General features: G+C 67.0%; 50 protein-coding genes and 3 pseudogenes (1 of these 53 running past the window's edge). 36 read left to right on the top strand and 17 right to left on the bottom strand.

Annotated elements, in window-relative coordinates:
• On the bottom strand, positions 1-340 hold the beginning of the coding sequence (locus tag H5399_RS16630) for an APH(3'') family aminoglycoside O-phosphotransferase (protein ID WP_182784695.1). 452 nt of this gene lie to the left of the window's left edge; 340 of the gene's 792 nt are visible here — the first part of the coding sequence; the start codon lies at positions 338-340; its stop codon lies beyond the left edge, outside the window.
• Positions 341-438: 98 nt separating this feature from the next.
• On the opposite strand from H5399_RS16630, the gene H5399_RS16625 reads away from it, so the two are divergent.
• Positions 439-585 carry a hypothetical protein gene (locus H5399_RS16625; RefSeq protein ID WP_182784693.1) on the top strand — a complete coding sequence of 49 codons (147 nt, stop codon included), beginning with the start codon at positions 439-441 and terminating at the stop codon, positions 583-585.
• 81 nt (positions 586-666) lie between these two features.
• On the opposite strand, the pseudogene H5399_RS16620 reads toward H5399_RS16625, so the two are convergent.
• Positions 667-1,008, bottom strand: a pseudogene (locus H5399_RS16620) (phosphotransferase); the annotation flags it as partial.
• A gap of 190 nt (positions 1,009-1,198) precedes the next feature.
• Between H5399_RS16620 and H5399_RS18685 the strand changes: the two are divergent.
• The 3 genes from H5399_RS18685 to H5399_RS16605 are packed head-to-tail and all read left to right on the top strand — an operon-like array spanning position 1,199 to position 3,450.
• A complete protein-coding gene (locus H5399_RS18685) occupies positions 1,199-1,264 on the top strand; it encodes a chloramphenicol resistance leader peptide (protein ID WP_114118930.1) in 66 nt (21 codons plus the stop codon).
• 21 nt (positions 1,265-1,285) lie between these two features.
• Positions 1,286-2,461: a chloramphenicol efflux MFS transporter Cmx gene (gene cmx / locus H5399_RS16610; protein ID WP_071643369.1), complete on the top strand. Its 1,176-nt coding sequence runs from the start codon at positions 1,286-1,288 to the stop codon at positions 2,459-2,461.
• Positions 2,461-3,450, top strand: a complete 990-nt coding sequence (locus H5399_RS16605; protein WP_182784691.1) for an IS481-like element IS5564 family transposase — start codon at positions 2,461-2,463, stop codon at positions 3,448-3,450. The genes cmx and H5399_RS16605 overlap by 1 nt, the downstream gene beginning before the upstream one ends.
• A gap of 15 nt (positions 3,451-3,465) precedes the next feature.
• Here H5399_RS16605 and H5399_RS16600 read toward each other — a convergent pair.
• A pseudogene (locus tag H5399_RS16600) lies at positions 3,466-3,894 on the bottom strand (phosphotransferase); the annotation flags it as partial.
• A gap of 145 nt (positions 3,895-4,039) precedes the next feature.
• On the opposite strand from H5399_RS16600, the gene H5399_RS16595 reads away from it, so the two are divergent.
• The gene (locus tag H5399_RS16595) at positions 4,040-4,240 is read left to right on the top strand and encodes a hypothetical protein (protein WP_182784688.1); all 201 of its coding nucleotides are present in this window, start codon (positions 4,040-4,042) and stop codon (positions 4,238-4,240) included.
• A gap of 46 nt (positions 4,241-4,286) precedes the next feature.
• Here the strand turns inward: H5399_RS16595 and H5399_RS16590 are convergent, their stop codons facing one another.
• From H5399_RS16590 to H5399_RS16575, 4 genes are read right to left on the bottom strand one after another with little or no spacing between them, the layout of a single operon-like run.
• Positions 4,287-4,616 carry a MerR family transcriptional regulator gene (locus tag H5399_RS16590; protein WP_370585817.1) on the bottom strand — a complete coding sequence of 110 codons (330 nt, stop codon included), beginning with the start codon at positions 4,614-4,616 and terminating at the stop codon, positions 4,287-4,289.
• Between the two features lie 11 nt (positions 4,617-4,627).
• A complete protein-coding gene (locus tag H5399_RS16585) occupies positions 4,628-5,101 on the bottom strand; it encodes an NAD(P)H-binding protein (RefSeq protein WP_182784684.1) in 474 nt (157 codons plus the stop codon).
• The gene (locus tag H5399_RS16580; protein WP_182784682.1) at positions 5,098-5,535 is read right to left on the bottom strand and encodes a MarR family winged helix-turn-helix transcriptional regulator; all 438 of its coding nucleotides are present in this window, start codon (positions 5,533-5,535) and stop codon (positions 5,098-5,100) included. Before H5399_RS16580 ends, H5399_RS16585 begins: the two co-directional genes overlap by 4 nt.
• On the bottom strand, positions 5,535-6,170 hold the full coding sequence (locus H5399_RS16575) for an NAD(P)H-binding protein (RefSeq protein WP_182784680.1): 636 nt from the start codon (positions 6,168-6,170) through the stop codon (positions 5,535-5,537). The genes H5399_RS16580 and H5399_RS16575 overlap by 1 nt, the downstream gene beginning before the upstream one ends.
• Before the next feature lie 130 nt (positions 6,171-6,300).
• On the opposite strand from H5399_RS16575, the gene H5399_RS16570 reads away from it, so the two are divergent.
• Positions 6,301-7,299, top strand: coding sequence for a hypothetical protein (locus tag H5399_RS16570; RefSeq protein WP_220491090.1), 999 nt, complete (start codon positions 6,301-6,303; stop codon positions 7,297-7,299).
• A 55-nt stretch (positions 7,300-7,354) separates the two neighbouring features.
• On the opposite strand, the gene H5399_RS18680 is transcribed toward H5399_RS16570, so the two are convergent.
• The 3 genes from H5399_RS18680 to mobF all read right to left on the bottom strand — a co-directional run bounded on the left by H5399_RS18680 (position 7,355) and on the right by mobF (position 18,793).
• Positions 7,355-12,481, bottom strand: a complete 5,127-nt coding sequence (locus H5399_RS18680) for a helicase-related protein (RefSeq protein WP_182784678.1) — start codon at positions 12,479-12,481, stop codon at positions 7,355-7,357.
• Positions 12,482-12,618: 137 nt separating this feature from the next.
• A complete protein-coding gene (locus tag H5399_RS16560) occupies positions 12,619-12,999 on the bottom strand; it encodes a TnpV protein (protein ID WP_182784676.1) in 381 nt (126 codons plus the stop codon).
• A 103-nt stretch (positions 13,000-13,102) separates the two neighbouring features.
• Positions 13,103-18,793: a MobF family relaxase gene (gene mobF, locus H5399_RS16555; protein ID WP_182784674.1), complete on the bottom strand. Its 5,691-nt coding sequence runs from the start codon at positions 18,791-18,793 to the stop codon at positions 13,103-13,105.
• A 690-nt stretch (positions 18,794-19,483) separates the two neighbouring features.
• Between mobF and H5399_RS16550 the strand changes: the two genes are divergently transcribed.
• From H5399_RS16550 to H5399_RS16520, 7 genes are all read left to right on the top strand, one after another.
• Positions 19,484-20,572, top strand: a complete 1,089-nt coding sequence (locus tag H5399_RS16550) for a competence protein CoiA family protein (RefSeq protein WP_182784665.1) — start codon at positions 19,484-19,486, stop codon at positions 20,570-20,572.
• A 388-nt stretch (positions 20,573-20,960) separates the two neighbouring features.
• A complete protein-coding gene (locus H5399_RS16545; protein WP_182784663.1) occupies positions 20,961-24,254 on the top strand; it encodes a helicase-related protein in 3,294 nt (1,097 codons plus the stop codon).
• Complete coding sequence (locus tag H5399_RS16540) at positions 24,251-27,031, top strand: DNA methyltransferase (protein WP_182784661.1); 2,781 nt, start codon at positions 24,251-24,253, stop codon at positions 27,029-27,031. Before H5399_RS16545 ends, H5399_RS16540 begins: the two co-directional genes overlap by 4 nt.
• A gap of 493 nt (positions 27,032-27,524) precedes the next feature.
• A complete protein-coding gene (locus H5399_RS16535; protein WP_182784659.1) occupies positions 27,525-28,964 on the top strand; it encodes an SIR2 family protein in 1,440 nt (479 codons plus the stop codon).
• Positions 28,965-29,027: 63 nt separating this feature from the next.
• Complete coding sequence (locus tag H5399_RS16530) at positions 29,028-31,550, top strand: CHAT domain-containing protein (protein WP_182784657.1); 2,523 nt, start codon at positions 29,028-29,030, stop codon at positions 31,548-31,550.
• 17 nt (positions 31,551-31,567) lie between these two features.
• On the top strand, positions 31,568-31,981 hold the full coding sequence (locus tag H5399_RS16525; RefSeq protein WP_182784655.1) for a hypothetical protein: 414 nt from the start codon (positions 31,568-31,570) through the stop codon (positions 31,979-31,981).
• Positions 31,978-32,652, top strand: a complete 675-nt coding sequence (locus H5399_RS16520; RefSeq protein WP_182784653.1) for a hypothetical protein — start codon at positions 31,978-31,980, stop codon at positions 32,650-32,652. Before H5399_RS16525 ends, H5399_RS16520 begins: the two co-directional genes overlap by 4 nt.
• 135 nt (positions 32,653-32,787) lie before the next feature.
• On the opposite strand, the gene H5399_RS16515 is transcribed toward H5399_RS16520, so the two are convergent.
• Entirely contained in the window at positions 32,788-33,120 is a 333-nt protein-coding gene (locus tag H5399_RS16515; RefSeq protein WP_182784651.1) for a hypothetical protein, read from the bottom strand.
• 83 nt (positions 33,121-33,203) lie between these two features.
• Between H5399_RS16515 and H5399_RS16510 the strand changes: the two genes are divergently transcribed.
• Entirely contained in the window at positions 33,204-34,355 is a 1,152-nt protein-coding gene (locus H5399_RS16510; RefSeq protein WP_220491089.1) for an IS630 family transposase, read from the top strand.
• Between the two features lie 158 nt (positions 34,356-34,513).
• Here H5399_RS16510 and H5399_RS16505 read toward each other — a convergent pair whose 3' ends face one another.
• Both H5399_RS16505 and H5399_RS16500 read right to left on the bottom strand, forming a co-directional pair.
• Positions 34,514-35,221 (bottom strand): hypothetical protein, encoded by a 708-nt coding sequence (locus H5399_RS16505; RefSeq protein ID WP_220491088.1) that lies wholly within the window; start codon positions 35,219-35,221, stop codon positions 34,514-34,516.
• Positions 35,218-36,018, bottom strand: a complete 801-nt coding sequence (locus H5399_RS16500) for a DUF6884 domain-containing protein (protein WP_182784649.1) — start codon at positions 36,016-36,018, stop codon at positions 35,218-35,220. The genes H5399_RS16505 and H5399_RS16500 overlap by 4 nt, the downstream gene beginning before the upstream one ends.
• A gap of 145 nt (positions 36,019-36,163) precedes the next feature.
• Between H5399_RS16500 and H5399_RS16495 the strand changes: the two genes are divergently transcribed.
• From H5399_RS16495 to H5399_RS16395, 21 genes are all read left to right on the top strand, one after another.
• The gene (locus tag H5399_RS16495) at positions 36,164-36,496 is read left to right on the top strand and encodes a hypothetical protein (RefSeq protein WP_182784647.1); all 333 of its coding nucleotides are present in this window, start codon (positions 36,164-36,166) and stop codon (positions 36,494-36,496) included.
• Positions 36,497-36,511: 15 nt separating this feature from the next.
• Positions 36,512-36,985, top strand: coding sequence for a hypothetical protein (locus tag H5399_RS16490; RefSeq protein WP_182784645.1), 474 nt, complete (start codon positions 36,512-36,514; stop codon positions 36,983-36,985).
• Positions 36,986-37,084: 99 nt separating this feature from the next.
• The gene (locus H5399_RS16485) at positions 37,085-37,294 is read left to right on the top strand and encodes a hypothetical protein (protein WP_182784644.1); all 210 of its coding nucleotides are present in this window, start codon (positions 37,085-37,087) and stop codon (positions 37,292-37,294) included.
• A 187-nt stretch (positions 37,295-37,481) separates the two neighbouring features.
• Positions 37,482-39,275, top strand: coding sequence for a hypothetical protein (locus H5399_RS16480; RefSeq protein ID WP_182784642.1), 1,794 nt, complete (start codon positions 37,482-37,484; stop codon positions 39,273-39,275).
• Between the two features lie 469 nt (positions 39,276-39,744).
• Entirely contained in the window at positions 39,745-40,653 is a 909-nt protein-coding gene (locus H5399_RS16475) for a ParA family protein (protein WP_220491087.1), read from the top strand.
• Between the two features lie 185 nt (positions 40,654-40,838).
• On the top strand, positions 40,839-41,093 hold the full coding sequence (locus H5399_RS16470) for a hypothetical protein (protein WP_182784638.1): 255 nt from the start codon (positions 40,839-40,841) through the stop codon (positions 41,091-41,093).
• Positions 41,094-41,285: 192 nt separating this feature from the next.
• On the top strand, positions 41,286-41,582 hold the full coding sequence (locus H5399_RS16465) for a hypothetical protein (RefSeq protein WP_182784636.1): 297 nt from the start codon (positions 41,286-41,288) through the stop codon (positions 41,580-41,582).
• A gap of 1 nt (position 41,583) precedes the next feature.
• A complete protein-coding gene (locus tag H5399_RS16460) occupies positions 41,584-43,416 on the top strand; it encodes a sigma-70 family RNA polymerase sigma factor (protein ID WP_182784634.1) in 1,833 nt (610 codons plus the stop codon).
• Between the two features lie 22 nt (positions 43,417-43,438).
• Entirely contained in the window at positions 43,439-43,801 is a 363-nt protein-coding gene (locus H5399_RS16455; RefSeq protein ID WP_182784625.1) for a helix-turn-helix transcriptional regulator, read from the top strand.
• Between the two features lie 89 nt (positions 43,802-43,890).
• Complete coding sequence (locus tag H5399_RS16450) at positions 43,891-44,601, top strand: SAF domain-containing protein (RefSeq protein WP_182784623.1); 711 nt, start codon at positions 43,891-43,893, stop codon at positions 44,599-44,601.
• Positions 44,601-45,332: a hypothetical protein gene (locus tag H5399_RS16445; RefSeq protein ID WP_182784621.1), complete on the top strand. Its 732-nt coding sequence runs from the start codon at positions 44,601-44,603 to the stop codon at positions 45,330-45,332. The genes H5399_RS16450 and H5399_RS16445 overlap by 1 nt, the downstream gene beginning before the upstream one ends.
• A complete protein-coding gene (locus tag H5399_RS16440; protein WP_220491086.1) occupies positions 45,329-46,852 on the top strand; it encodes a CpaF family protein in 1,524 nt (507 codons plus the stop codon). The genes H5399_RS16445 and H5399_RS16440 overlap by 4 nt, the downstream gene beginning before the upstream one ends.
• Positions 46,849-47,724, top strand: a complete 876-nt coding sequence (locus H5399_RS16435) for a type II secretion system F family protein (RefSeq protein ID WP_182784619.1) — start codon at positions 46,849-46,851, stop codon at positions 47,722-47,724. The genes H5399_RS16440 and H5399_RS16435 overlap by 4 nt, the downstream gene beginning before the upstream one ends.
• On the top strand, positions 47,721-48,608 hold the full coding sequence (locus H5399_RS16430; protein ID WP_182784617.1) for a type II secretion system F family protein: 888 nt from the start codon (positions 47,721-47,723) through the stop codon (positions 48,606-48,608). The genes H5399_RS16435 and H5399_RS16430 overlap by 4 nt, the downstream gene beginning before the upstream one ends.
• A 20-nt stretch (positions 48,609-48,628) precedes the next feature.
• Positions 48,629-48,808 carry a hypothetical protein gene (locus H5399_RS16425; protein WP_182784615.1) on the top strand — a complete coding sequence of 60 codons (180 nt, stop codon included), beginning with the start codon at positions 48,629-48,631 and terminating at the stop codon, positions 48,806-48,808.
• On the top strand, positions 48,783-49,172 hold the full coding sequence (locus H5399_RS16420) for a TadE/TadG family type IV pilus assembly protein (protein ID WP_182784613.1): 390 nt from the start codon (positions 48,783-48,785) through the stop codon (positions 49,170-49,172). Before H5399_RS16425 ends, H5399_RS16420 begins: the two co-directional genes overlap by 26 nt.
• 13 nt (positions 49,173-49,185) lie before the next feature.
• Positions 49,186-49,776, top strand: a complete 591-nt coding sequence (locus H5399_RS16415) for a hypothetical protein (RefSeq protein WP_182784611.1) — start codon at positions 49,186-49,188, stop codon at positions 49,774-49,776.
• A 299-nt stretch (positions 49,777-50,075) separates the two neighbouring features.
• Positions 50,076-50,693: a hypothetical protein gene (locus tag H5399_RS16410; protein ID WP_182784609.1), complete on the top strand. Its 618-nt coding sequence runs from the start codon at positions 50,076-50,078 to the stop codon at positions 50,691-50,693.
• A 5-nt stretch (positions 50,694-50,698) separates the two neighbouring features.
• Positions 50,699-51,124 (top strand): TadE/TadG family type IV pilus assembly protein, encoded by a 426-nt coding sequence (locus H5399_RS16405; protein ID WP_182784607.1) that lies wholly within the window; start codon positions 50,699-50,701, stop codon positions 51,122-51,124.
• Between the two features lie 71 nt (positions 51,125-51,195).
• Entirely contained in the window at positions 51,196-51,579 is a 384-nt protein-coding gene (locus tag H5399_RS16400) for a pilus assembly protein TadG-related protein (protein ID WP_182784605.1), read from the top strand.
• Complete coding sequence (locus tag H5399_RS16395; RefSeq protein ID WP_182784603.1) at positions 51,576-54,506, top strand: tetratricopeptide repeat protein; 2,931 nt, start codon at positions 51,576-51,578, stop codon at positions 54,504-54,506. Before H5399_RS16400 ends, H5399_RS16395 begins: the two co-directional genes overlap by 4 nt.
• Positions 54,507-54,535: 29 nt before the next feature.
• On the opposite strand, the gene H5399_RS16390 is transcribed toward H5399_RS16395, so the two are convergent.
• Positions 54,536-54,988, bottom strand: a complete 453-nt coding sequence (locus tag H5399_RS16390; protein WP_255422415.1) for a PDDEXK nuclease domain-containing protein — start codon at positions 54,986-54,988, stop codon at positions 54,536-54,538.
• A 191-nt stretch (positions 54,989-55,179) separates the two neighbouring features.
• Between H5399_RS16390 and H5399_RS16385 the strand changes: the two are divergent.
• Positions 55,180-55,344: pseudogene (locus tag H5399_RS16385) on the top strand (ISL3 family transposase); the annotation flags it as partial.
• 206 nt (positions 55,345-55,550) lie between these two features.
• On the opposite strand, the gene H5399_RS16380 reads toward H5399_RS16385, so the two are convergent.
• Genes H5399_RS16380 through H5399_RS16370 form a run of 3 tightly spaced genes read right to left on the bottom strand, consistent with a single transcriptional unit; the run spans position 55,551 to position 56,637 of the window.
• Positions 55,551-55,871: a multidrug efflux SMR transporter gene (locus H5399_RS16380; RefSeq protein WP_006947550.1), complete on the bottom strand. Its 321-nt coding sequence runs from the start codon at positions 55,869-55,871 to the stop codon at positions 55,551-55,553.
• The gene (locus H5399_RS16375; RefSeq protein WP_006947560.1) at positions 55,871-56,218 is read right to left on the bottom strand and encodes a multidrug efflux SMR transporter; all 348 of its coding nucleotides are present in this window, start codon (positions 56,216-56,218) and stop codon (positions 55,871-55,873) included. Before H5399_RS16375 ends, H5399_RS16380 begins: the two co-directional genes overlap by 1 nt.
• On the bottom strand, positions 56,215-56,637 hold the full coding sequence (locus tag H5399_RS16370; protein ID WP_160126279.1) for a TetR/AcrR family transcriptional regulator: 423 nt from the start codon (positions 56,635-56,637) through the stop codon (positions 56,215-56,217). Before H5399_RS16370 ends, H5399_RS16375 begins: the two co-directional genes overlap by 4 nt.
• Positions 56,638-57,671: the final 1,034 nt, after the last annotated feature.

Here is a 57,671-nt window from a genome sequence, read left to right as displayed (position 1 = left end):
GGATGCTATGCAGCCGGACCAGGGTGTCGGTGATCGACGGCCATGCCTGAGCGAGATGGGCCGGGTCGAGCCGGTCAGCCGGGACGCCCGCGACGGCGCTGGTGATGAGGCAGGCGCCGTGCTCGGTGATGCGCCAGTCGAGCACGCTGGGGCCGGGAATCCCGGTGGTCGACAGCCACTCGATCCGATCGCGCTCGCCTTCTAACGTGTGCGCATCAGCAACGGAGACGACCTTGGCGAACCGTTCCCCGGACACGTGACGCAGCACAATCGCGCCTGACTCGCCGTCGGTGACGCGCGCCCACACCGAGCAATCGGAAAGCAATCCGGTCAGTGGCATCGAGGGAGACGACATGCCTCTATCATCTCGTGTCGACCGTCCTTCACGTGCCCTACGCGACCTCACGACCAATACTGACCAAACACAGCATGTCCGCAATGACGGCAAAGCAGCGCGCGATGTTCGCTCACCTACTGCGCATGACGGTCTCGATGCGGATGATGAGCGCCGGCGACGGCTACAAGTACCTTGTGTACTCGTTCGCGGCCGCAGACGCCGACCGCGCCGGCTCTCGACGCCGCTGATCCACTACTACGCGAAGGAAGGTGCCCCGTGCGCGAGCAGAAGTAGCCGCGTCTGGATCGGCTTGTTTTTGCAGCGAACCCTCAGAAGAACTCGTCCATGAGCCGGTAGAACCGTGTCCGTGCCGGGTCGAGGTCCTCGATCCCATACTGGTCGAGGAACAAGGGCACCCATGATTGGCCGAGTTGCTCGGCTATGTCCCGCGTTGCTAGCGCGAGGTCCTGGTGACGGTCGGCAACTCCCAACCGCCCGCAGTCGATGAAGCCAGAGAAGCGGTCCTCGTCCACAATCAAGTTGGACAGGCATGCATCCCCATGCGTAACAACGAGATCTTCATGAACGGGACGAAGCCTCTGAAGCATCACGAGCAGTTCGCTTGGGTCGCGGTCACGGTGTTCATCGTCGAAATCATCAGTGTCGACTAGGTGTGATGTCCAGGGACGTTGTTCTGCCCCCGCGCGCAATGACACCGTGCTGATTCAAGAAGCATCTGTCCAGACCGCTCACCATTGAAGGCATGTAGAGTTTGGGGCATGTCGAGTCCCGAATCAGACAGGTCAGGGGTTGTCGGTCACACCGCCAGCCCCTTGAACCACTAGTTACGACGCCCACGATCTGTGTGGGCGTATTTCTGGCGTACCCGGGGCACTGGCCGTGGTGACAAGAAGAACCATTTCTTGATCTCACACCTCGGAGTACTCGATGCCTTTTGCTCTCTACATGCTTGCCCTGGCGGTCTTCGTCATGGGCACTTCAGAATTCATGCTCGCGGGATTGCTCCCCGCGATCGCGACCGAACTTGACGTCTCGGTCGGCACTGCAGGCCTGCTGACCTCCGCATTCGCGGTCGGTATGGTCGTCGGCGCGCCAGTGATGGCGGCATTCGCTCGCAGTTGGCCACCGCGGCTCACATTGATCGTTTGCCTTCTCGTGTTCGCGGGAAGCCACGTCATCGGAGCGATGACACCAGTGTTCTCTCTCCTGCTCATCACCCGGGTGCTCAGCGCTCTCGCAAACGCAGGATTCCTCGCCGTAGCACTGAGCACGGCCACTACCCTCGTGCCAGCGAACCAGAAGGGGCGTGCACTGTCGATCCTGCTCTCCGGCACGACGATCGCAACCGTCGTGGGCGTCCCCGCCGGGGCACTGCTCGGCACAGCGCTGGGCTGGCGAACGACGTTCTGGGCGATCGCCATCCTCTGTATTCCCGCGGCCGTTGGAGTCATTCGGGGCGTCACGAACAATGTTGGTCGGAGCGCGACTAGCGCGACCTCACCAAGGCTCCGTGCCGAGCTCAGCCAGTTGGCGATGCCGCGGCTCATCCTGGCCATGGCACTCGGAGCGCTGATCAACGGAGGGACCTTTGCGGCATTCACCTTCCTGGCACCCGTCGTGACCGAGACCGCGGGCTTGGCCGAAGCGTGGGTGTCCGTCGCGCTGGTGATGTTCGGCATCGGATCGTTCCTTGGCGTCACGATCGCAGGACGACTATCAGATCAACGACCTGGCCTCGTGCTCGCAGTCGGCGGACCGCTGTTGCTGACGGGCTGGATCGTGTTGGCAGTGGTCGCATCTCATCCCGTTGCGCTTATCGTCCTCGTCCTCGTTCAGGGCTTCCTGTCGTTCGGCGTCGGCAGTACTCTGATCACGCGTGTGCTGTATGCAGCATCGGGTGCGCCAACGATGGGCGGTTCGTACGCAACCGCAGCATTGAATATCGGAGCTGCCGCGGGGCCTGTGCTTGGTGCGTTCGGGCTCGCGACCGGGCTGGGGCTGCTCGCGCCGGTTTGGGTCGCCTCGGTGCTGACAGCGATCGCTCTCGCCATCATGCTTCTCACCGGACGCGCGCTCACGAAGACCGCGGCGGAGGCCAATTGATGACCCATCCGAACGCTCTTCTCACTCCTCGTGCCCGTCTCCGGTTAGCCCGACTGATTGTCGAAGACGGCTATCCGGCCACGATCGCCGCAAAGATGTTCATGGTTTCCCCGATCACTGCCCGGAAATGGGCCGGCCGCTACCGGGAAGAGGGCGAGTTTGGGATGCAGGATCGCTCCAGCAAGCCGCACCGGATCCCAGACAGGACGCCCGAGCATGTCAAGAAGAAGATCATCAACCTGCGCTGGCGGCTTCGACTGGGGCCAGCCCAGATCGCTGCACGACTTGGTCTCTCGACGTCGACTGTTCACGCGGTCCTCGTCCGTTGCCGCGTGAACCGCCTCTCGCATATCGATCGTGTCACTGGCGAGCCATTGCGGCGATATGAGCATCCTCATCCGGGATCGTTGATTCATGTCGATGTTACGAAGTTCGGCAACATCCCCGACGGCGGTGGACATCGTTACGTAGGTCGGAAGCAAGGCGCACGGAACAAGCTCGCGACTCCGGGATTACCACGAGGAAAAGACCACAAGCCGCGCACCGGAACGGCGTTCGTTCACACAGTCATCGACGACCACTCCCGCGTCGCATACGCAGAAATCTGGTCGGATGAGCAGGCGAGAACAGCGGTGGGAGTTCTCGAACGCGCCGTGGACTGGTTCGCCGAACGAGGCGTGACCGTCGAGCGAGTCCTATCCGACAACGGGTCGGCCTACAGATCCCACGCATGGAGGGACTTCTGCGCTCGGCTCGGCATCCGACACAAGCGGACACGCCCCTACCGGCCGCAGACGAACGGGAAGATCGAGCGATTCCACCGCACGCTCGGGGACGGATGGGCCTATGCCAGGTTTTACGGTTCAGAGGCCGAACGACGCCTGGCGCTGCCCGGCTGGCTCCACTTCTACAACCACCACCGACACCACTCTGCGATTGGCGGCGCACCCTTCGACCGACTCAACAACGTCCCTGGACATCACAACTAGGCCCGCCTCCCAACGGGCACGGGCCTGCTCGATGCGGTGAGAGACACGGTGGTCGAAAGGGCAGCTGTCCGTCATCAGAGTGTGCAGCCGGCGCAACGCCTTAGCCGCGATCCGGGCCTTTGCCGCAGGTTCAATCGGAGCGGAGGACAGATCTTTGCCTGGAACGTCGTCGAGCAACAACCAATGCCGCCCTGTAGCAGTGATTTCGTCGAGCACGCGGGCACATGGCACTCCCGTTGTCGTCAGCCATCTCAGGCGCGCCGCCTCACCCGGGAGTTCGCCCAAACATCTGACTGGTTCCGTCTTAACAAAGAGGACGTCTCCGTCTGGAGACGTCAACCGAAAAACGGCTGCGTCCGATCCACCGGTTGTCTGCAACTCCCATGAGTAGCCGGTCAGTTCCTGTTTCCACGTGATTGGGAACGCAGGGCGGACTGGGGACATCCGGCTCCTAACAAGACTGCGGGTTCTGGCCAAGTATAAGTCGTTCTGAATCGATCCGACGTGCTCGACCACGAGCGGCAGAAGAATTATCAGCCTAATAAGGTCAGAAACCTTCAACGGCACATCCAACGATAGAATCAAGGCCATGGGGAACGAAACGACGAACGCCAAGACCTTCCACCTCGAAGTCGACCTAGAAGCCGTTACAGGTGATCCGGCGGAGGAGCTTGGGCGCATACTGCGCTACTGGGCCGGCAACCTCAAGCACTACTCATTCGACCAGCCGCATCGTGAGGCTGTGATGGACTCCCAGTACCACGAGGTCGGGCACTGGTCTCTCTCCTGACCGCACACCCAGCCACAGAGGCTTAGTGCCGCGTCGGCGAACGAGATCAGCCTGACGCCACGGCACCCGAACAAAGCCGGCCGCCATCAGGGGCGACTTCGAGGTAATCGCTCAGCCTCCCTGATGCCCTGAGCATCGCGAGACCTTGGGTCGTGAGCTTGGCTTGCCAGTCTCCGACCATCTTCGCGAGTTCGTCCGTGCCGCCGGCCGAACGTATCTGTCCGATCACCGCGGCGATCTGGTCGAGGAGGTAGCCTCCGCGCCGTAGCAGGTGCGCAAGATGGGCATCGCGGATGTCGTCATCCTCGTAGACCCGATATCCGGTGGCAGGGTCACGCCGGGGCGCGAGGATGCCGACCCTCTCCCACGCGCGCACGGTTGCTGGACTCAGGACGAGTGCATGGGCCAGCTCTCCGATAGAACGGAAACCAGCCGAGGTCGAAGCGCCCAAGGAAAGTTGGGTCGCAGCATCGTGTACGGCGCCCGGGTCGCCCGCAGGTAGGCCTCGACCTGGTGGTGGGGGGTGTTGCGGTTGAACTGGACCCCTTGCAGGGACAGGAACACCACCTGCCGCATCCCGAGATCCTGCGCAGCATCGATGACGGGGATCAGGAACCGTGCCACGTCGGCGATCTGCGGGGGCCGCATCAGGAACAGCCGGTCGGCGCCGCGCATGACGCGGCGTAGTTGCTCGGGTGGGGAGGCGAAGTCGAAGAGTCGCGCGTCCACGCCGTCGGGGAGACGGGCCGCGGCGTGGCCGGAGCGGACCCCGGCGATCACCCGCTCGCCTCTGGCTGCCAGCTGCGCGGCGACGGCGGCTCCGACGGTGCCGGTGGCGCCGGTGACGAACACCGTGCTCATCGGGTGGCCTCGCTGGTTGTGCGGGCCAGCAGCCCGGTCAGGGTCGCGAGCTCGGCATCGCTGAGGGCGTCGAACCGAGGAGACAAGTCGTCGATGATCGCCTGCTCGAACCCTTCGACGTGTGTCCGGGCGGTGGGTTCCAGGATCAGGAGCCGGCGGCGGCCGTCGGTGGTGTCGCGGTCCTGCCGGACCAGGCCCAGGTCGCTCAGTCCGGTGACGAGCTGGGTGACGGCCCCTGCGGTGACCCCGAGCCGGGCGGCGATGGCTCCGGGGGTGGCCGGGGAGGGGCTGTGGGCGATGTGGAACAGCACCTCCAGCTGGGCCCGGCTCAGGTTCAGTTCCCCGAAGGGGATCATCCGATGCGAGTCCATGACCCTGGTCCACATCACGATCGCCTCGATCGCGGCACCGATCAGCGTGTCCCGGCCGCTCATCAGTGGCTCACGAACGGCATCCGCCGGATGAACCGCTGATCGTCGAGTTGGGTGACGATGAAGTCGGCCAGGTCGTCACGCGCGATTTTTGTGCTGGCATCCACGCCGACCCATCCGACCCGGTACCGGCCCAGGCCGGGGTCGTCGGTCAGGCGCGGTCCCCGCACCACCGTCCAGTCCAACCCGGATCCCTGCAGCACCCTCAGGTGGCCCTCGGCATCGGCCAGCACATGCCCCGCCAGCAACCGCAACAGCCCACGGATGATCCGATCGGGAAGTTTGGGCCGGTCCTGCTCAGCGCGGAGCCCGCCACCGGACAAGGTGATCAGCCGCGCCACGCCGTGGCGGTGCATCGCCTCGACGATCAGCCTGGTCCCGTCGGTCTGCAACGTGGGCAGGGAACCCTTCACCTGCCCGACCACACTGATCACGGCCTGCGACCCGGCGACCATCTCCCCCACCGCGGCCGGGTCAAGAACGTCACCGACCACCACCACAACCCTTGCCCCGTCGACCGGGGGCAGTTTAGCGGGGTCCCGCACCAACACCCGCACCTGGTGACCGGCCGCCACCAGCCTGGTCAACACCCTGCGACCCGTGCCACCGGTGGCGCCGAACAACGCAACAACACTCACACCATGCACTTTAGACGCTAAAGCAAAGTGCGCCGAGGGTCGCTGCGGCACCAACGTCGAGCAAGGTTCGTTTCGTTTTAGTCATAATTCCGTTACGTTGCGTTACGTAGCGTGATGGTATGGTGACGTTATGACGATTGAGACTGTGCAGCGGATGTGTCGGTTCCCGGGGTGCGAGCGGCCGGCGGTGTCGTCTTCGGAGGGTGTGGGGCGTCCGTCGGAGTACTGCGATGATCCGCAGCACACTCGGGCGGCTGCGTGGCGGGCTCGGCAGAAGCAGGCCGAGCCTCGCCCGGCGGAGGCGTTCCCGGTGGACGCGGCGCGGCAGCGGGCGAGCATGATCACTGGTCAGGTCACCGGGATGATCGAGCACCTCGGCCAGCAGCTCACTGTTCTGGTCGAAGAGCTGCGTACCGTCGGTGACCCGGAAGCGGTAGAGGCGCAACTCGAGGCGGTGTCGAGTGAGGCGGCCGAGCAGGTCGCCACAGCCAACGCGCGCGCGACCCGGGCCGAGCAGGGTCAGCGCCGAGCGGAGGCCGAGAAGGCTGAGGCAGACGCCGCGGCCACGGAGGCCACGGCGGCCGTCGAGGAGCTGACAGCGGCCCTGGCCCAGGCCCGCCAAGACCTGCATGACTCGACTCTGGCCCGGGAATCGATCGTCGCGGAGCTCGCCGCCGTGCAGCAGGTCATGGCCGAGGCGCTGGCGCACGCCGATGAGGTGCAGACGCAGCTGCGCGACGACTTGGCCGTCGCCAGGTCCGAGATGGCCGACATGGTCACGCAGCGCGATGAGGCCCTGGCCCGCGGTGAGGAGACGCAGCATGCTCTTGCCGCGGCGCAGTCCCGCGCTGAGAAGGCCGTTGCCGAGACCGAAGCCTTGCGCGTGAAGGTCGGGGAGCTCCAGGGGGCTGCCGCGGTCCTGACGGCCGAGCGTGACGCGGCCCGCGTGGAGACGCAACGCGAACGTGTCCATGCTGACCAGCGGGTGGCGGACCTGCAGGCGGCCTTCGACGCCCAGCTCCACCAACGCCAGGCCGAGATCACCCAGGCGCGCGAGGAGCTGCACGTCTACCAGGAGCGGGCCATCCGCGCCGAGGCGCTGGGCCCGGCGCCCAAACGCCGCTCCTGACCCCTCCTGGGTTGAGTGACCCGGGATCTCCCCCGAAGGCCGAGGGACCGCTCGTCTATCGGGGTGGCGTGTGCCGTGGCGCCGTCGACCGGGTGTGACCCATCGGATGATGCTGGGTCGTGTGCAGGGTGGTGCTGCTGGTCGGCGCGGCTGTGGTTCGTTGTCGGAGGTTGGTTTCGAGGGCGCGGTGGATGGCCTCGGGAGGAAGGCCTTTGAGGCGTGTGGAGAGGTGATCGAGGTCGGCCCCGAGGTGAGCCAGCCGGGTCAGGTGGCTGCGGGTGGTGTCGCGGTCGGGGTCGGTGAGGAGGGCGGGGTTGGTGGCGTGTGCCCAGGTGTCGAACCGTTCCTGATCACGGTCGACGGCGTCGACGGCGTCGTCGGGGCTGGTGAGGGGGGTTTGGTGGGTGAGTTGTTCGTTGATGGCGGTGTAGCGCTGTCGGGCGGTGTCGAGGTCGTCCTGGTGGGGGAAGGGTTGCCCGTGGAGGGCGGTGGCGTGCGCGTGACGGGTGTGGTGTTCGGCCAGTGATTCTTCGTGGCCGGCGATCAGGGCGGGCAGGGCTCGGCTGATCAGATTCTCCAGTTTGGTGAGGGTGCCTTTCTGCGGGTTGCCGAGGTCCGTATACGGGATCGACACGGCGGGGGTGTCGCCAGCGGCGGTGAGGGTGAAGGCGACGTTGCCGTTACCGAGAGCGGTCATCTGGATCAGGTGACCGCCGAGCTCGGCGACCGGGCCGAGGTCGAGGTGCTGGTCGGGTCGGAAGCTCAGCTGGGTGAACATGGCGTGCAGCTCGTCGGCGGCGTCGCCGCGTTTGGTGTAGCGCTGACCGTTGAGGGTGATCTGGAACGCGTCACCGGCGGTCGGGATCGTGAGTGCGGCGGCGGCGTGGAGTTCGGGGAGCCGGCCGGTGAGGTGCTCGATGGTGTGGTGGCTGCTGCTGATGGTGTGCCGGAGCGCGATCTGGGTGTGCGTGTGGGCTTCGGCGAGGCGGGTGAGGCGGGCCAGGTCGTGTTGGGCTTCGGCGTGTTGGAGAAGGAGGGGGTTACCGGAGGCGATGGCTTTGAATTCGGCGAAGCTGAGGGTGGCTTCGGAGACGTCTTCGATGTCGCGGGCGCCGCCCAGGGTGCCGCGCATGATTTGGTCGATGAACCGGCCTTTGCGTTCGAGGGTTTGCCACATGTAGGTGTCGAAGGAGCCTTCGGTGATGACCTGGCTGATCTGGACGGTGGTGTTCTGGTTGCCTTGGCGGATGGCGCGGCCTTCGCGTTGGGTGACGTCGGCGGGTCGCCAGGGGGCGTCGAGGTGCATGACGTGGAGGGCGCGGTCTTGGACGTTGGTGCCGGTGCCCATTTTCGCGGTGGAGCCGATCAGCACGGCGATCTTCCCGGCACGGGCGTCGGCGAACAGGCGGGCTTTGGCCTGGTCGGTGGTCGCGTCGTGGATGAACCGCACCGATCCGGGTGGGAGTCCGTTGGCGTGGAGCTGGTCGCGGAGCTCGTGGTAGATGTTCCACTGGTCGCTGGGGGTCGACAGGTCACAAAACACGATCTGCAGGCCGCCCAGGATCGGGGATGGCTGGCCGGTGGCCGGATCCAGATACACCTGGGTTTTGGTGGTGTGCCAGATGCGGGTGATTTCGGCGGCGGCGATGTCGACTTTGCCGGGTTCGTGGAGGAGGGGGTGCTGGTCGGGGTCGGTGACCAGGCGCATGTCGAGGGCGGCGAGGCGGCCGTCGTTGCCGATTTTGAGCATGTTGTCGTCGCGGGGGTCGACCTGTCGGCCGGCGATCAGGTCGACGCGGTCGGCCAGCTCGTCGATGTAGCCGGCCAACGCCGCGGATTTCGCGACGGTGAGCAGTTGCGGGAGGGGGGTGCCGTCGTGGCGGGGGGCGATGATGGGGACGGGCAGGTTGAGGTCGGCGGCGGTTTTCACGTCGCCGAAGGAGTGGAACATGGTGAGCAGTTCGGGAACGTTGGTGAAGCGGGCGAATCTGGCGCGGAGTTGGAACTTGTCGCCGGTGATGTTGGTTTCGAAGCCGGTGACCACTTCCCCGAAGGTCGCGGCCCAGGAGTCGAAGTCGTTGATCCCGGCCTGGGTGAGGAGGTGGGGGGCGAGGTAGTGCTGCATGACGTACATCTCGGTGACGGAGTTCGCGATCGGGGTGGCGGTGGCGCCGGTCATCACGCGATGCCCGTAGCGGTCCCGCAGGAACCACAGTTTCGCGTCGAGGTCCTGGGACCGTTGTGAGCCGTCGATGGAGGCGCCGGGGATGTTCGAGGCGACGCGCAGGTTCTTGTAGTCGTGGAGTTCGTCGATGACCAGGTAGTCGATGCCGGTTTCTTCGAAGCTGATCCCGGGGTCGCGGGGCTGGTCGAGTTTGGCTTTGAGTTTCTCCTCGGCGCGCAGGATCTGCTTCTCGATGGCCTTGACGCGGGATTCGGCGCGGCCCCCGGCCTCAGCCGCCCGGACCAGCGCGGCACGCATGTCGCGGGTCTGGTCGGTGAGGTAGTCCAGTTCCCGGCGCGGGTCCAGGGAGAGGGCTTGGAAGGCGGTGCGGGTGAGGATGACCGCGTCCCAGTCGTTGGCGGCGACGCGGGCGACGAACGCGCGGCGTTTGTCGGCGGTGACGTCATCGGCGCCGGCGGCCAGGACTGTGGCGTGGGGGTAGAGCTGCATCCAGTCGCGGGTGAACTGCGCCAGCAGGTTGTTGGGCACCACGATCGCGGGTTTACGGATCATCTGGAGGCGTTTCAGTTCGGTGGCGCCGATGATCATCTCCGCGGTCTTCCCGGCCCCGACGACGTGGAACAGGCCCACGGATGGCTCGTTGAGCATCCGCGCGACCGCCGCCCGCTGATGCGGCCGCGGGGTGAACGAGCTCACCAAACCGGGAAACGTCAACTGCTGGCCTTCGGCGCTGTAATCGCGCAGCACGATCGAGTTGAACCGGCGGTTGTACTCGGCCTGCAGCCGCGCACCACGCTCGGGGTCCTCCCACACCCACCCGGCGAACCGCTGCGCCAGTAGCCGGGCTTTCTCCTGCGCGGCCTCGGTTTCGGTGGCGTTCAACGTGTCGATCTTGCGTCCGTCACGATCGGTGTGGGAGTCCTTGACCAGGATCTGCGTCTGGGTCAGGAGACGTTGGATCAGTTCGGGGGCGGTGAGCCGGCGGGTCCCCCAATCGTGGGTCGCCGACATCGACCACTTGTTGCCCTCGACCACCCACTCGGAGCCATGAATATGAGTCACCTTCGCCTGCCGATCCTGCAGGATTTCGCGCATGAACAAGGTGTGATCCTCGGCCGGGATCCACACCGCCCCCAGCGCGGCGGTGATGTCTCCTGGGCCCAGGTCGGGGGGCAGCACGGCCCGTAGCGCGGTCACGTTGTGCTGCCAGCGGGGATCGACGGCGGCCGCCTGCCGGGCGAGGTCGAGTTTGTCGCGGACGTTGCCGGAGAGGTACTCGGCCCGCAGCACCACACCGCTGCTGTCGCCTTCGGGGGTGGGGGTGTCGAACACCAGATCATCAATCCGTTGTCGTGCCTGGGTCTGGTCGCAGCCCAGCAGGGCGGCGATGGTGGGCAGGTCGACGCGGCCGAGGGTGTCCAGGCTGACACTGACCGCATCCGAAGGTGTCTCGGCCGAGGTGACGGGTTCCCTAGGCACGATCTGCCGGGCGGTCAGCAACCCCGCGGGCAGAGCCAGGCCGGTGTCGTCGTCGAATCGTTCCAGCGCGGCGACCAGCGGACCGTAGGGGTCGAGGCGGGTCACCATCCGCACCGCCGCCGGTATCAACCGCGCCGGTCTGCGGGTCGGGTCTTTCGGCTGCGTCAACGTGAACCGGTTGATCGGCCCGAACGCTTCGACGTAGCGTTCCCATGAGCGCAGCAGCCTTCGCCGGTCCTCCTCCAGCCCGGGATCACCATCGGCGGCGGTGGTCTCGGCCGCGATCACGGTCCGGGCCTGGTCCCGCAGCTCGAGCAGGGCCCGCACCTCGACCCGCTGCCTGGCCGGGACCTCCACCGCCACATTCACGCCCTCGGAGACCACGGTGAACCGGCCATCGGGGTGCGCGGTCAGATGCCCATCCCGCTCAGCCACCACCCCCTCCCCCGCCACCGCAGGCGAGTCGCCGGTGGAGGGGGTGAACGTCCACCCCTTCTCCCGCGCCCGCCGGGTGATCCCGGCCAGGGCCGCGCGGAGGGCTTCGCTGGTGTCGATGTCGGGGGTGGGGGTGATGTGGAGGCCGGCGACGCCGTGCATCCCGACCCGGCATTCGGGCTGGCCGAGCACCAGCGACGGGTTGGCGGTCAGTCGACGGTTGATGTGGAGAATCTCCTCGGTGCCGTGGGGTCCGGGGAGGGTGACCGGGTCGGTGAAGATCCAGTCATCCTCTCCCGGAGTCTCCCCTTCGACGCGGCGGCGGAGGATCAGGAGGTCGGTGACGGCTTCGGTGCCGGCGGCCGCGGTGTGGGCGCCGGTGGGGAGCCGGATGACGCCGACCAGGTCGGCGAGGTGGTGCAGGTCGCGGCGATGCGCCGGGTCACGCGAGTCGAGGGTGTAGTGGCTGGTCAGCACCGCCACCAGCCCGCCGGGGCGGGTCAGCTGCACCGACTTGGACAGGAAATGGTTGTGCATCACGTAGTGGTGCGGGTTGTGCAGCGGGTCATGGAGCCGGACATCAGCGAACGGCACGTTCCCGACCACGGCGTCGAAGTACCCGCCCGGCAGGCGGGTCTCAGCAAACGACTCGGCACGGATCCGCGCCGCTGGATACAGCAGGGCGGCGATGGCGGCGGTGGTCGGGTCGAGCTCGACGCCCATCATGGACACCGCCTCGGGGGCGGTCCCGATGAACACCCCCGCCCCGCAGCCCGGCTCCAACACCCGCCCCCCAGTGGTGGGGGCGCCGAGTTCGATCAGCGTGTCCCAGATCGCGCGGGCATACTCCACATGCGTGTAGTGCGCGTTGATCGTGGTGCGGCGCGCCGCATCGTAGGCGGCCGGGTCCAGCAACTCCCGCAACATCTGGCGCCGCTGCGCATGATCTAGGCGGGACTCGTCGAAGATCTGCGACAAGCCCTGCGCCCCCCACGACCCCCACCGGGCCAACACCTCCTGCTCCCCTGGCGTCGCAGGGCGGCCCTCGGCCTGCACCCGGCGCAGGACGCGGATCGCGGCCACGTTGGCATCGAACCGGGCCACCGCCCCCGACGGCGCCAAACCGTCCTGCCCCCCAACCCGAAACCCCACCACCGCGCCGGCCACCGGCCCGGCTGCGGACGTGGCAGCGGTCGAGGGAGGGGCTGGTGGGGTGGGGGTTACTGGTCCTCGATCAGGCCCGTCTTGTCGTGGATCGCGTGGTGAGTCTCCATCAGCAGCTGCAGGATCGAAGAGGTCTGCGGGTCGAAGCCCGCGTTCTCGTCGTCCTCCTCCTCTGTGGTCTCCGGTTCCGGGGTCAGCATCTCGGCCCGGACGATCTCCTCGGACTGCATCCGGATCGCGTTGAGCCGACCCACCTTCTCCCAATAGGTTTCGCCGGTCGGGTCGGGGCCCTGCATCTGCTCGGCCAGCCACACCACCCGCGTCTGGGCCTCCTGCCCCAACGTCGAGAAGAAGTGGTTGGGATCCTCCAACGCCGCGTACCTGGCCGGGGCCAACGTCTGCCACGACTGCTCGGCGAACCGGCCGTACTGATTCATCAACGGACTCCTCATCTGCGCTGAGCCACAACTCCTCAAGCGAGGGCTGGTCATAGCGGGATCGACTTCTAGACGCCATGCCTTCGAAGAACCCCAACTCAGGTCACACACCGCGTGAACCATCATCGCGACCCACCCCTCTCCACAGTCCTTGTAGCGTCATCATCTCGGGCCCCTCCGACATCTTCGAACCGGTGGGCCTCTGGCTGGCGAGGTTGCGCAGCACGTTGCGCAGCCCTGCTACCACCTTCTCCGGGTCGCGACCCGCCAGCCTCCGAGCCAGGGCGGTGAGGTCGGTGCCGGCGGCCTGCAACCTGGTCAGGTCCGCCTGCACGCTCCCCCACCCTTCACCCAGCAGGGTCGGGTTCACCGCTTGAGCCCAGGGACGCCAGTCGACCTCCACCGCAGCCCCCGGCTCGTGGCGTGCCAGGGTCGCGGCCGCCACTGCGGCCGGTACCTTCGCCAGCCGCCGGGCCAAGAGGGTGGTGTCGGCTCCGGCGTGGTGGAGTTCGTCGAGCCGGGCGGCGAGCTGCGGCCACTCCCCCACCCCAGCCAGGCCGGTCAGGTCGGCCCAGCGTTGCCAGCGGTCGGCTGGGGTCTGGTCGAGGCGGCGGCGTGTCTGCCGTGTCTGTTCGCGTGCGTGGTCGGCGGCCGCGACCGGGGTGGTGGTCCAGGCATGGATCCGCGTCACCAGGTGTCGAGTCTGCTCCTCCGTCACCTGGGCCTGGTGATGCTTCCAGGTGGCTGGTGGGCGGGCGGCGAGGATCTCGGCGACCTGCAGGCCAGCCTCGGCGGGGTGGAGGAACGTGACCCGGTCACGGATCATCAGCTCCCCCTGCGCCGTGGTGGCCTCGGCCAGCGCGTGGTGGAGGGCGTCGGGGCCGTGCTGTTGGAGTAGCTGTGCTGGGTCTCCGCCGGCTGGGAGGAGCAGGCGGCGTGGGTCGAGGCGGTGCTGGGCGAGGAGCCAGAAGGTGTTCTCGGCTGCGACGTGGCCGGCGTTGTCGGCGTCGGTGGCGATCAGCGGGGTGGGTCCGTCGCGCAGCAGCAGCGTCTGCTCCGGGGTCAGCGCGGTCCCCAAGGGTGCGACGCCGACGAAGGCCCCGTGGCCGGCGAGGGTGACCGCGATCGCGTCCATCGGGCCCTCCACGATCACCGGCGTGGCGGTCCCATGGAGGAGGTGGTGGCCGTAGAGGACGTCGCGCTTCGCGAACAGCGCGCCGGCGGGGCTGTTCAAGTATTTCGGGCCGTGGTCGTCGCCGGCGTCGGGGTGCCGGCGGCCCACGAACCCGACGATGACGCCTTCATGGGTGATGGGGAGGATGGCGCGATCGCGGAATCGGTCGACCACCGTGCCCTGCCGGGTGGTGGCGACCACCCCCGCCGCGAGCAACTCGGCGGTGTCGAATCCTTGCTTCCGCAGCGCACTGACCAGCGAGGTCCAGCCCGCGGGGGCATGCCCGACCCGGAATCGCGGGTCGCCGGCGAGATCCTCCCCGAACCGCTGCGAGAAGTAGCTGTGGCTCCACGAGCCGGGCAGCTGGGCCTCGAAGAACCCGGCCGCCGCCTCGGTGACCTGGGCGAGGCGCTGCGGGGTGTGGGGGGTCTCGGCCCAGCGGTCGGCGGCCGCGAACCCCTGCCGCAGCTCGACCTCGGTGAAGTCCGGATCGGTACGCTCCCGCAAACCGGCGGCGGCTGCGAGGTCGGCGGTGCGGGTGGACCAGTCGATGTCCTCGATCCCCTCAGGCGGCAGCTCATCGGGATGCGGCGGCTCCACCTGCTCGTCCGGGGGCGGGGCGGTGATCTGGTGTGTGCGCCACAGCATCGACTGACACGCGTCATCGAATCCGGACACATCCACCGTCGGGGTGAGCAAATTGTCGAGGTGGTGTCCGTGGTCGGTGGCGTGGGTGAGTGCGGCGGCCAGGTGGGGCCACCAGGGGCTGGCCTCCAGCTCGGCCGCCGCCTCATAGCCGAGCCGATCCACCAGTGATCCCTCCCAGATGGGGAGGGTGGGGCCGTCGACGGCGGCGAGGTGGCGGGCCAGTCGCCACCACAGTGCGGCCGCTGGCTGTTCCGCGGGCAGCGGGCCGTCGGCGACGGCTGCGGCGAGGTGCTCGGTGACGGGCACCCCGGCCTGATGGAGGGCGGCGAGGCGGTACGCCAGGACGGGGGCGTATGGGTCGCGGGGCAGATCGGCGCGGATGTCGCGCAGCAGATCGGTCCACATCCTCACCGGATGCGCAGGCCGCAACCGGTCCAGGAGACGCTGCTGCCAGCGGTGCGCCGCGGCACCGAGCTGCGCGGGTCCGGTGGGGCGCCGGTCCGCGCGGTCGACCTGCCACGCCGCCCGCCACACCTCCACCTCCCCCACACTCGACGCCGTCAATGTCTGTCCGGGCAGCGCCCACACCGGCCGCGACACCCCCGCCGCAGCGTCACGCACCTCGACAGCGAAGTCCTCCACCAAGCCCTGGCGCGCCGCCAGGTACGGTCCCCACTGCGGATGCGCGGCGAGGGTGGCGGGGATGGCGGGGAGCCACGGCAACGGCCCCACACCTGCGGGGTCGGGGAGTCGCCAGGTCAGCACCGCCGCCGGATCCGCAGCCGTGCCCAGCTCACGGGCATCGACCGCCGCCCGCAACACCTCCAGCGGCGTAGCGGCGCTGTCGGCGGCCGCGTGCAGGAGATGGGACCGCAGCGTGGGCCACGCGGGGCAGGACGTCAGATGCTCCACCACCTGGTCGGCCTGCTCATCCAACTCGACGACCAAGTCGGCATAGAGCTGTTCGATGGCCACCGTGACGACGTCGGTGTAGCGGGCGGCCGCGAACCCCAGGCGCGTGTACGGATCGGTGGCGTGGCGGGCTTCGGTGGTCACCGATCGGGAAGATCCGTCCCTGGCCAGAATCTGCTCGAGGACGTCGCCGGCGGTGACCGGCCGCAGCGTCGCGGGATGGATCGGGGCATTCTCCTCGCCGCCGTCGACGACCTGCACATACGCCTCGTTGGAGCGGCGGCCGCGGCTCATCGCCACATACAACTGCTGCCTGCTCTCCGTCCCGGTCAGCACCGTGTGGGTGGTGTCGACCGTGACCCCCTGAGCGCAGTGCACCGTCACCGCGTACCCCAACTCCACATGCTCGGCCACATAGCCCGGCGGCAGCAGAACCCGCAGCCCGGTGCTGCGGTGGACGGCTCGGAGTGCGCCGGCCGGGTCGACGCCGGTGACGGTCCACCGGTCACCATTCTTCACCCAATCCGTCGCACTCACACTGAGCCGCCGGTCGTTCATCCGGGTGACGATGACATCCCCGACCGAGGCCACGTTCCCATCCGATAACCCCACCACCGCTGGCGTGTCGTCGGGGGTGCCGGTGAGGCGGTGGTCGCGGGCCCACCGGTTGAGTTGGGCGACCTGGTCTCGGGTGCCGGCCAGCATCACGCTGTCGAGCCCTGCCGCTCGATCGTGGAGCCAGCCTGTGAGGGCGTCACGCAGCACGGTTTCCTCTGAGCCGGCATGGATCCGTCCCTGGTCGAGGTAGAAGCCCAGCGCCTCGAGCCGGCCCTCCCGCAGCGCCAGCGACGCGGCTGCTTCGGCGGGGTCCACGAAGCGCATCACCTCGGTCAGCTGTACCGCGCCGTGGGTCTCGGTGATGTCGCGCAGCACGCCGCCGGCGCCGACCGCGGCGAGCTGTTGATCATCACCGATCAGCCGCACCGACGCTCCCCGCCGCATCGCGAACTCGACCACTACTGCCAGGGTGGGGGTATCGGCCATGCCGGCCTCGTCGACGATCAGCAACGTCTCCGCACCGATCAACTCCTCCACGGCCGTCTGGTTGTGGTGGAGGTCGTGGGCGATCTTCGCCAGCGTCGCCGAGGCTCCGACTTGCTCCCCCAGTACCCCGGCCGCGACTGCGGAGGGGGCCAGGCCTAGCACGGTGCCGCCGCTTTCCCGCCACGCGCCGGCCAACACGGCTAGGGCTGTGGTCTTGCCTGACCCGGCCGCCGCCAACCCCACCTGCACGCGCCGACCGCTGGTGGCCATGCGTCGCACCAGCTGGATCTGCCCCGCATTCAACGTCACTCCGCCGGCGGTGGAGGCCAGCAGCGCCACCGTGACGTCGACCTCCTCGACCAGCCGCCCATCCGTCCTGCCGGCGGCCGCGGTGATCGTCTCCTCCGCTTCGATGACGGCGGTGGAGGTGAACCGGCGGCCCCCGACGGTGCTGTACACCGACTGCCCATCACTGCGGCGCAGCAGCTGCGGATCACTGACCGGATCACTCCAGCCGGCCACCGGCAGACACCTGGCGGTCGCCGCCGCGAGCAGCGCGGCGGTCAACTCCTCCGCCTGACGCGGGTTCGTGGCGCGTTCCCTGGCACGCCGCGAGGCCTCGGCCTGCAGATGCCACACCGTCCACGACGCCCGCGACACACCCATCCGGGCCACCATCTCGCCGGCCACAGAGTCGAGCCATTCCGTCGTGGCCGCGGGCCCCGACCTGCCGGCGGCGGCGGTCACGTCGGTGAGCATCCGGGCCACCCCGTCGACGCCGAGCACGGCAGCTGCTTGGGCCGCCCAGGTGGTGCGCTGCTCGGCCAGGGAGCGGGGTTCATGCTTGGCCTGCCTGGTCTCCAGCGTGGCCTGCTGCGCCAACGCGATCGCCTCGGCCGGCGTCGGCGGCCGGCCATGCGCGCGCTGGAAATCGACCGCCAACTCCGCCTGACGGGCCTCGATCGCCGCCCGCCGGCTCGACCACGCCTCCCGCAACCGGACCGGCACACCCACGATCTCCCGCACCACCCGCTTACCCGGATCCCGCGCCGCCTCAGCCTCGAAACGCAGCCCGAGCTGCTCCACCAGGTGGGCCTCCAGCTGCGTGTTGTACACCTCCGAGATGCTCACCATCCCCGCATGCAACGGTCGGCCGTCGACCGCCAACCACGCCCCATCCAAGGTCTGGACCTTGTTCGCGATCGCCACGTGGGTGTGAAGGTTCGGATCCCCCGCCCGCGAATCACGATGCGTGAACGCCGCCGCGACCAGGCCGGTGACTTCGACCTGCCGCACCCCACCATGCCCCCGCCTCGAGAACAGGACCCGCTCCTCCAGATACCGCAGCGCGTCCGCGACCGCCGCGTTGTGAGCCTCCTCAATCTGCGCCGCCACCTGCTGCGGCGCCACCGCCCACAACGCCGAGACGGACTTCACCGGCGTGAACGTCACGTCATAGCCTGCGCACGCAATCGTCGGGTTCCTCGTCAACGTCGCCACCTCCGACGACAACTCCAACCCGCTCGGCGCCCTCCCCATCCTCGCCTCGAAACCAGCAGTGGCGAGCTCGTTGCGGATACCGGCCCGCACATCCACCGGCACCGTCCCATCACTGCCCAACCCGTTAGCCGCAGCCCACTGACTGCACCGGATCGCGACCTCCTGCTGGAACACCGTCGCCGCCGTGCGCACCTGGAACGGCGACCCCAGGCGGGCCGCTCGGCGGATCTGCGCGGGCGTCGCGTCGGCCGGGAGAGCAGCCAGCCGGGCTTCCATATCCGGATGGAACCCGGCCCCGAACAAGGCACGCATCTGCACCTCCGACACCGCACTACCCGGCTGCATCTCCAACGCTTCCAGGCCGGTGCCGACCCACCGACCCGGCACCTCGCCCTTCTCCGTGTAGTAGCTCGTCAGCGACGCGTGGCCCTTCTCCGTTGAATCCTGCGCAGCAACCTGCCGGGTCAGGTAGTCATAACCCGACCCGGCAGTCAGCTTGTGCAAAGACGCCGTCACACCCCCTACCAACCCGAACCCGACCCGGCTACAGCGTGAACCGACTCCGCTGAATCTCTGGCGGCAGCCCGGGAATCACGCGAGGGGCGGCCGCCGAGGAGCAGACTCGTCGCATGAATCCCGAGCTTGGCGCCGACTACGAGCTGCTCGCAGCCGTAGCGAACGTCGTCCAGGTCCTGGCATGGATCGCCATCCTCGTCGGAGCGTTCCTACGCGAAAGCGGCACCCGCGAATACCTCAGCAAGGGCGCCGAAGGCCTGGGATGGATCGCCCTGATCGGCTCCGGAATCGTGGGCTCGCAGATAGCCGCCCAGCAGGCGCTGAACTGCACCCTGTGGGGGCGAGACTGCATCGAGACAGACGCTCAAGCCTGGGCCTACCTCTGGGAACACCTACTCAAAGGCATCGTCTACGACGCGGTCGTCGGCGTCGTCGCCGAGCTCGTTGGATGGTCCGCCGCCCGGCTACGCAAGAGCCGGCAAACCTCCGGACCTGACGCGCAGACCCGCGGACGCGAACCTACCCCCAGCCGATCAGCGACCCGCGCCAGCCATGTTCGATGTTGCATCAGATGCAACAACCCGGGCCTTCCCCCCGATGGTGCAAGAGGTGTGTGGGACTTCAGGAGGGGGGTACCTGGCGGCGGTCGGACAGAGAAGCGGACTTCCGTCTTTGACACAGGAAGTGTCAGTGCGCCGCGAGACCATGACGAACGTGGGGATGCTGCAACCGGGAACCTCGGAGTACGAAGCGTTCCTGTCGCGCGATCAACGGATCGTGTACGCGCGATACAAGGACAGGCGCGCGGACATCTTCCTGCTCGAACAGGGCCAGGCAGAGGCGCAACGTGAGTTCACACGCGCGAACCTCGAGTGCATGATGCCGGACTGCAGCGACCGACGACTCACCACCGTGTCGCGCAGCCATAGTGGGCGCCGGGATGGTTTCCGGCATTTCGCCAAGGGACATGGCAACCACTCGCCCGAGTCACTCAACCATCAGCAGGCCAAACTCGCGGTCGCCTCCTGGATCACCAGGCGTCATTCCGGGCTCCTGGTCCAGTTGGAGGAGCTGGTGGGAGCCCGCGATCGAGTGGCTGACGTCCTGGTCACCTCGGTCACCTCAGGCAAGCGGATGGCCATCGAGATCCAGTACTCGGAGATGTCGATCGCTCAGTGGCGGGAGCGTCACGAGTCGTACGCCAACATGGATGTGGCTGATCTGTGGCTCCTGGGACACACGACTCTCAGTACCGATGCGCACGGCAAGGTCGAACTGACCTCGCTGCACCGGGCGATGCTGAAAGCGGGGTCGCGGCTCCTGTGGATCAATCCGATCACCGAGGAGATCGGCGTTGTTTGGGCGGACTTGGCTCGGCGGGCCTGTCCCCGTAGAACGTGTTTCCACGGTGAGAGAGATCAGTACTGGGCCCTTCCTTCCGGAGCGGACGACGATGGCTGGGTTCAGCTGGTCCGTCTCGATGACTGCCTCCTCCGATGGGGCGACATCGAGACACCATCGCCGCTCGGCAGCGCAGAGTCGGTGAAGCAGTGGGAGTTGCTCTGCGACCGCGCACACGAGAGAGAACTACGCCTTGGAGAGACCCGTCTCAGTAGACAGGCTGCTGCATACAGGCGACCGATCACCCCTGCCACGAAGGAGCCTGCGGTCCCCGCTCGCGACGCGGTCCTCTGTGGAAGGTGCGGAGGCGTTCTCAAAGACCGGGAGGTCCAAGTCTGGGGGGTGCATGCAGATCCGAAGTGCCACTTGCGCTGGTAAGTGTCGGCGGAGCTCGCTGCTGCAGCTCCTGAGCGACTGGCAATATCGCAGCCTATGCATGACCCTCTCCGAACAGGGATATCGATCCTCGGAACCTGGCGGCATCATCCCAGAGTCCTCCCACTGCTCCGTAAGGTCGTCTACGGCTCCGCCAACAGGATCGGGGATCGCGGAGGCAGCCCGATCCCTTCAGCTACACCAAGCTGACGTGCGCGACTTGGTGCGTGACCTCGTTCCGGTGGTGGCGGGATCGTGAGGTGTTGGCCCGGCTGCGGCGCGTCTCGGAAGGGGTTATTGCCTGGACAATACGATGATGACTAGGTAGCAAGGGCGCACCGGCCCGTTCCACGTCCGCCGTTGAGTTGCGTCCACCTAGGGGGAGCCTGCAGTGCCAAACATCTTCGACAACATCACCGAGGCGACCCGGCTGGGGCCGGCGCTCCGCGATTCGCTGACGGACTTCGACACTGTCGATGTGGCCACCGGGTACTTCGACCTCCGGGGCTGGTCCAGCCTCGCCAGCCTCATCGACGCGAAGCCAGCGCCTGTCGACGGAGCGCGCGCCACCGCGCGGATCCTTGTCGGGATGATCGCTCCCTCCGAACCCGAGCAGGTGCTCGACTCGTTGCAGGAACAGGTTCAGCCGCCGGCCTACGGCTCGGACATCCACGACCGCGAGAGGGCGCTCGCGCGCCGCGACCGCCTCGTCAAGCACCTGCGCACCCAACTGATGCGCGGCCTGGCGACCAGCAGCGGGCAGCACACCCTGCAGACGCTCAAGCGTCAGCTGCACGACGGGCTGGTCGACATGAAGGTCTTCACTGAGAAGCCGCTGCACGGCAAGACGTACATCTTCCACGCACCCGCGAAGAAGCATGGCTCCTGCTGGGCTTACGTCGGTTCCTCCAACCTCACCGGTGCGGGGCTCCACAACAACCTCGAGCTCAACATCGACGTCCAGGACTCCGACGCCACCTCCAAGCTCGCAACCTGGTTCAACCAGCGCTGGGATGACCCGTTCTCCTTGACCATCACCGAAGAGATCATCGATCTGATCACCGACTCGTGGGCCGACGAACAACAGCCAACACCGTTCGAGGTGTACCTGAAGGTGTGCCACTCGCTGGCGCAGGACGCACGAGATGGGATGGGCTACGTGCTGCCCGTGTCGATGAGCAACCTGTTGCTGGACTACCAGGAGAGCGCTGTGCGCACCCTGTCACGGCGCATCGTGCGCCGCGGCGGGACGATGCTGGGCGACGTCGTCGGTCTCGGCAAAACCCTCACTGCGGTGGCGACTGCTTTGATGCTCCAGGCGGCCGAGGATTACTCCACGCTCGTGCTGTGCCCCAAGAACCTCGAACATATGTGGACCGAGCACCTCGAGGCCTACGACATCAACGGCCGCGTCGTGCCGTACTCCATGGTCGACAAGGTCCTGCCCGAGCTCAAACGCTTCAACCTGGTCATCTGCGACGAGTCGCACAACCTGCGCAACAACGGCACCGTCGCCTATGACGCGATCTACCGCTACATCCGCGCGAACGGGTCGAAGGTGCTGCTCCTGACAGCCACCCCCTACAACCTGGCCTTCACCGATGTCGCCAACCAGATCGGCCTCTACATCGACGATGACGACGACCTGGGGATCGTCCCCAGTGAGGCGATACGTGTCGATCCCCATCTCGCGAGCAAGGTCGACGGGAAGATCAACACGCTGACAGCATTCCGACGCTCCGAGGAACCGGAAGACTGGAAGCGGCTGATGAGCGACCACCTCGTGCGCCGTACCCGCTCCTTCATCAAACGAACCGCGAAGAAAGAGATCGTCACCGGACCCGACGGTGCCACCGAGGAACGCGAGTACCTCCAGTTCGCCAACGGTGAGAAGTTCCACTTCCCCACCCGCGTCGCCACCCCACTGAGCCACGCCTTCACCAGTGATGACCCGGCCGCGCTCATGGAAGACGAGACCACCCTCGATGCCATCCGCGACCTGATCCTGCCGCGGTACAGACTCGCCGACTACGACAACCCCCGCGCCGGGCACACCCCCACCGACACCAAGAACCTCGACGACATCCGCTCCGGCCGCGGCAACGTCAGCGGCTTCGTGCGGATCAGCCTCTACAAGAGGCTGTCCTCTTCTGGGCACTCCTTCGTCCTCTCGTTGCAGCGCCAGCGCGCCCGCAACGAACTGTTCGTCCACGCGATCGACCACAAACTGCCGATCCCGCTCGGCTCCTTCACAGACAGACAGATCGCAGTCACCGATGAGGACATCGAAGGCGAGGGAGACCTCCATGGCAGCACCGCGACCCGCTACGCCACCCTGGTGAAGTCCCTTCCCGCGAAGACGAAGTGGGTCAACTCGACCGTGTTCAAGTCCACCCTGCGCAAAGATCTGGCCAAGGACAACGCCACAATCACCGACTTGCTGGATCGGTTCGGGAACTGGGACTCCAGCCGGGACTCCAAGATGAACGCTCTGGTCGACATGCTTACCAACGAGCACGCCGGCGAGAAGGTCCTGGTGTTCACCGAGTACAGCGACACCGCCGAGTACATCGAGGCTGCGCTGACGAAAGCCGGCATCGACAACGTGGGACTGGCCACCGGCGGCACTGACAATCCCGCAGAGGTTGCGCGACGGTTCTCTCCCTACTCGAACAGGCTGCCCGGGCAGAGTGACGTCGACCCAGCGACCATCGTCGACCCCATCGATGTCCTGATTGCCACGGACGTCCTTTCAGAAGGCCAGAACCTGCAGGATGCGCACATCGTGGTCAACTACGACCTGCCCTGGGCCATCATTCGGATCATCCAGCGCGCCGGCCGCGTCGACCGGATCGGCCAGAAGTCCCAGACCGTGAACCTGTACCTGATCACCCACGAGAAGATCGAGCAACAGATTCGCCTCCGGCAACGCATCAAAGACCGGCTCGGCGCCGCCGCCGAAGCCTTCGGCTCCGACGAGAAGTTCTTCGGAGGCGACCAGGAGATCAAGATCCTCGACGACTTCTACAAAGGTCGCATCACCGACGACGACAGCGACGATGAAGCCGAGGCCGACTCCGTCAGCGAAGCATGGCTCGTCTGGTCCAAGGCCCAAGAGCAGCACCCCAAGATCGCGACCAAGGTGCTCGCCATGCAGGACATGATTCACTCCACCCGATCCCAGCACCTCCACGAGAACCACGGCAGTGTCACCTGCTACGTAGCAACCGCATCCGGCGTCGACGCCTTCGCAACAACCTCGGGCACCGAACAACGGATCCTGACACCGCTGGAAGCCCTGCGCACCTTCCGAGCCACCCCCGACACCCCAACCGCCCCACTCCGCGCTGACCACTTCGACCTCGAGAAGAGCCTCGTCCAAGGACCACTCAAGACCGAATCCATAGCAGCCGGCAACCTCAAAGGCATCCGCAAGTGGGCCTGGCAACGTCTCGGGGGCACCCTCTTCGGCGCCAAGGCCGCCGAGGCACTCGACACCCTCCACGCACGTCCGCTCACCGAACACGCCACCATGAGGCTGACCCAAGCCAGGCGCAACAGATACAGCCTCGACGACCTCGTCGACCTGATCAACCAGCTTCACAACGAGGACCGCCTCGTCATCGGAACCGCCGACACCGACACCATCAAGATCGTCTGCTCGCTAGGAGTCCAGGACGCATGACCAGCCCACTCATCGAACGAGCCGAACAACGCGACTACCAGAAGCTGTTCCTCCAAGATCTCAACTGGTCACGGCCAGACCAGCCTCCGATCACCTACGACCACGAAGGCCGGCCCATCACCGCGACCAACATCTCCTCCTACAAGGGACTGCGCGTCTGGGTCGTCAACGAGAAACCCGACTCCAAGCTCGAAGCCGCACTCGACCAGCACCTCGCCAAGACCAGCACCGACCGCATCGTCATCTTCCACGACCACGCCGAACAGGTCTGGCGCTGGCCCGTCCGACGCGCGGTCGGCAACACCACAACCACCCGCCTCAGCCGCCACAAGCACCGCAACGGCGACCCCGACCCCAGGTTCGCCGCCAAACTCGACGCCATCCGCCTGCCACAGGACCTCGTCCTCGACAGCAACACCGTCCTGGCCAAAGTGCGCCAAGCCTTCGACATCGAGGCACAGAACGAGACCAAGCACGCGTCCAAGCTCATGGCCCGCCTGTACGCCGCGATGGAGAAGGCCTACCCGGCAACGAAGGACCTGAAGGTACGCGATCACGAGATCTCAGTCACCCTCGCCCGGCTTCTCTTCCTCATGTTCGGCGACGACACCGACATGTGGCCCGAAGGCCTGTTCCAGGACTTCATCCTTGACCACACCGCTGCCGACGGCTCCGACATCGGCGCCAAACTCACTGAACTGTTCGCCTACCTCGACACCCGCCCCCGGGACCGCGGCGACGTCAAACCAGAGTTCACCCGCTTCCGCTACGTCAACGGCGGCATCTTCAAAGAGCGCCTCACCCTTCCAGTCATCAACGCAGAGTTCCGAGCCGCTGTCCTCGATGCCTGCGACCGCGACTGGAAGACCATCAGCCCCGCCATCTTCGGCTCCATGTTCCAGTCAGTACGTGACGCGCAAACCCGGCGTGAACTCGGGGAGCACTACACCTCGGAGGAGAACATCCTTAGAACCCTGAACCCGCTCTTCCTCGACGAGCTCCGGGCCGAGTTCGAACACGTCAAGACCCTCGGCAAGTACGAAGCCGACCGGCTCCGCAAGCTCCGAGACAAGCTCGGCCGGATCCGCTACCTAGACCCCGCCTGCGGCTGCGGCAATTTCATCATCGTTGCCTACCGCGAACTCCGCGAGCTCGAGCTGGCCATCATGGAACGCCTTCAGGAGATCACGGGTGACCCAGCGATGCTGCTTGCCAACTACGGTCTCAAGGTCACCCTCGACCACTTCTACGGCATCGAGATCGACGAATGGCCCGCTCGTATCGCCGAAACGGCCATGTTCCTCATCGATCGGCAGTGTGACCTCAAACTCACCGAGCGCCTCGGATGGGCGCCTGACCGTCTCCCCATCGAGGAGCAGGCCACCATCGTCAGCAACGTCAGTGCCTTGAAGCTTGATTGGGCTCAGGTGTGTCCCCCAACTGAGGACACGGTTGTCGCGGGCAACCCCCCATTCCTCGGTCACGCGACTCGCTCCGAAGCGCAGGCCGAAGAATTGCGAGACGCCTGGGGCAAGGATGACATCAGTCGGCTCGACTACGTCACAGGGTGGCACGCCAGGTCGTTGGACTACTTCCGTCACACCGCAGGCAGGTTCGCTTTCGTCACTACCAACTCCATCACCCAAGGCGATCCCGTACCCCACCTCTTCGCCCCCATCTTCGACGCAGGGTGGAGAATCAAGTTCGCTCACCGCACCTTCCCCTGGACATCAGAGGCTGCCGGTAAGGCCGCCGTACACTGCGTCATCATCGGATTCGCCAAGAACCTCGACGGCGCAAAGCCCCGACTCTTCGACCACCCCGGCACCGGGACCGTCAGCGAACGCCAAGTCGCAACCATCAACGCCTACCTGATCGATGGCCCAAACGTCTTCGTCACCAAACGGTCCGCACCCTTGGTCCCCCACCTCCCTGAGGCGACCTTCGGCAACATGCCCCGCGACGACGGAAACCTCATCGTCACCCCCAACGACTACGACGCCGTTCACCAAGACCCGGTCGCACGACGCTACTTGCGGCCGTTCCTTGGGGCTGAGGAAGTCCTGCATGGTAAGCAACGCTGGTGCTTGTGGCTCACCGGACTCGATCCCTCGGAATTGAGCCGCAGTACGATCCTGCGTGAACGAATCGACGCGGTCCGGCACTTCAGACTCAAGAGCAGCGCCTCGAGCACCCGGCAGATGGCCCAGACACCTCATCTCTTCGGACAGCGGCCCGCTCTCTACAATGCGCCCTACCTCATCATCCCGGGAGTGTCTAGCGAGCTGCGTGACTACTACCCAGTAAGGAGAGTTGGCCCAGAAGTCATCGCGAGCAACCTCGCATTTACAGCGGGAGATCCAACGGGGTTGCTGTTCGCCATCATTTCCAGTGCCATGTTCATGGCTTGGCAGCGCACAGTCGGCGGGCGGCTAGAGTCTCGCTTACGATTCTCCAACACCATCGTGTGGAACAACCTGCCGCTGCCTGACCTCCAAGACGCCGCGCGACAATCGATCATCGCGGCGGGCCGCTCGGTTGAGGAAGCACGGGACCACTATCCTCAGCTGACTTTGGCCGACCTGTACCGACCCGAAGCCATGCCACGCGAGCTGAGAGAAGCCCACCGGATCCTTGACACTGCAGTCGATAACGCCTTCGGAGCTCGAGGTGCATCACCATCCTTGGAGGAAAGGCAGCGCGTACTGTTCCAACGCTTCGAAGACCTAGCCGGGTCGCTCACTGCTAGCCCCCGAGGCAAGACGGGCAGGCGGTGAAGGAGTCTGTGTCTGAACACACTCCGAGCCGGAACGTGACTCCACGCGCTCTCCAGCAACGCCAGTCACCCCGCTGGCACCGCCAGGAATAGGATTCCGAGGTCGTCGTGTCAGTGCCGTCCTCCACCATGGGACAGTCAAGACTCTTGGAGGATCCATGGCCACACCCCTCTCACCACTAGCGATGTTGGCAACCTCGATGCACGCGCAGCCTGGTGTCTACGCGCTACTGCTCGGTTCCGGAGTTTCCACAGGGGCTGGCATGCCTACTGGGTGGGGCGTGGTCAGGGACCTCGTCCGCAAGGTCGCCGCACAAGAGGATCCAGGGACTGTCGACGACGCACATGCAGATCCTGAGGAATGGTGGCGCACCCACCACGGGGAGGACCTCGGATACTCCTCGCTGCTGGACTCCCTGGCTCCCACCGCGGCCGCACGTCAAGGGCTCTTGGCCGGATACTTCGAGCCCACAGAGGAGGAACGCGGGGAGGGAGTGAAGATCCCGAGTAAGGCGCACCGAGCCATCGCCCAACTCGTGAAGCAGGGATACATCAAGGTCATCATCACCACGAACTTCGACAGGCTCATCGAGCAGGCCCTTGAGGCCGAAGGGGTCGCACCTCAGGTGATCTCACGCCCCGAAGCCGTCGCAGGGATGCAGCCGCTGCCGCACGCCAGCTCTACCCTGATCAAACTGCATGGCGACTACAAAGACCTGGGGTCACTCAATACTGCTGATGAACTCGCCTCCTACCCGGATCAGTGGACCAGTCTCCTGGAGCGCGTATTGGATGAGTATGGGTTGGTCATCTCGGGCTGGTCAGCTGACTGGGACACCGCGCTGGTTTCGGTCATGGAAGCCTCGCCGAATCGACGCTACCCGCTTTACTGGGACAGCCTCAGCAGCAAGGGAGACACGGCGAAGCGTTTGATCTCTTCACGCTCGGGAAAGGTCCTCACGACGCCAGGTGCGGATGAGCTCTTCGCCGAGGTGCTCTCCAATGTGGAGGCGCTGGTACGCCTTGCTGAGCCGCCACTCACCACTGCGATGGCAGTGGCCCGGTTGAAGCGGTACCTCGCCGACCCACTGCACCGCATCGACCTCCACGACCTGATCATGGCTGAGGTGGATCGGGTGGCCGAGGAAGTTGCCAGCCAGCCGGTGTCCCTGCCTTCTGGCGCTGACGCGCAGTGGCTCGAGCCGTTGTATGGGAAGCACCTGGATGCCGCGCGGCCGCTGCTGACACTCCTCGCGGTCGGGGTGTGGCACGACGATCACCTGCAACACCAAAGGCTCTGGATCGATGTGCTGCAGCGCCTCATCGATGCCGGCACCCGCAGGATCGGCGCGTGCACTTCAGGCCTAGACCTAGCCCGTCTCTACCCCGCACTCTTGGCATCGTCGGTGATGGGCCTCGTCGCGGTCCATCGCGACCGCGAAGACCTGGTACTTGCCCTGGCCGAGGGACCAAGGGGTCGGGAGCGGATGGGTGCCGGCGAACCTGTGGTGGCAGGCACCCTGCTACATCCACAGTTGGTCATCACCGAGAGCTGGGCGAAAGCGTTTCCTCGATGGAACGGCACACAGTGGATCGCACCGGCGAGCCATCTTCTCCGTGAGGATCTTCGTGAGACCTTGCGTGACTCGGTCCCATCGGATGATGACTACCAGGCTCTGTTCAGTTCCTACGAGTACCGTCTTGCACTCATCCATATCAAGCAAGGCACGTATCCCCTTCAGGGTGAGTGGATGGGTGACCGTGCCTTCGGGTGGAACCGCTCAGATGCTCCTCAGCTGGAGACCCGCTTCAAGGAGTTGGGCAACCGTCCTGATGACAGATGGCCCTGGTTGGCCTACTTCGGCAGCTCCGCCGAACTGGACAGGGCCTACGCTCAGCTCCGCGAAGTGATGACCCGCAACCGCTGGGCCTAACTAACTAGCTAGCCAGGCTCGGTCGAGCGGTCTGCGTGCCTGGGCCAACAACAGCAGCAGAGAATGACGGCGATCTCCTGGGATGATTCGGGTGTGGACTTGGGCAACGCGCATGTGGAGGCTGAGCTCGTCCTCCACGCTGCGTGGTTGGCCTGTCCAAACCCGGTCGTGGTTGAAGAATTGCGGTCCGCGGTGCCTGTTCCGGGCAATGTCGCGTTGCGAACGCGGTATGAGGCCATCTTGGCCTCCACGCGCAGCGGGTTGACCTCGGCAGCCTTCCAAGTGCCCCGCGAGCTCTGGTTGGCTCAGCTCAGCCGGGCGGTGGAGGGCGATGAGTTGCTCTCGGCGAACCGCCCTGACCTTGCCAGAGCGGCCTACAATTTGCTGGCCTCGCTGCACGTCGTGGGGCTCCATCCGCAGCCGCTCATCGATGCCGAGACCGGCCTTGGTGATGCAGCCCGTCAAGCCGATGACATCGGTGCAGCGATCGACCACTACCAGCGAGCCTCCCGTCTGGCTGGGCACATCGAACACAGGTATGCACAGGTGCGGGTGGCCATCCCCCTGGGCTACTTGTTGATGCGGGTCGGGTCAAGCGCCCGTGCAGCCAGACAGTTCATTATGGCGAGCGAGTACGCGAACTTGGGCGACTGGCGCCTCGACGAGGCGAACGCGCTGCTGGGGGTGGGCGAGGCGTATGCCCGTCTACGCCAGCCGGAGAAGGCTCACGAGCCCTTTCGTCGGGCTCTTCAGCTCTATGACGGGCTGCGTTCTGAGCCAGGACGTGCCAACACCTTCCTTCAGATAGCTGAGACATCCCGCCGGTTCGGCCATCCCGAGGACGCGCGCGAGGCCTACGTGCAGTCCTTGGTAGCCGCGGGTGCCGGTAGCGTCGCTGCGGTCAACGCCTTGGACGGACTGGCTGAGGTTGAGGTCGTTCTCGGAGAGCCAGCGGCTGCCTATGACCACTTCCTCGAGGCGCTCACCACTTCCGGCCCGGGTTACCCGAGAGGTGCGGCACATGCTCTCAACGGGTTGGGTGGACTCTTCTTCGATGAGCTGGAATGGGCGACCGCATCCGACTTCTATCGCGCGGCGGCGGAGGCATACGAGCAGCTCAATGACCTTGTCAGCGCCGCCTCAAGCCATGGAGGACTTGCCGCGTGCGCGGAACGCAGCGCAGATGTGGACACGCAACTCGCTGAGCGGCTTGTGGCAGTGGCTTGCATCGAGCGACATCGCGCCGCGCAGATCGTTCACGCTGATCAGGGCGAGTACTTTCAGCGTTTCGGGCAGTTCCATGAGCTAGCCCTCGCCGATGGTCTTCTTCATGGCCGTCTGGATGTCTTCATCCAGGTCTTTGAAGCCGTCACAGGCCGTCGGCTGTCGGGTCTGGCACACCGAACCACCCCAGTCGCGATCAAGTCGCGCTTCTCGGCCCAGATTGCTGCACGCGGTAGCAGGGTGTTCCCGCGGGTGACGGGCATCGATCCCTTTGTGGATTCCATGCTGCGGCTGGGGTCAGACGTGCTGGGGTCGACTCTTCAGGGTATGGCCGGCAACAACTTGGACCGTGAGCTGGCGCAGGCATTTGTCCCGTTTAATGAAGTGGACCCGGGACACCTGTGGGACATCATCCAACGTCGCAATGAGCCAGTGCTCATGCTGGTCCTGCTGCGACGTCTGGAGACCGTCGCCTGGCTTCTGATTGATCCAACTGACCCAGTCCCTAAGTTCGGCCTACACGACATCTCGAGCGACTGTCTGGCCATCGTCGAGCAACTGGACCGGGAAGGTCTGGCTCTGGATGCAACCCCGGACTCTCTGGAAGCCCTCCACGAGTTACTGCCGCCGCCGGTGCTCGACCATCTACCGGACGACGCCAGAGTGACGCTCGTACCTGCTGACGAACTTTGGGCAGTGCCGTGGTCAGCGGTGCGGCACCCCGACGGTCGGTTCATGGGTGAGGTGTTTGCAGTTCGCAGGGCGCCGTCGCTGGAGATGCTGTCCATCGACCCGCTGCCGGACGCTCCAGCATCTGTGACGTGGTGGCGGTCCCCACTGGTCACCCACCATCAACTCCCTTCCCTCCTCGGATCCCGCGGGAAGGTGATCGTCCGGCAGCTCGCCGATGCGACCCAGGCGCGTCAGGCTGTCCTCAGGAGTGGTGAGCACGACCTCGTCGTCATCGTGGCCCACGGCCACCCCGTGGAAGGGCTCATTCATTTCATTGAACTCGGTGCTGGCACTCGACTGGTACCCGTCGACCTACTTGACGCGCAACCACCGCCGCTCCTGGCGCTCATTTCGTGCTGGGGCGCCACAGGGCCAGGTCGCGTGCCCGGAGACCCCCTGTCTGTGGCCACGCTGGCGCTGGCTCGTGGCTGCGCCGCTGTGGCGGCGACAACGTCGGAGCTACGCGACGACGTGCCCAGCAGCTCGTTCGTCAACTTCTTCCTTGACGCCGCCCTGCGGCTACCGATGCCGGAGGCACTACAAGAAGCCACGCGCCGTTGGCTGCGCCGAGACGAGTACCGGTGCGGATATCTTTCAAGATGGGCGCCTCTCACGGTCTTGACCCGCTGAGCAGCTAGGAGACACTCATGACCAACGACGAATCTGACTCAGTCACCAACTCCCCGTACGTCGTTACGGGTGCCGAGGACTATCGGTGGACCGTCGACGCGTTCGACCTAATCCAAAAACGCCTCCTTGCCGTCACCATTGAACGGCGCGGTCATCAGCGGCGCGTGACGGCCTCCGGTATGTGCCCGAACTGCAAGCACGATGTCGACTTCGACCACACCGACAAGGTTCAAGCCCCCACCGCCGGCGGAGGTCTCGGTGGGCTCGTTGTGTCTCCTCCGATGCCACCGGAACCGGTTGTCGAGTGGGAGACAGCCGAAGTTCGCTGCAGTTGCAGACTCCCGCATGCGGGTCGGTCCGAGGAGGTCAAGACCGGATGCGGTATTGCTTTCAGCGTCGAATGCCGCCCGAAACGAAGGATCACATCGTGAGTGACAACCCGGATGTCGCCGAGCTTGCCCACCGACTCCCCACCAAGGGCCCCCATGCCGGCGCCGCAGAAGATCTTCGCCTATGGGGCGAGCTTGGGCGACGGTCCAATGCCTCTGTCGCTGACAGCGCTGGCAAGTGGCGCGCCGGCACCGCTGGCCTCTTCACCGCACTCACCGGACTCCTGTTCATCAGCGGCCAGGATGCGGGGAGCCTCGCCGAGCCTTGGCGTTTCTGGGTGATCGGTTGCGTGGTCGCGGCCGCAGTGGCCGTGATGATCTCTCTGTGGTGCGCCCTCGCGGCCGAGGCCCCTCCCATCGCCACCCTCGACTACCAGAAGATCATTGGCGAGCACGGCAGCGTGCCTGGATACCAGGCCTCGGTAGCTGAAACTGGCGCGCGCCTGCTGTCATACTCCCGCTGGGCAACGGTTGCGGGCCTCATCCTCTTCCTCTTGGGCAGCGCTCTCTGGCTGCTCGCACCCCAACCCGCCTCGTCGGCCCCGGTCACCGTCACATACGAGCACCAGGCCAAGACCAAGATCCTGTGTGGCGATCTGCTCACCACCCACGCCGGCGCAGTCTTGTTCTCTGTCGCAGGGGAAGAACGGCCCATCCCCGTACAACTAGCCGAAATCCGCGACATTTCCGCCGTCTCGGCCTGCCCCGGTTAGCCGCGGCTAGCCGAGATCTCCAGCGCGAGGCGGCGGTGCTCGAAATGGCGCTCTGACACGAGGCGGAGATTGCGGCCCAGCCCGACACACCGGGTCTAACGAACTAGTGGTCATCTTCGTTAGTTCGTCGGGGGTTTAGGTCCAGGCGGTGGGGTCGCCGAGGTAGAGACCGCAGGCGGTGTCGAGAGCGTCTTCGGCGGGGCCGGCCATGGCGCCGGTGGGCAGGAATGAGTCCTCGTAGTCGTCGTGGCTGGCCCGGTAGATCGCGAAACGCCACTGGTTGGCGTAGCCGACGTAGCGCAGCCGGCACAGCTTGAGGATCTCCCCGTCAGGGAAGACACCGTCGACGTAGGCGAACCCCGCCCGGAAACGGACTGTGACGCGGCCCAGGGCGGGCCAGTGTTCCCGGGCTCGGGCGGCCAGCCGGTACTCCAGCGAGTCCTTCGTCGATTCCGGGATCTTTACCATGACCCCATCGTGGACCCGCCGCGGGGTTCCTGCGGCGTGTCGCCACCGCCGAGTCGCCACTCAGGGGGACAAAGGAAGCCATGGTGACGTCTTCCCCGTTTGTCATCGTGCCCACCGCCGCCGACCTCACCGTCTTGACCCGTCGAGCCACCTCCGCCCGTGGCGAGCACCGCCAGGTCATCCGTGCCCGTATCGTCCTGGCTGCTGCCCAGGCTCACCCGAACGCCACGATCGCCGCCGACCTCCACGTGCATGTCGACACGGTCCGCAAGTGGCGCAAACGCTACGCCGAACACGGCCTGGCAGGGTTGAAGGACCTGCCCCGATCGGGGCGACCGCCACTGTTCACCCGGGTCCAGGTCGCCCAGATCAAGGCGCTGGCCTGCACCCCACCGGCCCACAGCCAGGCGCCGTTGGCGCGCTGGTCCAGCGCCGAACTGGCCGCCGAAGCCGCGACCCAGGGCATGGTCGAGGCGATCAGCCCGAGCACGGTCCGGCGCTGGCTGGCCAACGATGCGATCAAACCCTGGCAGCACCGGTCCTGGATCTTCCCCCGCGATCCCGACTTCGCCCCCAAAGCCGCCCGGGTCCTCGACCTCTACGACCGACACTGGGAAGGCGCAGCACTCGGAGCCGACGAGTACGTGATCAGCGCCGACGAAAAGTCACAGCTACAAGCCCTGCAACGCCGCCACCCAGGACTACCCACCGGCCCCGGCAGGACCCGCAGGGTCGAGTTCGAGTACCGCCGCGGCGGCACCCTGGCCTACTTCGCCGCCTACGACGTCCACCGCGCCCACGTGATCGGAACCATCGCCCCCAAGACCGGCATCGACCCGTTCATGACCCTGGTCAACCACGTGATGACAAGCGAACCCTACGCCTCGGCCCGCCGCGTGTTCTGGGTCGTCGACAACGGCTCCTCCCACCACGGCTGGCGATCCGTCGAGCGGATGGACCACGCCTGGCCCACCGCCACCCTGGTCCACCTCCCCGTGCATGCCTCCTGGCTCAACCAGGTCGAGATCTACTTCTCGATCCTGCAACGAAAAGCCATCAGCCCCGCCGACTTCGAAGACCTCGACGAACTCGCCACCCGAATCCTGGCCTTCCAACACAGGTACAACACCACCGCCCAGCCCTTCGACTGGACCTACACCCGCCACGACCTCAACAACTTCCTCAAACGACTCAACGACCACGACCCACACGCCGAACACCGCCACGCCGCATGACCCCCGACGAACTAACGAAGATGACCACTAGTCGCGGCAGACCTCACCCACGACGCGGTCGGTCGGCCAGGAACGGGATGCCGCTGTCCTGGGAGTTCGCCCTTCCCGCTGAGTTGGCCGCGGTGGAGGTCTTCCGCCTTGCTGAGGAGCAGGCAGAGCTAAACCCGATGCACCCACTGGTGGATCAGGTCAAGGACCACGGGGTCGGGCGTCTGGCGGACGTGGTTGTCGTTCCACAGGCCAGATCCGGCTACTCTCCAGCTGGGACTGTGGTTTCCGAGCCAGGTCGGTGAGGGAGTGTCCGCGTGCGGGTTGCTCAAGGCGCTGAGCAGCGCGATGGCGCCTCTCTCGATGCGGCCCCGGTCGCTGGTGCGTCCGGGAGGGTCATCGATAGGGAGCCACAGGAAGGGCATGGCTCTGATGTGGGCGCTGACGCGCTGTTCGTGTGCGGCCTCGAGAACCTTCACGGGGGGTGGAGCAGTTGACCCAATGCCCCAGGTGGATTGGGCTGGGTCGGTGGCGAGCCTCTCTTCGCGGCGGAGCATTGCTGCACCCACGTGGCGCCGGAAGACCGAGCCGCGATGGTCCCCGCCGCCGGGGAACTGGCCGCCGACCGTGCCGCGATGATCGGAGAGGCGTTGCCACAGCTCCCGGTCGGAGCCTGCCTTGAGCCCGTGTGTTCCGACACGAACCACGCGTGGTGTGCCGTCCCTGCGGACCTCTCCGTCTTCAAAGAAGAAGTAGACGCCTCGCGGTGGCCAGGGCATGCGGCCATGACATTGGCTCAGCAGTCGTGGCCCGCCGAGGCGAACGGACAGTTCATCGAGCAGCAGGTACAGCTGGTCAAGGTCGTCGGCGCTGGTCACGGGCGTACCTTCGCGTACGTGACCCGCCTGGCCGAGATATCGACCGCGGTCACCTGCCAGCCCCCGCTGAGCCAACTGCCGGCCTGCGTGTGTGACGCGTCGTTGGCCCACCACGGTCGATGCTTGCGGGCAGAGGCAGGAAGGGGCCCGCCGAGGATCTCCTCCACGTCGGAGAAACTCATGGTCAACGGGGACGTCGCCATCGCCAGCCGGTCGGCCAACGGCGCATACTTGCCGCGCGCTTCGCTCACCGACGCATCCGGCTGGGCTCTGTGCTTCGGTCCTGCAGGGTCGCGATGAGTTGACGAACCGCGGGGGCCAGGGATGGAGAGTGGCCTGGGGTTGGTTGCGTAGAAGGCGAGCTGTTGTCCGAGAGACAGTCCCGCAGCAGGAACGGTGACCGTGGCGCCGCCGGCGGTGAGGCCTGCAATCAACCCGTGATCGCGGTAAGGGGATCCGGCATGAATCTCGAAATAGAGTCCCTGCATATCCTGCCCCAGCGTGTCCCGGAGTTGGTGGAGCACCTGGTCGCTCCACGCTAGGCGTGCTCGGGATGACGCGGAGCTCAGCGCCTGGTCGTAGGGCTCAAGCACCTCATCCGGGGATACCAGGCCATGCAGTGCCGACAGGATGAACCAGCGGTCACAGGTCTGCTCGACCCACCGTCTCCTGCCCTCGAACAGGGCCGAGGTGTACAGCTCCTGCGCCGGGGCTGGCCTTGGGAGCTTGGACTTCACACAGCCCACGAGCCCCACCACCAAGCGCCGCCCGGACGGTGCGCGATCAACAGTGACCATTCTCGGATGCTACCCACCGAACCAGTTCGTGCTCCCGATAGCTCGAAGAAGAGGGATTGTCAGTCCGCTGTGATGGTGTTGGGTGCGGGTTCTTCCTATTCGATGGGGCCCGGAATGCGCCCCGCGACGAGGAAGGCGATGAGTGATGGCACAGAATCCACGTCTGGAGGCACGCCGGCTGGTGCAGGAGCAGCTGCTGCGGCGCCGTGAGGAGGCTGCAGCGCGCGAGGCCAGGATCCGGGAGCATGCGTTGGTGGCGACGGCGGCTGCGGTGGAGCGGCAGCAGGTCGTGGAGGACACGGAGCGCCGGATCGGTCAGGCCCTGCACGCCCTGACCCAGGATCTGTCGGTGCAGGAGGCCGCCGCGTTGTGTGGGCTGGAGCTCCGCGAGGCCAACCGGCTCCGACGCTTGCAGCATCACCACCACCACGATCCCGCGCCCTCCCCCGACCCCGCGTCCTTAGCGCCGGGCATCTGAGCGAGGGGGTGGGTCGTGTCCTTGACCGCGGAGGATCTGGCTTCGGAAGTGCTGGTTGGCCGGTTCAGGGCGAAGCTGCGGGTGCTGCCGGGAAGTGACTGTCTGTGGTGGGCGGGGGCGATCAGCCGCAATGCCGGCCACGGCCGGTTCTGGCTGGGTCCTCGCCGCGCGGTGGTCGCACACCGGTTCGCGTTCGCGTTGGCGGAGGGCTTCGACGCGTTGGTGGGTGTGGAGGTGCTGGCGCATGAGTGTGACAACCCTCTGTGTCAGCGGATCGGGCCAGGGCATGTGGTGGCGTCGACGAGGACGCGGAACCAGATCGACTGGATCGCGAGGGGTGCGGTGTCGGCGGGCAACTACATCGGCCCGTCGTCCTCGTTCGACCGGAGCCTGGTGATGCGCAACCTGCTGCTGCTCGACACAGGCGCCGCGGCGCGGCACCTGGCCTCACTCCCCCACCGCCACGGCGTCCAACTCCCGCTGTGGTAGACGAAAGTCTTGGGCGTGTCACGCCGCGATCCCGTTTACATGTAAGCGAATGACACTAGTGTGATTCCCATGAGTGCTCCTCGTCGCCCGCGGAAGTCCATGGTGGACCCGATCCAGATTGGTGTGCTTGTCGATTCCGCTGCCAACCATCGCCTGTCGGCGTTGGCGGCGGCTGCCGGCGCATCGAGGTCGCTGTTCGTTCAGCGTCTGATTGAGAACGTGCCCCTAGACGCCAACGGCGTGCCGACGTGGTGGCCGGCCGAGGAGTATCCCCACCAACCCGAGGAGACCCTGCCGATGACCGGGTGACCCCCTGAAATGACTACGAGCCCCGCGCCAACGGGGCTCGTACAAGTCAAGTTGTGAGGCTCGAGCTGCGAACTCTTGCCGGAGGACTTTTCCCTCGAAACCACTTTTGCCTTACCAGGACCGAGAGGAGGTCTTGCCGTTGAGTATAGACAGTGAAGTCGTTTCTGCCTACCCCCGTGGGGTCGGCGTGTCGCGTGTCGCGGCGTGGGACCTCGCGGTGGCGATCTCGCCCCGTGACTCGCTGCGGATCCAGCTCCCCGACGCCGGCGGCGGGTTCTCCTCGCAGTACATCGGGCGGGCGTCGATCGATGGGTCGGCTCCGGAGGCCCCGTGGGCGGTCCATCTCACAGACACCGACGGCTTGTTCCATCTGGTCGCGTTCGACCTGGATGGCAAGACCGAGGCCGCGGCCCGGCAGGCTGTCGTGGACAGGGACAGGATCACTGGCTGGCTGGATCAGGTGGGCATCGAGTACCTGGTGTGTGCCTCGGGCGGTATCGGCCAGGGTTGGCACATCTGGCTGGCCCTGTACGAGGGTGTACCGGCGTCGGTGGTGCATGCGGTCACCGATCGGGTGAAGGTGGCCTGCCCGAGCCTGGACCGTGCCCCGCTGGGGAACCTGGTCACCGGATGCGTCCGCCCCCCAGGCGCCCCCCACGCCTCCGGCGGCACCTCCCGGATCATGACCGGCGACCCGCAGGCCCTGACCCGCGCCTCCACCACCGCCGAGGACCTCCACCGGCTGGCGGACCTGGTCGCCGAAGACGTCGCCGCACTCCCCGCGTTGACTCGCCTCGACGACGACGTCGTGGCGGGACTCCCCCGCGACTCCCACGGCCACCCCTACCTGGCCGGCGCCCTCCGGCCCCTGCCGGCGGCGGTGTCGGCCGCGGTCGGGCAGTACCCCGTCGACGCCTCCTCCCACCTGTTCACGATCCTGCTGTCCATGGCACGTGCCCGCCGACGCTTCGACGACGTGATCGCCGTGCTGCACTCCCCCGGCCTGGAACACGTCCGCACCCTCCGCGACCCCCACACCGGCCACCGCACCCCCCGCCCCACCGCCGGCCCCCACTCCCCGATCGCGACCCTGACCAGGCAATGGCGCCGCGCTGTGTCGGTCGTGGCCACCACCGGCGACCGGCACGGCTCCGACCACACCTTCCTCACCCGCGCCGAGGCACTTGCCGTTGACGTGGAGCGCAGGCAGCAGCGCGCCGACGCCTCCCCCACCCGCTGGAGCGGCCCCCACGGCGCCACCGACCGCCGCGTCCTCGACGCCCTCCACCTGATCGCCCTCGACGCCGTCACCCCCGACGTCGACGCCTCCATCCGCCACCTCGCCCTCCGCACCGGCATCTCCCGAGAAAACACCCGCCTGGCGCTCCACCGCCTCCAAGCAGACGGCTGGATCCAACTCGTCACCCACGCCGCCGGCACCCACGCCGCCACCTGGACCATCGACCCCAAACGAGATATCCACAGCACCCTGGAGTCTCTTCGGTCACAAGCGGTCCCACCGCGCACCCCACCCCCGGCCACAGGCACCACCCGCGACCGCCTCCGCACCACCCTCACCGCCCGCCAAGAGGCGGCCCGACACGACCTGTTCACCCGACGGGGACTTGGCGTCGAAGTAGGAAACACCTACGCCCGCCGGGACGACACTCCCCCACCCCAAGCCGACGCTCTCCAGGACCTCGCAGACGCCGGCCTCCTCCACCCCCACGCGGACCTCGACGCCCTCGCCCAAGCCCGAGGCGTCCACGGAACCCTCGCCAGGCGTGAACTCACCTACAGCGTCGAACAAGCCATGTGGCGCTGGTGGATCGTGGAACTCCAACGCACCAGAGAACGACACCGCCATCAACCGGCACTCGGCGACAAGGGTCCCTGGAGCCAATGGGGCAAATACCCACGACGACCCGACGGCCGAGCCACCTTCCGACAAGCACGCCTCCAGCTGCTCCTCGCGGCCTGACCACGTGCACAGCCACCAGAACCCGCGACTCCTCCAACACTCGCGATCAGCGAACTCCTCCACAGTCTCGTCGGCAAGTGGTGCGGAGCACCACGCGGCAGCATCTGGTTGTCCGGTGGACGTGAGCCATCAGGACTAAAAGCGACATTAGAAGAATTGGAAGCAATAGGGATAGAACTAATGACACCGAGGCCCGCGCGCAGTGAGACGGCGCGTCGAGGGGGACGGCGCTCAAGAAGGTAAAAGGGGGTAAGAGAGCTAATGGCACTAAAGGAACCAATAGGTCTCGGCAGAAGAGTTGTAGACGTGGCGAGGCGACCTCAGGCCAGATCTATTAGAGGAATTGGAACTAACGCGGACTGCGCGTGTCCTGTCGAGTCTTGGGTCTTGGTTCCATTAGGGTGATGAGAACCAACAGGGCCATTGGAACTAATGGCACCAATGACGAGGGGATCTCATGGTTGCTGGGTTGGAACGTGTTGTGGCGGTGGTCAACGGAAAGGGGGGTGTCGGCAAGACGACGATCAGCGCCAACATCGGCGGGATGCTGGCCTCGAGCGGCTACCGAGTTCTCCTTGTCGATATGGATCCGCAGGGCAACCTGGCGGAGGAGCTTGGTTACACCCATGGAGAGATCAACGATGACGGGCTGGCCCTTGCCCAGGCGCTCGCCTTCTCCGGTGGCGCGACGCCCGTTGATGGGGTGCGCGAGAACCTCGATGTGTTGATCGGTGGACCCCATCTCGATATGGCGGCCGCCGGCCTGACGATGAAGGCCCAGAAGGATCCGACCGCTGCGAAGCTGGCGCTCGCCTCGGTCCTGACGCCACTGGCCGATGGCTACGACCTGATCCTCATCGACTGCCCGCCTGGCCAGGAGACGCTCCAACAGGCTGCGCTCGCCGCAGCGCGCTGGGCACTCATCCCGGTCAAGACAGACGCGTCTTCCCGCAAGGGCCTGCGCGATGTCGCGAGGCGGCTCGACGCCGTGGTTGGTCTGAACCCCGACCTCGACCTTCTCGGTGTCGTGCTGTTCGGTGTGAACCGCTCCGCCAAGCGCGTCTCCGAGACAGCCCGGGCGGCGATTGCGGAAGATCTGGGGGATGAGGCGCCGATCTTCACCACCTCGATCAGGCATGCCGAGGCTGCGGCGCAAGAGAGCCGCGAGCGGGGTCTGCTGGCCTTTGAGCTAGAGGAGGCGGTCCTGTCTGCACCCAAGTGGTGGGAAGTCCGGAGGGACCATGTCCAGCACGACGGCCCACGCTCCAGGAGCGCTGTCGGGTTGGCAGAAGACTTCCAAGCGCTTGGCGAAGAGGTCATCGCGCGGATCACCGCGAGCGAAGCGCGAGAGACCGTGGCCGCGGGGGAGGCAGTGTGATGAGTAGCGACGCACCGCGCCGGACGCTGGGCGGACTAGCACCGAAGGTCGCCCCTCCCCAGGGGAACTCCCGACTGATGCGTAAGAACCGGACCACAGGGGCATCCAACTCGGTGCCTGCCCCGGAGGTCGGCCAGCAACGCGCACACCAGCCAGCTTCGATAGAGACCCCGATCCAGCCTCCGGTGACGAGCTCCCCGAGCAGGCGGAAGGTCAAGCTCGGGTTCTACATCGACGCCGAGGATGCTGCTCGTCTCCGTGGTGCCGCTAAGTTCATCCCGAACGAGCTCCGCGCGGACGGGATCGATGGATTCTCGGCCCTGGCTGCGAAACTCATCATGGACGGCCTGGCCGAGCTCGAACGAGCGCACAACAACGGCGAACCGTGGCCAAGTCTGGCCCCAGGGGAGGAACTGCCTCGGGGACGACGAGTCCAGTAGCCGCAGGCGTCCATGGGCGTGCCCGCCGGGGGCGCCACTGCCAGCATCTTCCGAAGAACATGTCACGCGCTGCTCCTGTCCATCACGGGTTCATATGTCTAGGGCCCGCAACCCACGGCCCCTGTGGACAGCTGGGAAAGATCGCCTGCCGCTTGCGATCAAGAGTGCAGGTGCCTGACATGGAGGGTGAAGATGATTGATGGCTCATACGAGGTGCTCGTCCTGGTCGACGAAGCGTGCAACCTCATGGTTCATGACGAAGCCGTTTCGGGTCTGACTGGTCTCGACATCGTCGCCTGCCGGGCGATGGCGGTGGCGTTGGCGGTCGGCTCCGAGCCGGTGCCGGTCAACGTCGAGTCCACGGTGGGGGAGTGCATCGGCCGAGCCGCCCGCCTCTCGGCAGCGTGGGACCCTGCTCAACTCACTGCCGAGGCGCTGCAGCTGGTGCTACTGCTGTCGGACGTCAACTACGAGCTGAACAAGGCCTGACATGGCCAGGTTCCAGACCGCCACCCGGGTGGCGGCCGGTGCACTGAACGACGGCGCGCTGCCCTTGGCTGTGTGGGCCATGGTGGTGCGTCGATGCGACCTGATCCTTCGTGGGACCGATCCAGCAATGCGTCAAGCGTCCGCTCTTGCTCCGCTGCTGGCTACAGGGGCGGTGGGTGAGGGGGCGCGGATGGTGACGGCGATGGGCCTAAGCCAGAGCATCGACGAGCCGTTGGCCAAGACAGAACGGCAGGAGCTTCGCCTGGTGGCGATCTACGTGACGCGCGCAGCATCACGGGAGGCCGATCCAGCGAACCGGTTGCTGCTGGCAGGCATCGAGCGCAGTCTGCTCGGGTCCCTGCCTCCGACAGGGAGCTTCGAGGATGCGCTGCGGCGATGGTCACAAGCGGTGGCAGGATCTTCCGCAGCCATGTCACCGGAAGAGGCTCTGGCCGTAGCAAGGGTGCAGCGGTCGCTGCTGACCTCAGCCGTGGAGCTGATGAACGGTCTGGAGGTCGCCGACGGCGTCGGCCATGAACGGCTTCTCGCTGCCATGGTGGACAGCCGGAACGCCTGGAGTGACGCCCATGACGCGTGGCTGCGGATGCTGCCGCGCCAGACCGAGGTCGGACGGTTGGATGCCGTCGCTACCGAGCTCCAGAGGGCGGCCAGGGGACCGGGGGGCGTGGACGTGATCCACAGTCTCCTGATCACCGGCTTCGGAGGGAATCTGGCGGCCGCGTTGGCGGTGACGCCTGCTGATATGCGGGTGGAGTCTGGTCTGGTGGCTGCTGCGGTGACGTTGGAGCAGCGCAGTGATCTGGCCGCCGTAGTCCAGCCTCGTCGGGTCAGTGAACCAGAACCGCCTGTGAGGGCGCCGGTGGTGTCTCGAGTGGGGCCGGCGGTGCAGTTCACCGCGGACACGAGTCCGACGCAGCGGGTGGCAGAGCCGAGGAGTGCGTCGCCGGACCCGGAGAGGCCGAGGATCGAGGATCACGCGGCTCTGGTCGAGCTCGCGGGGCAACGTGACGCTGGGGTGATCGCTGCGGCGGCCAGGTCAGGTGTCGCGGAGGCCCAGGCCCTGGTAGCAGACGCGTCGCCGAGCGAGTTGGATGCGCTGTTGGAGCGGGGCCGGTTGGCGCGGGCGGCGATCGTCGCGTCGGGTGTAGCGGCTGCCAAGCATTGGAGCAGGAAGATCCCACCTGCTCTGGCCCATGCGCGTGATGAATATGTCGCGGAGGCGTCGCTGCGGATGGCGGTGATCGTGGACCGGTGGGACCCTCGTCGCGCGTCGTGGGGGTCGTTCGCGTACCGGGAGGCCGGCTACGAGTTCTGGGACCACAACCGCCGACGGTTACAGAGCCGAGAGGTGGTCAGTGAACGGATCGGGGACTTCGCCAGCGGGCAGGACCGCACGGTGGGCCCGGTCAGTGAGTCACCCGAGGAGCTGGTGCTGCTCAGGGAGGAGCGCGAGCTGGTGGCGCAGTTGGTTGAGGGGCTGCCGGGTCGGCTGAGTGAGGTGATGGCGGGTCGTCTGGGGCTGGCTGGACAGCGTAAGACGTTGGCTGCGGTGGGGGAGGAGACGGGATCGTCGGTGTCGACTGTCCATCGGGATGAACGCGAGGGGACCCGGCTTCTTGCGGCCCGCTACCTCGCCGGGCAGGAGGATCAGCCCTCGTCGACATCGACATCGACGTCGGTGGCGCGGGGTCCGGTGACGTTGCGGCTCCTGGCGCAGGTGCTGCAGTCGGGGCAGAGCGCGGGGTCGGTGGCGGTGAGGCCGGAGCATCGGGGTGGTCGGCCCGCCCCTGGTGTGCGGGGGGTGTCGCGGTGAGGCGGGCCCCTATCCTGTGGGCATGTCAGTGGCAGAGCGGCTCCGTGAGGCACGGCTGGCCGCGGGTCTCACCCAGGCCCAGCTGGCTCAGCGGGTGGGTGTCGCTGACGGCACCCGGGTCGCGGCGTGGGAGCACGGCCGCTCGACGCCTCATCCGGCGACCTGGGCGACGATCTGTTCACTGCTTGGGATCGAGCTGGAGGAGGCGGGGGTGGTGACCCTGCGGTCTCTTAGACTGCGGCGTGGTTTGACTCCTGACGACGTGGCTGCGGAGCTGGGGGTGGCTGCTGGCACGGTGCGGCGGTGGGAGTCGGGGGCTCACAGGCCGCGGGCCAAGCACGCGCAGCGGCTGGCCGAGCTCTACGGAGTCCACACCCTCCCTTGAAGTGACCATAAGTCACTAGTTATACAGATACGTTGAGGGTAGGTTCACGCTATGGGACCACTGTGCCCGGGTTGATAGAGAGTGTGACCATGACTATGGCTCCAACAGGAGACGAACCCACCGCTGCGAGGCCGCCGATCGTGGCGGCGCCGGCCGCCCGGACTCAGCGGCGGCCGCTGTTCGCGGTGTTAGCGGGGTTGCTGATCCTGCTCGGCGCCGCCGGGGGAGCGTTGGTGTTCTGGTCGACAGGCTCCACCGTCGAGGCGGTCGCCGCCCGTGTCCCCGTGGCCCGCGGGCAGGTGATGACCGCGGAGATGTTCACCACCGTTCAGATCGCCCCCAACCAGCAGCTGAGTTACCTGGACGCCGACGAGTTGCCTGCCCTGTTGGGGAAACGCGCCGCGCATGATGTGGCGGCCGGTTCCCTGGTGGGCCCGACCGCCGGGGTCGAGGTCATGGTGCCGTCGTCGGGTCGCACGGTGGTGGGGTTGTCGTTGCCGCCTGGTGCGGAGCCGGCTGTGCCATTGCAGGTCGGGGACCGGGTGCGGGTGATCCTGACCGAACCGGCCTACGCCTGCGCGGCGGGGGAGTCCGGCACCATCGACACCCCCGACGGCACCACCACCCCCCAGTGCACCGTCAACGTGGTGATTCCCGCGGTGGTGGTGGCTACCGCCCGCGACGAGGCTTCTGGCCAGGTCTCGGTGTCGGTGGATGTCGCGGAAGCCGATGCGCCGCGGACGGCGGCGGCGGCGGCGTTGGGTCGCGCGGCGCTGGTCCTCGACAGCCGGGACACCTGATGGCTGTCTACGCGCTGGCCTCCGCTGCGGGTTCGCCTGGGGTGACCACGACCGCGTTGGGTTTGGCGTTGGAGTGGCCGAACCAGGTGCTGTTGGTCGACGCCGACCCCGTGGGCGGGTCGGCGATCCTGGCTGGCTACTACCGCGGCACCGTGGGTCATCCCGGCACCCTGGTCGAGCTCTGGTCGGCTCACCGCCAGGGCGGACTCGAGGCCGCGGTCCGCGAGTTGCCGCTGCGGCTGTCGGAAACCGCGTCCCTGATCCCCGGGCCCGCCGGCGCCGCGCAGGCCGGCGGACTCAGCGATCTGTGGCCGGCGCTGGCGGCGCAGCTGCGGGTGCTGTCCCAGCTCGGCGTCGACGTCCTGATCGATCTGGGCCGCCTCGGCCACACCCATGTTGCGACCCCGCTGGCGCGTGCCGCCGACGAGCTGCTGCTGGTCATGCGCTCGGATCTGCCGGCGGTGGCGGCGGTGGCGGCCGCGGAGGTGCCCTTGGAGGCCCCGGTCCGTGGGCTGCTGATCGGCCCGAACCGGCCCTACACGGCCCACGCCGTCGCGTCGGTGATCAAACGCGAGGTCAGCGTGTCGTTGCCGTGGGCGCCGGAGGAGGCCGCCGTCCTCAGTCACGGTCAGCCGGAGCCGAAGCGTGGCCTGAAGCTTCGCAAGGCCCTGCGGCAGACCGGCGAGGAGCTCCACACCACATCCATCACCGCCCTGGGGGTTTCCGCATGAGCGACGCACTCGAAGCCGCTGCCGAGATCGATCCCGGCACCCTGGCCCTGTTCACCCAACCTGCCCCGCCGGCGGGCCGGACCCGCGGCAGCTTCCGCATGCTCACCACGGAGGAGCCACGCCGCCAAGCCCAGCAGGCGCCCGACGCGCAGCCCGAGCTGGTGCGGCCGGTGCTCGCCCCCCGGGTCCAGCGCCGCCTGGCGGGGGAAATCGACTGGGACCTGGTCGACACGCTCCGCGAACGGGTATCGGCGGAACTGTCGGAGCGCGACCCTGACCCCTCGACGCGTGAGGACGTCGGGAGGGAGATCATCGCGACGGTGCTGGAGGAGGAGTCCCGCGCCTCCACCGTCCGCGGCCAGCTGACCTGGACCCTGGACCACCAGGACCAGCTCGCGCAGGCCCTGTTCGACGCCGTGTTCCGCCTCGGCCGGCTGCAGCCCTATCTGGACGATGACGCGGTGGAGAATGTGATCATCTCCGGCTTCGACAACGTGCTGGTGGAAAACAGCGACGGCGAGCTGGTCCCCGCGCCCCCGGTCGCGTCGAGCGATGAGCAGCTGATCGAGTACCTGACGTTCATGGCCGCCCACCAGCCCAAACCCAGGGAATTCAGCGAGGCGGCGACGAAGCTGCACCTGGCCCTGCCGGGCCGGGCGAGGCTGTTCGCCTCTGCGTGGGTGACGTCGCGGCCGACGGTGATCATCCGCCGCAACCGCCTCGTTGACGCAGGGCTCCACGAGCTCGTCGCGTTGGGTTCGTTGTCGCAGGTGGCGGCGTCGTTCTTGTCGGCGGTGGTGCAGGCGCGGATGTCGCTGGTCGTGTCGGGGGATCAGGGCACGGGGAAGACCACGATGCTGCGGGCGTTGGCGCACGAGCTGCCGGCGCATGTGCAGATCGGCACCATCGAGACCGAGTACGAGCTGTACTTGAAGGACACCGGGGATCATCAGGTGGTCCACGAGTGGCAGGCCAACCCCGGCTCCGGGGAGATCGGACTCAACGGCCGCCGCGCCGGCGAGTACACCGTCCGCGAGGCCCTCGAGGACTCCCTGCGGGCGAATCTGTCGTACACGATCGTGGGGGAGGTCCGCGGCTCGGAGATCGTGACCATGTTCAAGTGCATGCAGTCCGGGTCGGGCTCCATGTCCACCACGCATGCGAGGACGGCGGAGGGTGCGATCCGGAAGCTGGTGACCTGTGCGACGCAGGAGGGCGCCAACATCACCCGCGAGTACGCGCTGAACGTGATCGCCGAGGACATCGACGTGATCGTCCAACTCCAGGTCGAATCCGTCCAACAGCCCGACGGGACGTGGCGGAAACGGCGCTGGGTGAGCGAGATCATCGCCGTCGAACCCGGCGAGGACGCCAAGGGCTACGCCACCACCACCATCTTCGCCGCCGACCCCGGCAGCCACCGCGCCACCGCCCAGATCCTGCCACCACGGTTCCGGATGCTGGAGCGGTTCGGGTTCGACCTGGCTGGCTTCAACGCCGAGCGGGGGACCCGCGCATGACTGTCCTGGCTGCCCTGTCGGGTGCGTTGATCGTCGCGGGCATCCTCGGCCTGATCTACGGTCTGACCCCCCACCCCGTCACCCCCGCGAAGGCGCCGCGGGTCCGGCGCCGCCGGCTGTCGAAGGTCCGGGTCGTCGCTCTCGCCGGGCTGGCCGCCGGGGCGCTGATCGCGGTGGTGACCGGGTGGCTCGTCGCCCTGGTCATCGCACCGGCCGCCTCGGTGATGATCTACAAGATGGTCACCGGTCGGGCGACGAACCGCATCGAGCGGCTCAACGCGCTGGCGGACTTCGCCCGCGCCCTCGGCGGCGTCCTGACCGTCGGCCGCGGCCTGGAGCAGGCGATCCTGCACGCCGCCCGCTCCGCGCCGGCCGCGCTGGCCCCCGAAGTCGGCAGATTGGCGGCACGGGTCCGCGCGAACGTCGCCACCGCCACCGCGCTGCGCCTGTTTGCTGACGAGTTGGATGATGCGACCGGGGACCTGTTCGCCGCCACCCTGATCCTCGCCGCGGAACGCCGCGGCCCCGGTGTCGCGTCCGCGATGCAGGGCCTGGCCGAATCGATCGACGAGGACGTCAAGGCCCGCCGCCAGGTCGAAACCGAGCAGCAGAAGGCCCGCACCGCCGCCCGCATGATCACCATCATCTCCGCACTGCTGCTCGGGGGCCTGTTCCTGGCCGGCAGCTACGTCGAGCCCTACCGCACCCCGCTGGGGCAGGTCCTGCTGACCGTGTTCATGTCCCTGTACCTGATGGCGTTGGTGTGGATGGGCCGCATCTCCGCCGCCAAACCCCTCCCACGCTTCATCGGCGTCACCCCCCAGTTCACGAATCCTGACGCTGCCGCGAAGCAGGGGGGTGGTGTGCGATGACCGCGCTGCAACTGGCCATGCTCTCGGGTGCCACGATCACCGCCGGCCTCGTCCTGCTGGTGGCCGGCCTCGTGCCGGCCCCGACCCATCTGAAGGACGCCATCGGCCGCCTGCAACCCCGCATCACCCTCGACACCCCCACCGGGCCGAGCGTGGATTCGGAGGTGCGGCTCGGCCGGTGGGCCGAACGCCACCTTCCCGCGGTCATCTGGGGCGCCGCACCGGAGAAGGACCTCGCTCTCCTGGGCCGCACGAAGGCCGCGTTCTACGGCTCCAAACTGATCTCCGGCATCCTCGGCCTCCTCGTCGTGCCCGTGATCAGCGCCGCCACGATGATGCTGGGTCTCCCGGTCCCTGTCGCGGTGCCCGTCCTCGGCTCGATCGGGTTCGCGGCGATCATGTGGTTCCTGCCCAACAGCGAGCTCCGCGACCAAGCCCGGAAGGCCCGCGAAGAGTTCAGCTACGCGTTGGTGGCGTTCGTGGAAATGGTGGCCCTGGAGCGGCTCTCCGGCGCCACCGTTCCCGAAGCCTTGCTCCGCGCCGCCGACACCGGCGACTCCTGGGTATTCCAACGCCTGGCCACCGTGCTGCGCCGCACCCAATACACCGGCCAGAACCCGTGGGACGCGCTGGCAGACATGGGCCACCACTACGACCTGCCCGATCTGGTCGACCTGGCCGACATCATGCGCCTGGCCGGCGCCGACGGCACCCGCATCTACACCTCACTACGCGCCCGCGGCGCCGCCATGCGCAACGCCACCCTCAACCAACAAATCAGCCGCGCCAACGCCGACGGGGAACGCATCGCCATCCCCGTCACCCTGCTCGTCCTCGTCCTGGCGATCACCCTGGTCGTCCCCGCAGTCCTCCGCATGATCTAACAACCGAAAGGAAACCCACCATGCTTGCCCTCTACAGCTACCTCACCGCCACCCTCCACACCCACACCACGCGTGTCAGGGATCAGCGCGGTCTGTCCCAGTCAACCGAGAACGCGATCCTGCTGGCCGGTGCCGTCGGGATCGCCGTCCTGATCATCTCCGCGATCACCGCATATGTGCAGGCCAACCTCCCCTCCTGACCAGGACCAACGGGGCCTCAGCTCCTCCGTCCTGGCCACCATCCTCTTCCCGCTCGTCATCAGCTCCCTGTGGCTGACCATGCAGTGGGCCATGCTCACCTGGGCACACGCCACAGCACAGGCAGCAGCACAAGACGGAGCCAGAGCAGCAGCAGCCCTCAACGCCACCGGACCCCACGGGCAGACCACAGCCACCCGAGCCGCCGACAACGGATCCATCGACAACCTCCACGTCACCGCCCACCGCGCCGCCCGACTCACCACAGTCACCATCACCGGCACAGCCCTACAAGTCATCCCCGGCTTCCCCGTCACCATCCAGGTCACGGCCACCTCACCCACCCAACGACTCACCCCATCCTGACGGAGACGAAGAGATGACGATCACACGACTCGCACCCGCAGCACTGGCCGCACTGCTCCTGCTCGGTGCCTGCACCCCCGAGCCGACGGAGACGCCGACACCGACGGCCAGCACACCGGCCGCGACACCCTCGATCACGCCGTCACCGACACCTTCACCGAGCGCATCACCGTCGCCCACCAGCACCCTCTCACCCGAACAAGAAGCCGCCCAGGCCGTCGTCGTGGAGTACTTCCGCGCCCTCAACGAGCTGCGGAGCAACCCCGGTGCCGAGTTCCAGCCGATCGCCGACGTCACCACCGGCACCTTCACCTCCGCCGTTTCGCAGCTGATCAACAACTACAGAACCGACGGCGTCGTCCAGGTCGGCGAGAACACCTACACCTACAAGAGCGTGGGCCCAGTGACAGAGGTTGAAGGAGTTCGTTCCATCGAAGTCCACGTCTGTGGCGACAGCAGCCAGAGCGATCTCGTCGATGCGGAAGGTAACTCGGTCCTCGAACCCGGCCAAAGAGGACTCATCTCCTACCGGTGGGACGTCATCGAGGTGGGCAACAGCTGGCGGATCGCCGGCGGTCAGAGCGAGGCAGTCGAATCATGCTGAAGCGCTTGGTGTTGCTCGGGCTGACCCTCGGAGTGATGCTCGGGATCTACGCTCCGCCGGCGAGGGCGGAAAGCACCGGCGGCGCCGTGCTCGACGACTACAAAACGATCGTGGTGACTGTTCAGGTCCCCGGCTCATCGGGGGGTGGGGGCCGCGGGCAGGGGAGTGCTGGCGGTGGGGGTTCGGCGCCGTCGGGTTGCTTCACCGGTGGTGGTGCGGAGTTGCCCTGCACCCAGTGGGGTCTGGTTTGGCGGCCCGACCTCGAGTGTTACGCCCGCGTCAAGCCATACCAGCCTCCGTTGACTGACCCAGTGTGGGAGGGCAACACGACCGGGACGATCATCGAGTGCCGGATCGGCACTGAGGGTGGGTGGAGTAACACCTGGGACCTGTGGGCGGCTGCGGCGCAGTTGGCTGCTCCGCCGGATCCCGCGGAGCTCGCCCGTCGTGCGGTGGAGCGGATGCAGCTCGCAGCGATCCGGATGGGCACCTTCCCCGAACAAGCCGAACGTGCACCCCGGGATCTCGGTTACGTCGGGTGGAATTCGTGGATGTGGGTGTCGAACCCGACCCCGGCGACGTGGGGGCCCATCACCCGATCGGTGTCGGAGGCCGGCTACACCGTCTCCGCCACCGGACAGGTCGACAAGGTCGTGTGGGACATGGGCGACGGCACCACCATCACCTGCGGCCAAGGCAAACCCTGGCGCTCCATCTGGGTCCACAACGAACCATCCCCCGACTGCGGCCACATGTACTCCAAGGATGGCGAGTACACGATCACCGCCACCTCCCACTGGGTGGTCAACTGGTCCGGCATCGGACAGAGCGGCACCATCACCACGCAGCTGTCCGACACCGCCACCCTGCGGATCGCCGAAGTCCAGGTCGTCAACGTCGTCACCCCCGAAAGCTGACGACGATGAGGCGTGATGGTGAGCGGGGGATGATGGTGGCCGTCGAGACCGCCATCATCCTGCCCGTCCTGCTCGGAATGGTGGGTCTGCTGGTCGTGCTGGCCACCGGAGCGTTGGCGCAGATGACGGTGGACTCGGCCGCCTCCCAGGCCGCCCGCGCCGCCTCCCTCGAACGCGACACCGGCACCGCCACCGCCTCCGCACGAGCTGTGGCCGCCTCCACCTTGACCGAGTCCGGCACCACCTGCCGCACCTCCAACGTCGCCGTGAACGCCGCAGGCCTCCGCGCACCCCTGGGGACCCCGGCCACTGTGTCGGTGACCGTGACCTGCACCGTCGACCTCCAGGTCGGCCTCCCCGGCTTCCCCTCCACCCGCACCCTCACCGCCACGAAATCCTCGCCGGTCGACACCTACCGGAGCAGACGATGAACCCCCGTCACGCGCTGACCCGCCCCGGTCGGGGTTCTCAGGGGCATGGACGTCGGCGTGGGGAGCGGGGGATGGTGTCGGTGTGGGTGTCGGTCGCGATGGTGGCGTTCATCGTGACCATCGGCATCGGGATCGATTTCGCCGGCCACGCCGGCGCCTCCCAGCACGCGCGCGCCGTCGCCGACGAAGCAGCCCGGGCCGGCGGACAGCACCTGACCCTCGACTCCGGCCGTGCCCGCCCCGATGTGCACACCGCCATCGCGGCCGCCAACACCTACGTCGCCGCCTCCCCCTACACCGGCACCACGGCGATCAGCGGCGGCGACACCATCACCGTGACCGTCACCGGGACCTACGACTGCCAGTTCCTCTCCATCATCGGCATCACCACCCTGCGCGTCACGGAGACCGGAACGGCGACCGTGAAATCCGTCATCGGAGGAACCGAACAATGACCCGCACCCTCCGCAGCATCGCCGCCATCCTCGCCATCGCCGGGATCGTCGCCGGCGCCCCCTGGCTGCTGATCCAACTCGGACAACTCCCCGGCTTCCTTCCCTCCCTCGACCGCCTCGCGGGGATGCTGCTGGCCCCCGACTCCGGCCGCTTCCTGCTGGTCCTGGTCTGGGCCGCCGCGTGGGTGCTGTGGGCCTGGCTCACCATCCTCATCCTCATTGAGACGGTGGCGTTGCTGCGCGGGGTGAAAGCGCCGCGGCTGCCGGCCGCGTCGATGCCGCAAGGCCTGGCCAGGGCACTGGTCGTCGCGGCCGCCGCCGCCTTCATTGCCACACCCCTCAACGCCGGCGCAACCCAACCAGAGATCCCCCCAGCCGCCGTCCCGGCGGCCGCTGCAATGCCGGGGGCGGTGGCGCTGCCCAGCCAGGACCCCCGCCCCGAACCACCCACCGCACCAGCTCCAGTAGTGGAGTCGGTGGTCGTCGACGAGGGCGACACCCTGTGGGATCTCGCCGAGGAGCACCTCGGCGACCCCACCCGGTGGCCCGAGCTCTACGACGCCAACAAAGGCACCCCCCAGCCCACCGGGCACGTCCTGCAGGACCCCGACCAGATCGACGTCGGCTGGACCCTCACCCTCCCCGGCCAACCAGCCCGAGCCTCGGAAGTCGAACCGGCACCCCAGACGCAGCCGGAGACTCCTCGACGTGAAGCCGTCACCGCCCTGCTCCCCGCCGAAGACATCGCCCCCGTCGAGACGCCACCACCCGCCGCCACCCCGTCGACAGCACCCTCGGTCACGCCCTCCGCCACGCCGTCTGCCGCGTCTGCCGCACCCCAGGCGGCCTCCTCCGCGACCGCGGTGCCGGTGACCCCGCTCCGCGCAGAAGCCACCGCCTCAGACATCGCCGACAACACCGTCGCTGTGCCGATGTATGCGTGGGAGGTCGCCGGGCTCCTCGGCGCCGGCACGTTCCTCGGCGTCGGGATCTCCACCCTGCTCGGCGCGCGGCGCAGGGAGCAGTTCCGCACCCGCCGCCCCGGCCGGATGATCGCCACCCCCGACCCGGTGGTGGCCCCGATCGAGCAGACCGCACAGCTCGCCACGAGCCTCTCCGGCCTCCTGGTGGCCCGCCTCGACCAGGTGCTGCGCCGCCTCGACCCCCACACCACCCTCACCGCCGCCGTCGTCGCCCGCGACGCTTCGATCGTCGTGCACACCCCCGACCAGCTCCCCGCCCCCTGGCAGCAGGACCGGGACGGGTGGCTGCTGCCCAACACCGCCCCCGTGGAGACCGTCGGGGACCTGGTCCAGGACCGGCCGTGCCCCTGGCCGCTGCTGGTCACCATCGGCGCCGACACCGCCGACCGGGTCGTGCTCCTCAACCTCGAACACGCCGGCCTCGTCACGGTGTCCGGGGATCCGGTGATGAGCGCCGACTTCACCCGCTACCTCGCCGCCGAACTCGCCATCAACCCCTGGTCCGACAGGGTCCGGATCGCCTGCGACGGCCCCGCCGCCCAAGTCATCGGCATGTCCCCCGAACGCCTCGACGCCGACCTCGACGAGATCCTCACCATCGCCACCACGAACGCCGCACGCGCCGCCCACAACGCGGTATCCGCCTCTGAGGCCCGCGCCGTGCAGGCCGGCGACGAAACCTGGCCCGCGGCCGCCGTCATCACCGGCAAGCCAGCAGAGGACCTCGAGCAGCTGGCCGCGCTCATCGCGAACCACCCCCACCACACCGGCACAGCCCTCCTCACCCTCACACCGAGTGGAGGGGCTCTGGCGCTAACACCAGCCGGACGAATCCGCGGCTTCGGGTTCGAGCTCACCGCCGTCGGCCTCACCGAGGACGAAGCCGCCGGCTGCGCCGACCTCCTCGCCGCCGCCACCTGCGACGACACCCACCCAGCGCCGGCCGATCAGCTCGTGGACGTCACCGGCAACCTACTCCCCGAGCACCGCATCGACCGAGACAACGACGACACCGACACGGTGGAGTCGCTGCTCCCCGAACCCGACCACGCCTACATCGAAGCTGGCGCCGTCACCGCCGATGACCTCATCGCCGTCGCCCCGCGGGTGCCGGAGCCGGTCGCCGAGGCGCTGCAGGACCGGGATCCGGACCTTGATGCGCAGGTGCGGGCCTGGTTCTCCCCCCGCTGCCCCTACCCCCGCCTGTCCCTCCTCGGCCCCGTCACAGCCCGCTGCCACGGCAAACCGCTGGCCAAGCAGAAGGCCTACTACACCGAAGCCCTGGCCTACCTCGCCCTCCACCCGCACGGCGTGACCGGCGACCAGGTCGCCGCAGCCCTCGGCATCACCATCGAACGAGCCCGCACCGTCATCTCCACCCTGCGCCTATGGCTCGGCACCAACCCCGCCACCGGAACCCCCCACCTCCCCGACGCGAAAAGCTCCCCCCAAGCCAGAGCCAGGGGAGTGGGCCTCTACCTCGTCGACGACCTCCTCGTCGACGCCGACCTGTTCCGCCGCCTCCGAGCCAGCGGCCTCGCCCGCGGCCGAGACGGCATCGCAGACCTCGAAACCGCGCTCCAGCTCGTAACCGGCCGACCGTTCGACCAGCTCCGCCCCGCCGGCTGGACCTGGCTCATCGACGGAGACCGCGTCGACCACCACATGATCTGCGCAGTCACCGACGTCGCCCACATCCTCGTCACCGGTCACCTCCAGGCTGGTGACCTCGACGCCGCGAAACACGCCGCCACCATCGCCCTCACAGCCGACCCCGACTCCGAAACCGCACGCCTCGACCTGGCCGGGATCATGATCCACGACGGTCACACCACCTCCGCCCGCCAGATCGTCGCTGACGCCCTCGGCGACGACGCCGACCTCGACCTCACACCCAGAGCCACCGACATCCTCAACGGCAAGAACTGGCTCAAGACCGGATAGCTGATGTCGACGATCGGGAGACGACGACGCTAAGAGTCCTCCCCGATAACTGGGCTTTGGGGTGGGTTAGTCGTCGGCGTCGAGTGTGGGGGTGCTGATTCGGCATGGTTCAGGTCAGCGATGTGTTTGAGTGCGGTGTCGGCGGCTGCGGCGAGCTGTGTCGCGGAGGGCATGAGGTCTTGCAGTGCTGCGGGCAGGGAGTCGTAGGTGTAGTCGGCCACGGCGAGGGGTTGGCTGGTGCCTGCCAGGGAGTAGCGCACGACGTTGTCGTTGCGGCCTGCGCACAGGAGGATCCCGACGGTGGGGGAGTGCCGGTCGTGGTCGCGGAGGTTGGCGTCGACCCAGCTGACGTAGAAGCCGAGCTGACCCAGATGTTCGGGGGAGAACTGGCCGACTTTGAGCTCGACAACTACGAACCGTGACTGGGCCCAGTTGAAGAACAGCAGGTCGATGTAGAAGTGGCGGAACGCGACCTGGAGCAGGCACTCATGGACCGGCTTCAGGACTTCCTCCTGGAACTCGGCCACGGGTTCGCCTTCATCAGCCGCCAGTACCACTTCGAGGTCGACCGAAACGGCGCCGGGTGCAGCAGGCCATCCACGGCCACCGCGGGATGAAGGGCGACCCGCTGTATGCCGCGCGGCGGACCCTGGCCGGACGCTGAGGAAGCGCGCAGCACCTCACCGTCACCCGGATCGCCGAGGGACTCGACGTCGCCTGGGACACCGCCAACGACGCCGTGCTTGCTGAAGGCCGACGTGTTCTCATCGACGACCCGGCCCGCTTCGACGGCGTGAGGGTCATCGGCGTCGATGAGCACGTTGTCAGGTCCGGGCGAGCGAAGCGGGCCCGAGCGGTAGCGACAGGCAACGACGTCAGACCTCCGGATGTCAGGCGTGGAACGTCATCTTCCGAAGACCTCGACCACGATCTAGCCACCGTCGCGCCGGAGTCGCTTCGATCAACGAGTACACCTCATCAGAAGCCCGTTGCCAAGGCCTTGCTCCGTTGTGAGCGACGACGTCGTGGGGATGGGGATCTCAGTCAGTGCAGGGCGCCGAGCTCGACGAGAAGAACGCCGGCGATGATGAGTGCGATGCCGCCCATCATGAGCGCGGTGAGCGGCTCCTTGAAGAGGGCTTTGGACGCGACGGCCGTTAGGGCAACTCCGGACGCTGCCCAGATGCCGTAAGCGACACCGAGGCCCAGGCCCTCATTAAGGGCGAGGGTGAGAAACGCGAAGGCCAGGAGGTAGCCGCCGGCGACGGCGGCGTAGTAGGCGCGGACGCCAGTAGCTGCCATGCGCAGCGAGAGGGTAGCGCTGACCTCGGCAATGATGGCTCCGAGGAGGAACAGGTAAGCCATCAGGTGGCTTCTTCGAGGTTCTTGACCGCGTGCTGGGAGCCGAGTTCGACGGTGAGGACGCCGGCAATGATGAGGACGATGCCGACGCCCATGAGTGCGGTGAGGGTTTCATCGAAGATCAGCGACGACATCACGGCGGTGGTGGCGACACCGAGGGCGCCCCAAATGCCGTAGGCGACGCCCAGCGCCATGCCCTGACGCAGAACGAGGGCGAGGAGAATGAACGAGGCGATGTAGCCAGCCGCGACGAGCACGTACAGTCCGGGTCGATCGAGTGCTCCCTTCAGCGACAGCGAACCGGTGACCTCGCTGAGGATGGCCCCCGCGAGCAGTAGCCACTTGGTCATGAGTTCTCCTGGATGAGGTGGTGTGCGAGTGCTCGAATGGCGTCGGTGTCCTCGTCGGATAGGGCGATGCCGTTGCCGGCGGTGTTGAGCCAGATGCCGTCGGCCAAGAGTCGGACGCCGTGGAGGCGGGCCCGCTGGTCGGCCGGAAGGGTCTCGGGGACGTCGACCCAGGCCCCCATGCGGCTGTTCCATCGCTCGGTGAGCGGCTCGCGCAGGCGGGGGTCGGTGAACATGACCAGGTCGCCGTAGTCGAACGGCCCGTCGCAAGCCCAGTCAACGTAGGCGGCGAGGCGTTCGCTGATCGTGGGTACGTTTGGGTTGGTGGTAGCCAGGCGGGCGGCCAGATCCCGCTCGTAGCCGTCGAGGAGGTGGTCGATGACGGCGGTCATCAGTGCTTCCTTGGTTGGGAAGTGGTACATCAGGCCAGCCTTAGTGATTCCTGCAGCGCGAGCTGCGGACACCAGGGAGACAGAGGCGCCAGTGCGGGCCCACGCAAGAGTGCTGGCGAGAACGCCGCCTCGCGCCGACGGTCGGTGGGCAGGTGCACTAGTACTCATATCGACAACTCTACCTACCGGTAGGGTAAGTAACAAACTCATGGTGAGCTGGGCCTCCCGAGCTGAGCGTCAGCATGCTAAGAGCGTGACCGCCCGGCACCTACGACGCCCCGGCCAAGGCGATCAACGGATGACTCGAACACCTCTGTGACTTCCGCGCGTGGGTTCCGAAACCTCATCAACTATCGCTAGGCCACTACTCAAAGCCGGCGACTTCCAGACCGCGACTACACCCTCGATTGGGATGAGCCACTTTGGGCATGGTTTCTCATCGAGAGTTCAGTACATGAGTCCGCGACGGAGGCTCCGGGCCAATCGTGAACGGTGGCGTGCGCAGCAAGTCATGCGTGACTATCGACGACGCACGGCCGCTGACCTTGCCGGAGTCTTGGCCTTGTTCGGCCACTGTGCAGTCCCTGGCAATGCTTGGACAGCGGCAGAGGTGGCCCACCGTTTTGCGCGGGATGGGGCTGAGGCTGCTAGCGCGGCGGAGCCGGCCATGCGTTTGTGCTCGGGTTGCCCGGTGATCGAGGAATGTCGGCAGTGGGCGTCAATCGACCGTTACACGGGTTTGGCCGCGGGTAGTTCGTGGGTGCGCGGATCCGAGTATGACGCGGCGACGACCATCAACAATTCGCGGCCGCGAGTCTCCGCTTGATCCACTGTCTGGCGGCCAGTGCGTCTGCTGCGTCGATCATCTCTCGGCTTTGGAGACTGGACCGAAGCGCGTTCCAGAGTTCGCGGATGCCCATGGCTCTGCACCATGTGGCACGCAGGACTGGCTGCAGGTAGGTGTCGCGGTCTGAACCGAGAGGGGTGCGCCCGGTCGGGGCCGTTTGGATCGCTGCCGCTACGTCAGAGTCCGAAGGCTCCGCCGCTGACGAGGATCACGATGC

It is taken from the genome of Tessaracoccus sp. MC1627, assembly GCF_014164725.1.
Classification (GTDB): Bacteria; Actinomycetota; Actinomycetes; order Propionibacteriales; family Propionibacteriaceae; genus Arachnia.
Note: the sequence above shows the minus strand (reverse complement) of the source record. Positions and strands in the feature narration are given on the sequence as shown.

Excerpts from the sequence above, each read along its gene's own strand:
- H5399_RS16605 (WP_182784691.1), top strand. The coding sequence starts at position 2,461 with ATGACCCATCCGAACGCTCTTCTCACTCCTCGTGCCCGTCTCCGGTTA.
- H5399_RS16495 (WP_182784647.1), top strand. The coding sequence starts at position 36,164 with ATGGCACAGAATCCACGTCTGGAGGCACGCCGGCTGGTGCAGGAGCAG.
- H5399_RS16380 (WP_006947550.1), bottom strand. The coding sequence starts at position 55,871 with ATGGCTTACCTGTTCCTCCTCGGAGCCATCATTGCCGAGGTCAGCGCT.
- H5399_RS16400 (WP_182784605.1), top strand. The coding sequence starts at position 51,196 with ATGGTGTCGGTGTGGGTGTCGGTCGCGATGGTGGCGTTCATCGTGACC.
- H5399_RS16440 (WP_220491086.1), top strand. The coding sequence starts at position 45,329 with ATGAGCGACGCACTCGAAGCCGCTGCCGAGATCGATCCCGGCACCCTG.
- H5399_RS16525 (WP_182784655.1), top strand. The coding sequence starts at position 31,568 with ATGACCAACGACGAATCTGACTCAGTCACCAACTCCCCGTACGTCGTT.
- H5399_RS16625 (WP_182784693.1), top strand. The coding sequence starts at position 439 with ATGACGGCAAAGCAGCGCGCGATGTTCGCTCACCTACTGCGCATGACG.
- H5399_RS16560 (WP_182784676.1), bottom strand. The coding sequence starts at position 12,999 with ATGAATCAGTACGGCCGGTTCGCCGAGCAGTCGTGGCAGACGTTGGCC.
- H5399_RS16415 (WP_182784611.1), top strand. The coding sequence starts at position 49,186 with ATGACGATCACACGACTCGCACCCGCAGCACTGGCCGCACTGCTCCTG.
- H5399_RS16465 (WP_182784636.1), top strand. The coding sequence starts at position 41,286 with ATGATTGATGGCTCATACGAGGTGCTCGTCCTGGTCGACGAAGCGTGC.
- H5399_RS16540 (WP_182784661.1), top strand. The coding sequence starts at position 24,251 with ATGACCAGCCCACTCATCGAACGAGCCGAACAACGCGACTACCAGAAG.
- H5399_RS16395 (WP_182784603.1), top strand. The coding sequence starts at position 51,576 with ATGACCCGCACCCTCCGCAGCATCGCCGCCATCCTCGCCATCGCCGGG.
- H5399_RS16485 (WP_182784644.1), top strand. The coding sequence starts at position 37,085 with ATGGTGGACCCGATCCAGATTGGTGTGCTTGTCGATTCCGCTGCCAAC.
- H5399_RS16515 (WP_182784651.1), bottom strand. The coding sequence starts at position 33,120 with ATGGTAAAGATCCCGGAATCGACGAAGGACTCGCTGGAGTACCGGCTG.
- H5399_RS16595 (WP_182784688.1), top strand. The coding sequence starts at position 4,040 with ATGGGGAACGAAACGACGAACGCCAAGACCTTCCACCTCGAAGTCGAC.
- H5399_RS16585 (WP_182784684.1), bottom strand. The coding sequence starts at position 5,101 with ATGAGCACGGTGTTCGTCACCGGCGCCACCGGCACCGTCGGAGCCGCC.
- H5399_RS16580 (WP_182784682.1), bottom strand. The coding sequence starts at position 5,535 with ATGAGCGGCCGGGACACGCTGATCGGTGCCGCGATCGAGGCGATCGTG.
- H5399_RS16430 (WP_182784617.1), top strand. The coding sequence starts at position 47,721 with ATGACCGCGCTGCAACTGGCCATGCTCTCGGGTGCCACGATCACCGCC.
- cmx (WP_071643369.1), top strand. The coding sequence starts at position 1,286 with ATGCCTTTTGCTCTCTACATGCTTGCCCTGGCGGTCTTCGTCATGGGC.
- H5399_RS16405 (WP_182784607.1), top strand. The coding sequence starts at position 50,699 with ATGAGGCGTGATGGTGAGCGGGGGATGATGGTGGCCGTCGAGACCGCC.
- H5399_RS16375 (WP_006947560.1), bottom strand. The coding sequence starts at position 56,218 with ATGACCAAGTGGCTACTGCTCGCGGGGGCCATCCTCAGCGAGGTCACC.
- H5399_RS16460 (WP_182784634.1), top strand. The coding sequence starts at position 41,584 with ATGGCCAGGTTCCAGACCGCCACCCGGGTGGCGGCCGGTGCACTGAAC.
- H5399_RS16500 (WP_182784649.1), bottom strand. The coding sequence starts at position 36,018 with ATGGTCACTGTTGATCGCGCACCGTCCGGGCGGCGCTTGGTGGTGGGG.
- H5399_RS16445 (WP_182784621.1), top strand. The coding sequence starts at position 44,601 with ATGGCTGTCTACGCGCTGGCCTCCGCTGCGGGTTCGCCTGGGGTGACC.
- H5399_RS16450 (WP_182784623.1), top strand. The coding sequence starts at position 43,891 with ATGACTATGGCTCCAACAGGAGACGAACCCACCGCTGCGAGGCCGCCG.
- H5399_RS16530 (WP_182784657.1), top strand. The coding sequence starts at position 29,028 with ATGACGGCGATCTCCTGGGATGATTCGGGTGTGGACTTGGGCAACGCG.
- H5399_RS16570 (WP_220491090.1), top strand. The coding sequence starts at position 6,301 with ATGACGATTGAGACTGTGCAGCGGATGTGTCGGTTCCCGGGGTGCGAG.
- H5399_RS16425 (WP_182784615.1), top strand. The coding sequence starts at position 48,629 with ATGCTTGCCCTCTACAGCTACCTCACCGCCACCCTCCACACCCACACC.
- H5399_RS16435 (WP_182784619.1), top strand. The coding sequence starts at position 46,849 with ATGACTGTCCTGGCTGCCCTGTCGGGTGCGTTGATCGTCGCGGGCATC.
- H5399_RS16420 (WP_182784613.1), top strand. The coding sequence starts at position 48,783 with ATGTGCAGGCCAACCTCCCCTCCTGACCAGGACCAACGGGGCCTCAGC.
- H5399_RS16370 (WP_160126279.1), bottom strand. The coding sequence starts at position 56,637 with ATGTACCACTTCCCAACCAAGGAAGCACTGATGACCGCCGTCATCGAC.
- H5399_RS16455 (WP_182784625.1), top strand. The coding sequence starts at position 43,439 with ATGTCAGTGGCAGAGCGGCTCCGTGAGGCACGGCTGGCCGCGGGTCTC.